This window comes from Marinomonas sp. 15G6-16, assembly GCF_055809555.1.
On record NZ_CM147916.1, the window covers coordinates 519,045 to 576,715 of the forward strand.

The window sequence follows — 57,671 nt, forward strand, 5'->3', positions numbered from 1 at the left end:
GCGCTTTGCTATTGAACCCTGACATTCTATTAATGGATGAGCCTTTCTCTGCATTGGACGCGTTGACCCGAGAGCAAATTGGTTTTGATTTGTTGGACATCTGGAAATCTCAACCAAAAACCGTGCTCTTTATCACTCACTCCATTACTGAAGCCGTTCTTTTGTCTGACCGCATTTTGGTTATGAGCAAACGTCCTGGCACGGTTCTGGATTTAATTGAGGTTGATTTACCCCGTCCGCGTTCACAGCAAACCATTAACTCAACACGTTTTGCTGAATTAACTGATTTAATCCGAGGATATATTTATGAACCAAACACTCCCGCTTAAGTCTTGGTTAAAATATCAGGTAAACCGTTTTGCGCCTGCCTTGTTTTTTATCGGCTTGGTTATCCTATGGGAAATCATCTGCGTGGTTGGCAAAGTGCCTAATTACATTTTGCCTTCCCCTTCTGCCATTGTGACAGCTTTTTTCAATGTGGAATTTTCCCGTTGGATGACGCACCTTTGGGCAACGCTTCGTGTGGCATTAATGGGGTTTGCTTTATCTATCGCCATTGCTTTGCCGTTATCGATTGGCATGATGCGCTCTGAGTTGATGAATCGAATCCTCTACCCTGCTTTGATTGTGATCCAATCAACGCCTGTGGTTGCAGTTGCACCTTTGATTATTGTGTTGCTTGGTACGGATGATCCTTCTCGCGTTTTGATTACTTGTTTGATCACCTTCTTCCCATTGGTGGTTTCCACTACAACAGGCATGCTAGAAACGCCGCCAGAAATGGTTGAGTTAAGCCAATCTCTACGCGCTCCACGTTATCGTGAAACTTGGCAAATTCGTATTCCGTATGCGATTCCGCACATTTTCAGTGGTTTGCGTGTTTCCATCACTTTGGCAATTATTGGTGCAGTTGTAGCTGAATTCGTGGCAGCTGAAGAAGGTTTGGGGTATTTCATCCAGTTCTCCACCTCTTTCTTTAAGATTCCACAAGCTTTCGCAGGCTTAATCTTCTTATCTGTTATCAGTTTGCTTTTATTCAAATCGGTTCAGTGGATTCAAATGTGGCTCTTCCCTTGGAGCCTACCTAAGAAAAAATAACAGGCAATATCATGAGTTTAAACGAAAAAGACGCAAAATTTCTCCGTCAGAGCTTTGCTCTGGCGGACGAAGCTAAACAACAAGGCATTCACCCTTTCGCTGCTATTTTGGTGGACGATCAAGAAAATGTGCTTATGTCGCAAGTAAATGGTTATTTACCTGATTTAGACATGACAGGACACGCTGAACGTATTCTTATGACACGCGCCAGTAAAGCTCATCGTCCTGACTTTCTTGCCAAATGCACTATGTACGTTTCGGCAGAACCTTGTGCTATGTGTGCAGGCTCGGCTTATTGGGCGGGATTGGGACGTTTAGTTTACGGACTTAGCGAAGCAAGCCTTAAAAAAATCACGGGGAATCATCCAGAAAACCCAACGCTGGATTTACCTTGTCGCGCGGTATTTGACTCAGGCCAACGGAAAGTCGAAGTCATCGGCCCTTGTCTTGAAGAAGAAGCGGCGGAGTTACACAAAGACTTTTGGTAAAAGCATTCATACGGTTTTCTAATTAAAAAAACGTATGGGCATTGAAACACTTCACATCTCTTTTTTATGTGTTCAAAAGAAATGAATAATAGACTTCAAAATAATGCAATGCCTGTACAAGATATGTAAAAAAAGCAGTGAAACTGGCACATTAATTAATTAACTAAATAGGTCGATTTTTAGCACATATAAATAACACTAAAAAAACATTCACGATACAAGTAGAGAATGAGAAAACCAGATGAGCAAGTACACTCAAGTATTCAAAGGAACAGCTTTTACGAGTAAAAATTCGAAAGATATTCTTATTTTAAAAGAGCATCTTTTTTGTATTAATGAAAATGGCATGATTGAAAAAGTGCTTTCACCAAAAGACGCTGACTATCAAGCTATACTCAGTGCACATCAGGGAAAGCCTTATTTTCACCAACTAGAATCAGGGCAATATTTTTTACCTGGCTTTGTTGATACACATGTTCACGCCCCACAATGGGCTCAGTCTGGAACCGCTTTAGATATTCCACTTTATGATTGGCTAAATACATACACTTTTCCCATTGAATCTAAGTTTTCCGATTTAACATTCGCTAAAAAAGTATATGACGACCTAGTGAGTACATTACTCGCAAATGGCACAACGACATCCCTTTATTTTGCTACGGTCCACAAAGAAGCCAGTTTATTACTTGCTGAAATATGCGCAGAAAAAGGACAGCGTGGATTAGTCGGAAAAGTCGTGATGGATGACCCTGAACAAAACCCATCATTCTACCGAGATGTCGATAGTGAAACCGCCTTAGCTGACACAGAAGAGTTTATTTTAGCGGTTAAAACATTAGCAAAATCAACCAAACAAGGGGTTTACCCTGTTGTCACTCCTCGCTTCATTCCAAGTTGTACCGATGCAGCTTTGAGAGGATTAGGGGAATTAGCCTCGAAATACGATACGCATATTCAGTCCCATTGTAGTGAGAGTGATTGGGCACATAACCATGTACAAGATAGGTTTCAAAAAAATGATGCGTTTGCATTAAATGATTTTGGTCTCTTAAGTGATAAATCCGTGATGGCACACTGTAACTTTCTAGACGATGAAGACGCACACTTGTTCGCTAAAACCGGCACAGCAATAGGACATTGCCCTATTTCAAATGCGTATTTTGCCAACAGTGTCATTCCTATCTCACATTTACATGAAAAAGGTATCGATGTGGGACTAGGTTCGGACCTTTCTGGTGGTTTTTCTCCTAGCCTTTTCGACAATGCTAGGCAAGCAGTCATCTCATCTAGAATGCTAGAAGACGGCGTTAATCCAGCACTTTCAGCCGATCAGCGTGGCTTACCATCATCACGCATCACAATTAACAAAGCCTTTTATTTTGCTACTGCAGGTGGCGGTGCAAGCTTAAGCTTACCGATTGGCCGCCTAGAAGAAAATTATGCATGGGATATACAGATTATCGATACAAAAATCTCATCAGCAAAGTTACCTATTTTTAATTCTGACGAAGACTTAAACGACGTATTTCAGAAGATTATGTACCTAGCTCGCCCTGAAAATATTCAAGAGGTATGGGTTCAAGGTGAAAAAGTTCACTCACGTAAGTCATAAATTTCAGCAGCTATCCTATAAAAACCGGAGAGGAATATTTAGATGAACAGTCACACAGAAACCCATGATAAACATAACAACAATACACAGACACTAACCGTTTCACCTGATGACAAAGTATCATTGGGTCAGTCGGCCTTACTCGGTTTACAACATGTCATGGCGATGGATGTTTATGTAGTCCCTTTCCTTGTCGCTATGTTGATTGGCCTACAATCCGATCAGTCTTCTGCATTAATACAAGCTACTTTCATTGCTGCTGGGGTCGCTACAATTATTCAAACCTATTTTTGTATGAAATTACCAATAGCACAAGGGCCATCCTATGTTCCTATTGGAGCTATCATTGGGATATACGCAGCAAGTGGTGGCGGTGAATTAGGTTGGAGCTCTGTATTAGGTGCCAGTTTAGCGGGCGCCGCATTAGTAATCATTCTAGGTTTAACCGGTGTCTTTAATAAAGTAGTTAAAACGTTTGTTCCTCCTATTGTTGGAGGAACCATTATTTTTATCGTTGGCTTGACGTTAATGCCAATTGGTCTAAGCAATAACATTTACAGCAATATCGGCGGTACAATCGATCAAAACGTTTTATTGGGCTTAATTACTGCAACCGTTCTAATAATTTGCGTCATGCTGGGATCTGCTTTCCACAAGAATGGACGTGCTTTTCGCATCAGCTCTGTCATCATTGCATTAGCCGTTGGGTGTCTTTCTGCTGAATTTATGGGTGTCTTAGATTTGTCCTCTGTATCAAACGCAGGATGGTTCAGCTTCCCTCAACTTCCTTTTGCTGACTTTGGTTTTTCTTTTAATATTTCAGCCATTATTACGATGATAATCATCTATATTGTTTTGTTAGCTGAAACGACAGGGACATGGTTTGCAGTAAGTAATGCCATTGATCAACCTCTAACTGATAAGCAAATTAACCGTGGTGTTATCGGTGAAGGAATTGGCTGCTTCACTGCATCATTACTAGGTTCAACACCTGTTACAGGATATTCCACAAATGCTGGCATTATTTCCATCACAGGCATCGCAAGTCGTCGCGTGTTTATCGCTGCGGGAGTTTGGTTTGTATTATTCGGCTTCTCAGGAAAGTTGGCAGCACTCATTTCATCCATTCCCGCTGCCGTGATTGGTGGCGTATTCGTTATTGTTTGCGGCATCATTGCGATCAGTGGATTGAAAGTAATGAAGGACGAAAAGATCGGCGAAAAAGAAATGTATGTAATTGCCATCCCAATGATACTAACCTTAGCACTAACCCTAATTCCTAAGGATTTCTTATACTCTTTACCTTCTACAGTGCAGTATTTATTTAGCTCACCAATTGCTACAGCAGCGATAGCTGCAATCATTTTGAATAAAATACTGCCTAAAAATATCTTATAAAAAACCGAAAATTATTATTATCTAAAGTTAAAACTTAATTGAAATAGCTTTAAAAAAACGGAGTAGAAGCAGTCAGGCATTGCCAGGTCATTGCTCCATCAAACTTCATAATTGGAGGGAGCAATGACAAATACTACTCGTTTAACAGAAAATCAATCCACAGAAGCTCAGCTTAAAGAGCTGCAAAGAGAAGCCACTTTTGGTGGCGCAGGTGAAGACGCAGATGACCGTGAGGTTCGTGTCATCGACATGAGCGACTTTGAAAACCGTCGAGCAGAAATCACCGAGCAACTTTGGCTCGCCGCCACAGAGATTGGTTTCTTCCAACTTTCTAATCATGGTATTTCTAGCAAAGACATTGCAGCCGCTTTCGCGGAATCCGATCGTTTTTTCAAACTACCAGAGGCAATAAAGGCTCAATACCCAAGACCTAAAGGGGTGAATGCAGGATGGGAAAGTCGCAGCCAAATTCGCCCTTCAACAGGCACAAAAGACGAAAAAGAGTCTTACCAAATTACTCAATACCACATGGACAATTTGTGGCCTAGTGAAGAAGAATTACCAGATTTCCAAACCAATAGTTTGCGTTTTGAAAAACAATGTTGGGAAGTGGGTATGAAGGTACTCTCATGCTTTGCGGACAAGCTCGGTTTTGATCGAGACTTCTTCACCAAGGCTCACGATCCAAGCCAAGAAGATTACCAAAGTACCTTACGTTTATTGCACTATTTCCCTACAGAAGGTGTAACAAAACAAGGCAATATTTGGCGAGCTGGTGCTCATACGGATTTCGACTGCTTAACACTACTTTTCCAGCATGAAGGTCATGGTGGTTTACAAGTGTGCCCTGGCGCCGAAGCAGAGACAAAACGCTGGACGAATATTCCGCCGTTACCGAACGTCATTACGTGTAATATCGGTGACATGCTTATGCGCTGGAGCGATGACAAGCTCATCTCTAACTTACATAGAGTTCGCCTACCAAGAGTCGATGAATATTGTGGTAGCCGCCATTCTATCGCTTTCTTCTGCCAAGCTAATAAAGAGCAAATCATTCAAGGCCCAGAAAAGCATTATGAACCTATCAGTGCAGCAGATTTTTTAAGCCAACGGATTCAAGCTAACTTTGTTGATAAAGAAACAGGCAAGAAATCGAGTTGATTCCATAAAAAAAGGACTCTATTTGAGAGTCCTTTTTCATCCCGCCAAAACGAATTAAAGATTGATTCTATTTAGTTTTAACGACGCTTTATCTACATTTACCATTTTAGCTAATGCTTCTTGTAACTCATCCATATTGCTGTATTGAGTCGTTGGATCATATTCGTCTCTAAAATAGTGACCTTCTTTGTTAAATACTTGGCCAAGCTGAAACTTGTCACCCTTTTCACCACGCCCACAAATTAAATAGACATCAAGTTCCATAAATACTCCAACCGTCATCATAAATAAGAACGATTATTATACATATAGAAACAAGGTGAGAAAGACAAAGATCACTAGGGAAAGCTATTTTATAAGGAAACCTGTTTTATTCCGGTATAACAACTTTCACAACAGAGGAAATGGCCTTTCCCTTTTTTGCCCATTCACTGTGATTGTTCGCATTCAAGGTCACTTTCACCAAGTTTTCACCCGGCTTTAATACACTGGTCGGTAAATGGAACCAAGTAGAATAGACTCGAGCGTATTTAACGCCGTTTACATAAACATGAGCATGCCCTGAGTTATATTCAGGCTGACGATTAATGGCCGCTGGCGTGAACTCAAAATTACGCGCTAAGATTTGAATGTTAAACCCACCCATCACATCAGGAAACATTAGATGCGTCACTGATGGAACAGGAAGTGTCTCAGAGACAGGCAACAAAGGATGGTCGTGCATTTCCAGTGGATCAAGCATAGTGCTGTCAGACGTATTCATGACATTTTCAGCGCTTTGCTGTGAAGGCAAAAAAGTCATCACAGTCACAGCAATGGCCGCACCAATCACTAAATAGGCAATTCTTTCAATCATCGCAAACTCAGTGCTGTGGCGGCGGAGGTAGCGCTGCACGTAACGCTTCTTCTGTTACACCTAGCTTTTCTGCTGCATCTGCAAAGTTAGGCGGCATTTCCTGACCCAATGCTTGGCGGATTTCATCTTGCGTCACATTCAAAGCAACGGCTGCTTCAGAGAAGTCTGGCCCTTGTCCTTGCGGGTGACCTTGTTTAGCGAGATCACCGACATCGCCGTGGTAGCAATTAATCATGTAAGGCGCTTCATCGGCAGTTAAATGATAATGATAAATCCCTTCTGGAAATTCAGGTGTTGGACCAAAATGGCCACTGCATTCATCTAGATCATCATTGGTTACAATAGCGCCTGCTGTATCGTGATTTCCATAGACAGGGAATCCATCTTCCAATACACCAATCATTGTTGAATGCTGACCTTCTTGATCAAGCTCCCCAGTGATACACAAAGGAATACCGTGATAATGATAGTTGGTACCATCCACCAAGGTGTGTCCATTACATTCGTCCACAAAAGGAACATGATCATGAACAACATTGTCGTCTAATGCGGTGATAGAACGTTCCATATCTTCATAGTCATTGAAGATTTGTGCCCCCGTGATCGCCACGCCAATTCGCCCTAGTGTGGTGTCTGTTGTGCTTTCTATGTAAGTCGGTTGAGTGGTTATCGTGGTATCGACTTCTGTTTCTTGAAAGTATTCACTCGATTTTACGACAGTGAATTCCTCAGGCGCATTATCTGAAAATGGCATAGAACCTACATCATTGGGAATCAGATACTTTTCTGCAAAACCATGACTAGGAATCCCATTTGACTGGAAGCGAAAGGTATTTTCGTCATCATCAATGGTAATGGTGACATTGTCAGCCCAATTCGCATTGGCGACCGCTTGTGAAGTATCGACATTACTGCCAGACTTTAATTGCACAGCAGCAAAAGCCATGGCAACTGACGCAAGCGCAACGCCAAGGAGTACTTTTTGTTTCATTCAGTTAGATTCCAAATTTCATTGATTATAAGTTACTAAGAAATATACATAATTAAAAAGTAGACAATGTGAAGACTCACAACAAGAAATGAGAACAAACACACATTCTCTACGCATTTAATCGGGATTTAGAATACCAACTGACGCATGAGCGCTTTTTAAAAGTCAGCCAGGCGAAAGCCTGCAATCTTATGAACTTCATTTAACGCGCGATCAAACTCTGTTTGCCAGTCATTTGGCGTTCTTTTTTCAAATCCATCTAATATTTGATCTTTGGTTGCGCCTTTTACCGCCATGATAAAAGGAAAACCAAACTTACTGCGGTATTCGTCATTTAATTGAAGAAAGCGAGCCAATTCTTCATCGCTGCATTGATCCAAACCGGCACCAGCTTGCTCAGATTTTGATTCGTTAGTCATAGTACCCGCCAACGCTGCTTTTCCGGCTAAGTCTGGGTGAGCACGCAACAACATCAATTTTTGCTCATCTGTGCTTTGATCTACCACCTCTTTCATGGCGGCTTTAACTTTCTCGATGTCATCAAAATAGTCTTTTGGATGCTCGGCTTTTTGTCGCCACACTTGCTCAGCAACCCAAGGAGAGTGTTCATACACACTTCCAAATAAAGAAACAAAGTCCGCTTCGTCTAATGAATCAAACAAGACTTGTTCGTTTTGCATAATCGCTCTCCAACACCTAATAAAATACGGGGTAATCGCTCTTTCATTGCCATCGATCACTAAAAACTAGATAAAACAAATGGCACACATATTGATTATCATGAAACAATACTTTCATTGTTTGTTAATATCAAAAAATAATACACATAAAGTGTCTGCAAAAAACAGGCAAACTCTTTTTATGACATCACTTAGCTAAGGAAACATTATGGGCTACTTAACAACACATATTCTCGACACAACAAAAGGCATAGCAGCGGCTAATGTTGCAATACAGTTATTCAAGCACAATGCTGACGGCCAGCGTACTCTCATCCACAGCACAGTCTCAAATAGCGACGGCCGATGCGATAAGCCTTTACTAGAAGCTGACAACTTTACCGCTGGCGTTTATGAGCTAGAGTTCGCGATAGATGAATACTTCGCCAAGCAAGGTATTGAATCGAAAGAGCCAAGTTTCTTAAATACCGTTGTTATTCGCTTCGGCATCTCTGATGAAACAGCTCATTACCACATTCCTTTGTTGGTCTCGCCTTATTCGTACAGCACTTATCGCGGCAGCTAGCACTTATTACGCACCAAAAACAAACAAAGCACCAAAAAAGTTCATCAGACACATTAAAAACGGAAAATAGTCGCTTAACTAGCTTATCTTTGGAAAAGGATTTCCACTCCAAAAAGATCAATAAAACAAAGGTTTCACATTTTATTTTATGGTAACTTTTGTTTCATGGTACGCATTTTGCGTTTTAGATTGCAAATAGACACAGAGGAAATGACATGAAAGCATTAATCATTGGCGCTGGCATCGGCGGCATGACCGCAGCAGCGGCATTAAAACAACAAGGTATTGATTGTGAAATTTTTGAAGCCGTAAAAGAAATCAAACCTGTTGGTGCTGCCCTTTCTATTTGGTCTAACGGTGTGAAATGTATGAACCATTTAGGCATGGGTCATATTATGGATGAACTTGGTGGTCCGATGCATAACATGGCTTACCATGATGGTTTAAGTGGCGAAGTCATGACTCAATTCAGCCTTAGCCCATTAGTGGAAGCCGTTGGCGAACGTCCTTGCCCTGTTTCAAGAGCCGGATTGCAAAGCCAAATGATTGATTGGTGGGGCCGCGATAAGATCCAATTTGGAAAGCGCATTGAAAAAGTTGAGCAAACAGACACAAGCGTAACCGCATATTTCACCGATGGAAGCTCCGCTACGGGCGACTTTATGATTGCGGCAGACGGCACTCACTCCATTGTTCGAACCCATGTTTTAGGCTATCAAACTGAACGCCGTTACGCAGGATATGTAAACTGGAATGGTTTGGTTGATATCGATGAAAACATTGCTCTAGCTGACCAATGGACAACATTTGTAGGCGAAGGCAAACGTGTTTCCATCATGCCAATTGCTGGCGGACAATTTTACTTCTTCTTTGATGTGCCATTGCCTTTGGGCTTGGAAGAAGACAGATCCACAGTCGTTTCTGACCTAAAGGGTTATTTCGAAGATTGGGCAGAACCTGTGCAAACACTGATTGACGCCATTAATCCAGAAACAACCAATCGTATCGAAATCCATGACATCGAACCATTTGATACGCTCGTAAAAGGCAACATCGCTTTGCTTGGTGATTCTGCGCACAGCACAACACCAGACATCGGCCAAGGTGGTTGTTCCGCCATGGAAGACTCTGTTGTATTAGGAGAATGCTTCGCAGAAACAAAAGATATTGTCGCTGCTCTTAAAAGCTATGAAGAGAAACGTCGCTTCCGAGTGAAAGACCTAGTCTTAAAAGCTCGTAAACGATGCGATGTTACTCATGCCAAAGACCCAGAAGAAACGCAAGCTTGGTACGATGAGCTAAGAGTAGAGAAAGGTGACAACATTATTGAAGGGTTACGCAATACCATAATCAATGGTCCGCTGGGCTAAACAAGACTCAATATCAAATAACTAAAAAGGTGGGCACTTAAATAATGTTCACCTTTTTTATTTTGCTTTCTCTTTTAATTTCGCTCCCAAAACCTTTTCCTAAAAATACCTTAAACGCAACCATTTATAACCGCGTTCATTCTCAATTTTTCTTAGGAAATTAACGTCACTCTCGGGTATTTATAAATACATTTCATTTAGCCAATAAAAAACTACCTAACTCCATAATCACGCTATAAGATATAGCTACCCCCTAGCAAAACTGATAAGGAAACCACTTCTATGACGGCTAAAGGTAAATTACTTGGGTACATAGGCGCTTTGTTTGTATCTGCAATTTTAATTGTATCTATGACGGGCTACTTCAATTTCAAATCAGCATCTGACCAAAATGCTACCGAGAAATTAAAAATTGAATCCTTTCTTATTTCCAACGCAATAGATCAAAGGGTACAAAGGTACTTTGACAGCCTAGAAGCCATTCGAAATGATTTAGCCATCGACAAAACTGGCATCACGGATGTAGAACCAACCGTTAAAAAATTCCAAGAAATGAAGCAATCTCTTGACGTTTCCTCTGTTTATGTAGGCCTTGCCAGCGGCATAACCTATACAGAAAATGGAGAGCTAGCGAACTTTAACGCGAAAGACCTTAACCGAGAGTGGTTTAGACGAATCTTTGGCGGTGAAAAACGCATTATGACAACACCTTTTAATGCGGCGGATGGCACATTTTCAATGGCATTAGCCGTACCGATTTTACGAAACAATCAGGTGGTTTCGACTTTAAACATCAACCTACCCGTTGATGCCATCACTCGTTATGCGGCTAGCCTATCAGAACAAAACCAACTTATTGTCAGTCGATCTGATGGCTTTATCTTAGCTTCGCCAGATACTGAGAGTATCGGTAAAAACATCTTTGAATTCTCCCCAACATTTAAAGAATATTATGACAAAGAGGCCAGCCAACATACTTACAACTATCAGGGCGAAGATTACCTTGTTAGCAGTGCAAAAGTGGCATCTTTAGGCTGGACAGTTTGGGTGTGGAACAAAACCAGCGATATCAATGCGCCTTCGAATTCCAATCTGATCCAAGGTTTAACCTTATCCATTATTTTGATTTTGATCTCCCTCGCTATCATCTACTTAACTGTTGTTAAATTGATGTACAAACCGATTGGCGGTGAGCCAAAAGAAATTGAAGAACTTGTTAAGCGTGTTGCGAACGGTGATTTAACACTGAATACACAGGTGACAGGTCAAGAAACAGGGGTTTATGCAGCCACTATTTTGATGATCAATAACCTAAAATCGATTATCCGTAACATCGATAATGCGACTGGGCAGCTTAAATCTTCTTCAGACAAGGTTTCTGAATCAGCAACTAAAACAAACAAAAGCTCTGAAGATCAAATGGTGCAGTTAGAAAACACATCAACCGCCATGAATGAAATGACCATGACGGCTGAAGAAGTGGCACGCAACGCAGTACAAGCATCTTCTGCGGCAAAAGAGGCGAATCAGTTTTCTGATGAAGGTATCAAAGTCGTTAAAGAAATGAACGACGACATTGCCACTCTATTGTCTGGCATTGAGAAAGTAATGCTTGTTACTACGAAACTTGAACAAGAAACCCAAGGCATTGGCGCAATCCTAGAAGTTATCGATGCGATATCTGAGCAAACCAACCTACTGGCATTAAACGCAGCAATTGAAGCCGCTCGTGCTGGTGAACATGGTCGTGGCTTTGCCGTCGTTGCCGATGAAGTTCGTAACCTTGCTAACCGCACTAAAGAAAGCACAAACGAAATCCAAGGTGTGATTAGCAGCTTACAAGGCGAAGCAAAACGCTCTGTTCAGTTAATGAATAGCAACATGGAAGATGCGAAAACAACCGCGAGTAAATCAGACGATGCCAATAAAGCGCTGCAATCTATCAGACAATCTGTCTCTGTGATACAAGACATGAACGTCCAAATTGCAACCGCTGCCGAAGAACAAACCCACGTAGCGTCTGAAATTAACGTCAGCATTGTTTCCATTAACGACCTTGCTAAAGCAACTTATGAAAGTTCCAACAGCAACAAGAACATGGCATCTGACCTGACTAACTTAGCGCTAACATTAGACAAATCGGTAGATGTGTTTAAGTTATAAGTTCATGTTAAACAAATGAGCGTCTTTTAATTAAGGCGCTCTACTGCAACAGAGAAAACGCCACCTGTACAAAATATCGGTGGCGTTTTTTTACCTAAAAAGTCAAAGGATTACCTATGTTAGGCTTAACCGTTTGGGGCTTATCTCTTGGGCAAGCACTGTTAATTACAGGCAATATTTTGCTCGTTTCTGTAACCGCATTGGTTGGTAATAAAATCAGTCCATCAGCCGACCTTGCGACGGTTCCTGTAGCACTGCAATTCATCGGTCTAATGGGAGCAACCTTACCGGCTGCATTATTGGTACGCTTGCTCGGTCGAAAGAAAGTCTTCTTGATTGGCAATACCATCGGTTTATGTGGTGCCGCTCTGGCCTATTATGCTTTGAATCAAAGTGATTTTTGGTTGTTCAGCCTGTCCACTTTCTTACTTGGTGTTGCCATCGGCATTGGCCAGCAATATCGCTTCGCAGCGGTTGAAAACAGCCCAGAAGGTAAAGGCCCACAAGCCATTAGTTTGATCATGGGCGGCGGTGTATTGGCCGCTGTGCTTGGTCCTAACCTCGCCGTCTGGTCTGAATACATCATTCCTGACACTCAATATGTTGGTGCTTTTACAGCCTTATTTGTGCTTTATGCAATCACCACATTACTCGTCGCTGTTCTGCCATTGAAACCAGCCAGTCTTGAAGAGCAAACGGGCACTCCTCGCTCATACAAAGAACTACTTAGCCAGCCGCTATTGCTGGCATCCATTATCTCTGGAGCAATTGGTTACGCCGTCATGGTCTTGATTATGACAGCAACGCCACTTGCCATGCACAGTCATGGATTCCATTTCGGACACACGGCCAGTGTGATCCAATGGCACGTATTAGGCATGTTCGCTCCATCATTTTTCACAGGCCATTTAATTAAAAAATTCGGTACTAGCAACATTGTTCAAACAGGTTGCCTGTTACTGATTGCCTGCATTCTATTAAACCAATTTGGCACCTCTTACTGGTACTTTTGGACCGCATTAGTTTTTCTCGGCATCGGCTGGAATTTCACTTTTATCGGTGCAACCAACCTACTCACACAGACTTATCAACCAGCGGACAAGGCAAAAACTCAAGGCTTAAATGACTTTTTGGTATTTGGCTCTTCCGCCGTGGCAAGTATTCTTGCAGGCTATTGGCAGAGTTTATTCGGTTGGGAAGTCTTGAACTTATTAATGCTACCAGCGATTTTCATCGCTATGTTTGCTGTTTACCTCAGTATGAAACGATCAAAGTAAGTCACTTAGATTAAAAATCAATCAAACTGAACAATATACAAACAATAAATAACGGTAAGAAATACTGGAAGGAGATGTAACCAATAAGAACGTTTTGCCATCTTTTTCCATGCAAAATACAACACAGTCAAAGCAACAATGATGCTAGATAATGGAATAACTATAAAAGACAGAGTAAAAATAAGATCTTGAAATTCGCTAATCTCATTGGTGTTTACAACGCCTGCTGCAGAGAAAATAACGAACATGGCCGTCATACCTGCAAAAGAGAGTTGCGCGAAAGTCATTAAGAAAAGTACAAAGTAACGCATAAAATCGGCCTATTCTTTTTATATTGAGCACTTACGTAAAGTAAATAACCAAGAAGACCATATTAAATGACAGCTACAGGGAAAATGCCACTTCAATAGATTTTATTACGCTAGCCACTTCAGGCAATACGCTGATATTGTCACCTTGCATATCTTTAAACAAAGCAAAAATAAAAGGTCGTTGTTCAGGATAATCTTGCAACCAAGAATGCAAACGAGCCTGTACGTCTGACATCTGCATAACCTCCTCAACGGGCACGCCAAGGCCTTTTAACTTTTCAATAAAATCCACTTCATCGATTAAATCTACAATCATCATAGAAGGCTTACTCCTAAATTTAGGCTTAACGAATGACCTTCTCTTCCAATAAAAGGTCAAAGATCGCCTGAGCTTTTTCGGCTGGCGTTCCTTCTTTCAGAACTTGTCCACCGCCACCTGCTGGTTTGGCTGTAGCGGCTTTAAAACGGTCTGCCGCCGTTTTCGCTTTCACCACCTTCATGCGTTTAGGGCGAGGTTTGGCCGATGAAACTTGCCAATTCAGCACCAATTCGTCCACAGTCGATTCGCTTGAAACCACCTCAATCTTTGCGCGTAAGCCTGAACCATAAGCGGTTTGACGAGGCGCAGACGCCGCATTATCAAGCGTTGCAATAAAAGGCAAAGCAACCTGTACCGCGCGGCGTTGACCACGAGGCAAAGCCAATAACACATCGGCCACGCCCTCTTTGATATCCACAATATCCGCAATACGAGAAACAATAGGCCAACCCAGCTTTTCCGCAAGCAAATAAGGCAGCATACCTGATGACTCACCAGACTCAGCACGCACACCCATTAACACAATACCAGCCTCGTTATTCTGCAAAAACTTAGCCAAACTGGGTAAGACATCCGCATTTTCTTCTTGCTCTAGCAATGTCAAAGTGGGCAGCCCCATTCCAGCGTACTGGCGCAAGACAGAATCATCCTGCTGAGCACTGCCAGCGTGCACAAGATTCAAATCGCGCCCCACCAAGGTTAATCCTAATTCGACTGCCCGGGCGTCTTGTTCAGCCCGACGAGCACGCCCTGATTGAGGATGTCGACCAATAGACAAAAGGGAAAACACTTTTACATCAGGCAACATGATTTTCCTCCTTTGGCAGAGCATCATCGAGCAAAACACCTTTTCGCTCATTCGCCAGTGCCATCAATGCTTGCAGCACTTCTTCGCTGTCACCGATCACAGCCAGGTCCGCTCGCTTCACCATGTCACAACCCGCATCGGTATTAATGGCAATCACCTTGTCGCATTGCCCGATGCCTTGCATGTGCTGTATCGCACCTGATATGCCAACAGCCAAATAGACTTGTGCCGTCACCCAAGTACCAGACGCGCCCACTTGTCGAGTCCGTGGCATAAAACCATCGTCCACCGCCACGCGGCTCGCGCCTTCTGTTGCGCCCAATGCTTTCGCACAGGCATGAAATTGCTCCCAATTATGAATGCCATTGCCTGCAGACAAGATGAATTCTGCTTCCGCCAAAGGCACCGCATTAGGATCGACATCAACCAAGCCGTCGTCTTCAATACGCGCATCCGTCATTTCAAAACAGTCCAAGGTTAATGGCAAGACTTCATGGCGCGTTTCATCAATGGCGTTTCCGCATTCTTCCAATAGCATTAAAATACGCGGTGTTTCCCGTTTGATATCTAGGCTTGCTGACGCGCCTCGACACACGGTTTGAGTAGTCGACACTTGCCATGCTTGCGTCGCCGCTCGCTCTCCAATACGCGCAGACAAGCGCGACGCCAAATCCGTTCCACCATTGATGGAATCAGGAAACAGCCAATGCTTCGGTTGGTACATTTGATGAATATGTTGCAACGCCGCTAAACGAGCTTCTGGTGAGAAAGCTTCGTATTCCGCGCTGGACAAATGAATCAAGCGATCCACACCAGCCAATTCAAATTGGGTTTCTTTGCTTTCCCCAAAACACACCGCCACCACGGCCATGTTATCGGCGTACTCTTTTATTAAGCTGTGAGCCAGACCTAAAATGTCTTTATCATGAGTAGTTAAACGCCCACCGACCATGTCTGGCACCACCACAATGTAACCCGTTGGATCGATCACTTGATGCAAAGGAAGCTCGACGTCTTGCGCGGTAGTCGAGCGTTTTTTCCCAGCCATTAAGCCAGAAGACGTATTCGCCCGATCAATTCGCTTAATGCCATTTGGCCCAATAAAACCGATAATATGAGGATTTTTACGCAGCAAACCCGAAGGGCCACGGACTTCTGCGCCATTGGCCGCCATGATGCTGTCATGCAAAGGGTGTAAACGATTTCGTGCGATCCATTCCGCTCTTGGGTCACGACGAAGAATCTGAGAGAAAGTGTCTGTCATGAATGCACCTCAATCAACTGGCTCGCTAATATTTCGGCGATGTCTTTCACCACAGGTCGAGGCTCCACAACGCCTTCCAGCATGGCCGTACATTGCTGACAACCCACGGCGACCATTTCCGCGCCTGTGCTGACCACATCTTCCATGCGCATATCCGCAATACGTTTTTCACCAGGAATATCGGTAATAGGCGCACCGCCGCCACCGCCACAACAACGAGAGCGATAACCTGAGCGTTCCATTTCTTCGATTTCAATGCCTAATGATGCCAGCAATTCCCGTGGCGCTTCGTATTCCCCATTGTATCGACCAAGGTAACAAGGGTCGTGATACGTCACTTTTCCACCTTTAAAACCTTCTACTTGCAAACGCCCAGCCTTAATCAACTGATTCAAAAAGGTCGTGTGATGAAGCACGTCAACGCCTTCCAAGGCATCGGAGCCAAAGTCTCCATACTCATTTTTCAGACAATGAAACGCATGAGGATCTGTGGTCACAAGCGTTTTAAATTCATACTGTCCTAACGTCACCAAGTTACGTTTTGCCAAGCTTTGAAAAGTGGCATCGTCACCCAAACGTCTCGCCACATCGCCACTGTCACGTTCCTCGTCTCCCAGAATCGCCACATCCACATTGGCGGCTTTTAATAGCGTCACAAAAGAACGTAAAATCCGCTGACTGCGCATATCAAACGCGCCATCAGACACCCAAAAAAGCACCTCGGCTTTTTTCACGTCTTTCATCAGATTCAAATTTTGGTCAGCCGCCCAATGTGTTCGACTGGCTGGCGAGTAACCATTTGGGTTGTCTGTGGCAATAATATTGTCGAGTATTTCCGCGCCTTTGTTTGGTGTTTCGCCTTTTTCTAAGGTCAAAAAACGACGCATATCGACAATGGCATCCACGTGTTCGATCATCATCGGACACTCTTCAACACAGGCGCGACAAGTGGTACAAGACCACAAAGTTTCAGGGTTGATTAAACCGTCGGTGATGATGTGATCTGCACCACCTTTGGCCTCGCCAACCGCTTTGCCTTCGACCGCTTTGTCTGGATAACGGCTGCCCGCGTAGTGTTCATCTGTTCCACCAGCAAAACCCACCACCATATCTTGAATCAGCTTTTTCGGGTTCAACGGCTGCCCTGCGGCAAACGCCGGACACATGGCTTCACATCGTCCGCATTGCACACAGGCATCAAAACCTAATAACTGATTCCATTTAAAATCGGAAGGCTTCGCCACGCCAAGCGCCTTACCAGACGCTAAAGCGTTATCTTCTAGATCCACTGGTTTCAGCCCGGTAGAACGGCCTCCGCCAAAGCGTTCTGGTCGACGGTGAAATGCCAAGTGCAGCGCGCCAGCAAAGGCGTGTTTCATCGGCCCGCCCCACGTCATACCAAACAACATTTCGCTTAGGCTCATCAACACCAAGGCGGACAGCACAAAAGTCAAAAACCATTGCCCCATAATGCCCAATGTAAAACTCGCTGGCAGCACACCCGCCGCTGGCAAGGTTAGAACAAAGAAGGTAACGGAAAAGATCAGTAGATTTTTCGGCAACCGCATCCACGGGCCTTTTGATAAACGAGAAGGTGGATTTCGTCGACGCTTAAAGACAAACACCACACCACAAAACATCATGCTCAAAGCCCCTAACAGCATCCAAGAAAGCACCTTGCTTTCAATACCAATTAGGTGAACTAAGATCACCAACGCCATGGCCAAAACAAAACCACCACCTGTGGCAACGTGAGTGCGCGACATGTATTTGTCGCGCTCAACCACATGATGCAAATCGTGCAGATAGCGCTTCGGCATCGCCAACAAACCCGCGACAATATCGACCTTTTCCGCCTGTCCCGCGCGCCACATATTCATACGACGTACAGCACCGATTCCCGCAAGCACCAGAAGCGTTAAAATGAGAGTCGGAAGTAACCAATCAAGAATCATTTTTCACCCTCAACATTGGGCATATTTAGCACAAAAAATATCATTAACGATGAGATGAGCGATTTAAAGACAAGGCAAAAATGAACGAGAAAGCAGAGTTTATAAGTATAAATGAGCATTTCGAGTTCATTTTTAACACAGTATTTACGAGCTCAACCATCGTTTCCTATAGGTCTTTGCAGAGGCGAAGGGCATCATACATAGCCGCATGAATATTGCGCTGCGAAACACAATCTCCCAAGCGCCACAGAATCATGCCTTCGCTATCACCACTCAATACGGGCTGAGGTTTAATATCGAACAAGGTTTCATTGTCGATTTGGCCTTTGTTCACTGAGCTTTCCTTCAGTGCGTAATACAGCTCATCATTGGCTTTTGTACCATTCTCGACAACGATCTGATCCACCACGCGTTCTTCTTGTTGGGCTGTGTATTCGTTCTCTAGCACAGCAACCAATTTATCTCCTTCGCGATAGACTTTTTCCAGTAACATGTCCGATGTCATGATGACTTCTTTCTCATAAAGCGAACGGTAATAGGTTGGGAAAGTCGTACCGCCAATGCCAACACCCGGTTTGATGTCGTCTGTCACCAATTCCACTAATGACCCTTTTGACGCCAAATAATCCGCTGCGGACATGCCAGAAAATTCACAGATGGTGTCGTAGATTAAAACGTTTTTACCCGGTTCTACTTTGCCACTCAAAATATCCCAAGTGGACACAACCAAACCTTCCGCGGCGCCCCATTCTGGATTTTGATCCAAGAAAGGACGACCGCCAGTAGTTAAAATACACACGTCTGGATTCAGTTCTTTGACAAGGTTTTCATCCGCTGCAGTATTCAAACGAATCTCAACACCTAAGCGCTCTACTTCCATGACTAACCAACGAGAAATTCCTGCAATTTGGTCCCGCTGTGGGGCTTTCGCCGCCAAGGTGATTTGGCCGCCAAGCTCTGGGGCTTTTTCAATCAGGGTAACTTTATGACCGCGCTCTGCGGCAACTCTCGCCGCTTCCAGACCGCCAGGCCCACCGCCAACAACCACCACGTTACGAATCACGCCAGTCGTTTTCTCGATGATATGAGGCAAGCCCATGTACTCACGAGACGTGGCGGTATTTTGAATACACAAAACGTCCAAACCTTGGTATTGGCGATCAATGCAATAGTTGGCGCCAACACACTGGCGAATCTGATCCACCTGATCCATTTTGATCTTGGCAATGAAATGCGGATCAGCAATATGCGCTCGAGTCATACCAACAAAATCCACATAACCCGCTTCAATGATGCGTTTCGCTTGGTTCGGATCTTTGATGTTTTGCGCGTGAATCACAGGCACATTCACCACTTCTTTGATGCCTGCCGCCAAATGCAAGAAAGGCTCTGGCGGATAGCTCATGTTTGGAATCACGTTCGCCAAGGTGTTGTGTGTGTCACAACCAGAACCCACCACACCAAAATAATCCACCATGCCTGTGGCATCGTAATATTGCGCGATTTGTTTCATATCGTCGTGGTTCAAGCCATCCGGGTGAAATTCATCTCCCGTAATACGCATTCCCACCACAAAATCTGGGCCGACTTCTTCTCGTACCGCTTTCAGCACTTCCATGCCGAATTTCATGCGACCTTCAAAGGTTCCGCCCCATTCATCCGTGCGTTTGTTCACTCGTGGCGACCAGAACTGGTCAATCATATGTTGGTGAACCGCAGACAATTCGACACCATCCAAACCGCCTTCTTTGGCACGACGAGCCGCTTGCACGAAATCGCCGATAATGCGCCAGATTTCTTCTACTTCGATCACCTTACAGGTCGCGCGATGCACAGGTTCACGAATACCAGAAGGCGACATTAAGTTCGGCCAGTTTTCACCGTCCCAACGAGAACGACGTCCCATGTGGGTGATTTGAATCATGATCTTGCCGCCGTGTTTATGTACGGCATCAGCAAGGTTTTGGAAGTGTGGAATAATGCGATCCGTGGACAAATTCACCGAGCTCCACCAGCTTTGCGGGCTATCAATCGACACCACGCTAGAGCCACCACAAATGGACAAGCCACAACCACCTTTGGCTTTTTCTTCGTAATATTTCACATAGCGATCTGTCGTCATGCCGCCATCGGTTGCATACACTTCAGCGTGAGCCGTACTGACTATTCGATTTCGGATGGTAAGTTTATTGATTTTAAGAGGCTCGAATAGAACATCATATTGGGACATAAAAAGGACTCCCGCTTAACTGGAAAATATAAAAATAAAGAAAACGCTGTGCCTTGCCCGCACAGCGTGTATTCACTAGCTACAATCTAAAAAGAAAAACGAATCACAATATAAAAAGGAAATCTTAAAGAGGAAGAACCTCAAAATACCCAACATCATGCCCTTCTTCCGCACCACTTTGCGTTTGTGTGGCTTTGGTTCTTAAAGACGAACCTTGGCTTTCTAAGATCTGATCCAACGCGCCAGCAAACCAGCCAGTAAACATATAATCCACCTTGCGATTCACTTTTTTACCGTGGATTTTTTCGTAGTGATAAACAAAAGCAGAGTTTTCTAAGCGAACTTTTGCTGTGCCTTTTTCAATGTCCAATTCTTCGGTGATAAAAAAGCCCCAACCGCGCTGAGATAAGCGTTTTAGATAATGATCCCAAATGTCTTTGCCATAAATTCCATGGCATTCTGATTCTTGCTCACACCAAAAATACGCTGATTTATAACCCGCTTTGTACAAGATTTCGGCATAACGCTCAGCGCCGATCTCATCTTCAATTCCCATGTGATTGTTCACAAAAAAATGACGAGGCACGTAAAGCATTGGCAAGGCATCGGTATTCCAAACACCGGTTTCATCATCGACTAGAATTGGCATTTCTGGCGCATGAAAACCCATCTTTATTCTCCCCAAACTTCTTTTAAAAGATTGACCCAATTCTCGCCCATAATCTTCTCCACCTGACGCTCACTAAAACCATGTTTCAACAAGGCTTCTGTCAAGTTAGGGAAATCCCCCACTGTGCGCATGCCCAGCGGATTAATGATCTCGCCAAAACGTGTTAAGCGGCGCGCATAGCCTTTGTCGTGAGTAAGGTATTCGAAGAAGTCTTGACCGTGACCTTGAGTAAAGTCGGTGCCAATGCCAATCGCGTCTTCACCCACAATGTTGTAAATGTATTGAATAGCCTCCACGTAATCGTCAATGGTGGCGTTGATGCCAGCTTTTAAGAAAGGCGCGAACATGGTGACACCAACAAAACCGCCTTTGTCAGCAATGAACTTAAGCTCTTCATCGGTACGGTTTCTCGGGTGTTCTTTCAGGCCAGCTGGTAAGCAGTGGGAATAAGCAACAGGTTGTTTGGAAGCTAGGATCACTTCTTTCGCGGTGTTTGGGCCAACGTGAGATAAATCACACAACATGCCAACGCGATTCATTTCTGCAACGATTTCATGACCAAATCCAGACAAGCCGCCGTCGCGCTCGTAGCAACCTGTGCCAACCAAATTTTGCGTGTTGTAGCACATTTGCACGATGCCAACGCCCAAATCTTTAAAGACTTGTACATGGCCAATTTGGTCTTCAAACGCATGGGCATTTTGAAAGCCCATCATCACACCCGTTTTGCCTTCGGCTTTCGCGCGATGAATGTCTTTTGTTGTGTAGACTTTTAACAATAGGTCACTGTTCGCTTCAATAAGCTGATTCATTTCAATGACATTTTTCACTGTGCCTTTGAAGTCTTCCCAAAACGACACAGTACAATTTGCCGCGGTTAACTTGCCTTTGGCCATGTCTTCGAATAAATCTCGATTCCATTTCGCACAAATTAAACCATCGATAATAATGGATTTGTCGTGAAGATCTGCTGCGTTCATTGCTCTTCCTTACCTAATAAATCGGCGCTTTAAGTAAATAACGATTGATGAACTCAGTGTAATTTTTCACGAAAGGAGGAAGCAGGCTGTAAACGACGAGACAATTACCAAAAGCGACTCGACTTGAAAACTGATGTCGTATTAATGCAAGATGGACATAGGCAGTGTTTTTAACTCTGTTTTCACATCACACTTTGTTAATCGAGTTCTCAATTTTATTGGTTTGGAAGAATATGAATAATAAATTAACCGGAAAAAATGTTCTCATCACCGCAGGTGCCCAAGGCATCGGCGAGGCCATCACAAAACACTTTATTGATAGTGGCTCAAATGTCGCTATTCATTATTTCTCAAGTGCAGACACCGCGAATCAGTTAATCGCATACGCGCACAGCAAAGGGCAAAAAGCCATTGCGATCAGTGGCGATTTAACCAATGAAGCCGATGCTAATGCCTTGGTCGAAAAAACTGTCGAAGCGCTTGGCAGTCTAGATATACTGATCAACAATGCTGGATCTTTAGTGGCTAGGAAGTCTCTTAATGATATGGAGGCTGATTTTTGGCATAAAGTGATGGACATAAATATGACGTCCATGATGTTTGTGACTCGCGCTGCGTCGCCTTATCTGGCTAAGCAAGAAAACAGCAGCATTGTGAATCTAGCATCACTTGCTGGCCGTAAAGGTGGTCATCCTGGCTCTCTCGCCTACTCAACAAGTAAAGGCGCCATTCTCACTTTCACTAGAGCACTCTCTGCTGAGTTAGGCCCTCAAGGCACTCGTGTTAACGCAGTTGCTCCGGGTCTAATTCTTGGTACGTCCTTCCACAATACACATACAACCAAAGAATCTGCGGATGAAACAATTAAAGGTATTCCGATCCAGCGAGCAGGCAATGCAGAGGATGTTGCCAGAGCTGTGGCGTATTTGGCCTCTGAATACGATGGTTTTATCACTGGTGCCACACTGGACATCAATGGCGGCGTTTTTAACATGTAAACTTTTTTGTTATTCGCCCTGAAAACAAGAAAGCCAAATCCTAGGATTTGGCTTTCTTGTTTTACTTTCTCGCTTCGAAGAAGATTATTTCTTAATCAGCAAGTCTTCTAGTTTCAATCCTGTTGCCTTATGAATACTGCGCCACAGGTAATAAAAAATCGCCATCATCATGATCATGGAAGGAATCGCGATCATTGGGTAACTGTATAACGTCATTTGCCCTAGCTCTTCGTTAAAAGCTTCTGTTCCTGCAGGGCTGGTTACAATCCACTTAGCCAGTACGTAATTCATCGTCGCCGAAAAAGCAAAAGAGCCTGCGATAAAGTAAGTCGCATTCATCAACTTCTTCTCGAACATTTCTGTGCTGTTATTTTCCTCTAACTTTTGCTTGATGGTTTCTGTATCCATAACAGACGCATTAAACAACAAGGCACGAATTAGAGGATAAGGCGTAAAAGTAGACACCAACACAGCAATACCAATGATGGCTGGAACCGCTGCTTCTTTTATCGCCAACCATTGATTATCCAACTCAAACAGACCAATACTGCCCGTCATCAAAACACTCACCAAACCCAGTAAAGCAATAAAGTTAAATTTCTTATACTTCACTAGCTCGAAAATTCCCCAACCAAGAGGAAACGCCAGCGCGGCAATCAAACCACCACTCACACCTAATGCATCTTCACCACTCAACTTCATCAAAATAAGGGATGGCAAAATAACACTGACAATAAGATCCACCATCGGACGTGGCTTATGTGTAGGAGAACTGCTCATAATTTTAAAATTCCAACTTAAGTTCAAACACGATTCAAAATACTATTGACGACTATCATAAAGGAAAAATCATCATGGCAGTACATAGACACTTTCAAAAAATGAGAAATGCCAAGGAAATTTGGTTAAATATTCTGACAAGCCACCTCAACACCACTAAGCGTTTTTTGTAAAAAATTAAATACAATTTTTTAGGCAACTGAAAACATAGTATTCATATAACTTGAGCTACAACGCTCTAGACAATAAAAACTTGGAGAAGGTATGAACAACCGAATCATGAAAGGTGGTCTGAAAATTGATTCAGATTTATACACCTTAGTAACTAACGAAATTTTGCCTGAAACCGGTGTCAGCGAAGAACAAGTTTGGCTTGGATTAGAATCAATTGTTAATAGTCTTGGCGGTCGTAATAAGGCTCTCCTAGAAAAGCGCCTAGAGCTTCAAAATCAGCTAGATAAATGGCACCTTCAAAATAAAGGACAAGAAATAGACATACCAGCTTACCAAACCTTCTTAAGTGATATTGGCTACCTTACTCCCATTGAAGAAGAAAGCTTCAGTATATGTCCAACGAATATCGATGATGAAATTGCCACCATCGCAGGGCCACAGTTAGTTGTACCAGTAAACAATGCACGCTTCGCTTTAAACGCAGCCAATGCCCGCTGGGGAAGCTTATACGATGCACTTTATGGTACGAATGTTGTGCCTTATGAAAACGGTGAAAAGCCAAAAGGATTCGACCCTGTTCGTGCGAAGAACGTAATCGATTGGGCCTCTGAATTTTTAGATGGCGCGGTACCGTTAAAAGAAGGCTCCCACACTCAAGCTTCTCATTACACTTTTGAAAACAACACCTTTAGTGTTGAACTGACTGATGGCACTACTACGTCACTCAAAGAGCCTGAAAAATTTATTGGTTTTTCTGAATCTGGGGCATTTTTAACTCTTCTACTTTGCAACAATGGTTTGCATATTGAACTCGTCATTGATACTGCTAGAGCAAAAGAAGATGCCGTTTTAAAAGACGTCATCATTGAATCTGCTATCAGCACTATCATTGATTGCGAAGATTCTGTCGCTGCTGTAGACGCTGAAGATAAAGTCCTCGTTTATCGTAATTGGTTAGGCTTGATGCAAGGCACCTTGGAAGAAAGCTTTGATAAAGCAGGTAAAACCATTACTCGTCGTTTGAATGCAGACAGAACTTACACTAACACCCAAGGCGACACCTTTACTCTACCTGGCCGAAGCTTGCTATTAGTACGAAATGTCGGACATTTAATGACCACTGATGCTGTACTTGACAAAGACGGTAACGAAGTTCCAGAAGGCTTTTTAGATGCGGTTATCACAACACTTTGTGCCCTTCATGATTTGAAAGGCAACAGCCGTGTTAAAAATAGTCAAAAAGGCAGTATCTATATTGTTAAACCTAAGATGCACGGTCCAGAAGAAGCAAAACTGACCAATGACTTATTTGAACAAGTTGAACAAGTATTCGGACTTACTCCATTCACATTGAAAGTAGGCCTTATGGATGAAGAACGTCGTACTTCAGTAAATCTCAAAGCTTGTATCAAAGCAGTCAAAGAGCGCCTATTCTTCATTAATACAGGTTTCTTAGATCGTACTGGTGACGAAATCCATACTTCAATGGAAGCTGGAGCAGTCCTACCAAAAGAGACCATCAAGGAACAACCTTGGATCGCTGCCTATGAAGATCGTAACGTAAATATTGGCATTGAATGTGGCCTACGTGGTTTTGCTCAAATTGGTAAAGGAATGTGGCCTAAACCAGACGAAATGCTTGAAATGATGGAAACCAAAATCACAGCACCACTTTCTGGCGCAAACTGCGCATGGGTTCCTTCTCCAACTGCCGCGACACTTCATGCCACGCATTATCATCAAGTAAACGTATTCGAGCAACAGTCATTAATAGCAGATCGTGAACAAACGACACTAAATCCCCTGTTAAACATCCCATTACTGAAAGATAAAAAACTGTCTGCAGAGCAAATCAAATTTGAACTAGACAACAACGCCCAGGGTATTCTTGGCTACGTTGTTCGTTGGGTTGAACAAGGTATCGGCTGTTCTAAAGTACCTAATATCAATGATGTGGGCTTAATGGAAGATAGAGCAACATTGCGCATTTCTAGTCAACACCTTGCAAACTGGATACACCACGGTGTTTGCACAGAAGCACAAGCATTAGAGTCTCTAGAAAGGATGGCAATTGTTGTTGACCAGCAAAACAGCGCAGATAAAGATTACAAGAAAATGGCACCCGACTTTGCTTCCAGTATTGCTTTCAAAGCTGCTTGCGACCTAGTCTTCAAAGGATGTAAACAACCTAATGGTTATACAGAGCCTTTATTACATGCACGACGTCGTGAAGTAAAAGAAAACAATCAGTAATTTACTATTCAAGTGGCATCGAAAAACCACTTACATTTTTAAGATAAGGAAAGCACATGTTAACCATTACACGTTTAGATCAAAGTGATGCGCAATTATTAATTCAAGGCGCTCGTGAAAAAGCCTTAGAAATCGGCATACCAATGTGTATTGCTATTACAGATGAATCTGGCTCCTTAATTGCTTTCGAACGCATGGACGGAGGTAAAATCACCAGCATTACTGTAGCGCAAGACAAAGCCTTCACAGCTGCCGCAGCTAGAAAAGCAACACACGAATACAACCAAGCTTGTGTGCCAGGGAACCTTGTTTTCGGTATTCATACCGAAGTGGGTGGACGATTGAGCATTGTAGGCGGCGGTTTACCTATCACTGTAAATGGTGAAGTTGTTGGCGGGATTGGTTTAAGCTCAGGCACTCCTCAACAAGATATGGAGTGTGCGGCTGCCGGCATTGAGTACTTCTTGAGTAAAATTTAGCCCAGATAAAATCAAAAAAATAGCTAGAAACACGAAAGCCAGTATCTTTTACTGGCTTTTTTCTACATCTATCTTTCTCTTAAAAATCATCTATAGCTCCCAACTTACTCAATGAGAAAGTAACGGATGATTCCATAAATGTACAAAACAGAAAAAATAATATTGATGTACTTGAGCTGGCGCTCCGTGTGCAGCCAAGCGCAATAAATCCAGATCAAACAAAAAGGTAAACTGATAAACATGGTGTAAGGATACCAATCTTGCACTGTTGCAATTGTGCTCATCACTCCTAATACCAAGGCAAACCATTTTAGGTTTTGCTCCTGCTTAGCAAGCACTTTCCCAATATCCTGTGTTAGATAGGATTTCAATCTTACATACATTCCTTTTCTCCCTCTTAGCCAAGCATTTTTCTATAAATTTAATCTATCAGAACTAACCAAAATATAGATAAAAATTATGAATCGAATAGCATTACACTCTAAGTTATCTAGTAAGTAATCACCACTATTCAGAAACAAAAGACCGCATTATGAATGCCGTGGTTGAAATTCGCCCCATCAAAAGTCACTTTTTTAAGCGCACCAATAACTCGCACTAAAATATCAAACTTTGGTATAAATTCTTATTTTTGACCAAAAGGTTATGTTTTAAAAGAGTTTTCCAAAAGCGCCAAATAAACGCACAAAATCATCGAAATACCCCTTTTTTGTGCATAAAAACTTAATTTTAGAAATTTTAAAAATTCGATTGATACACCAAAAAAAGTATGTAATAACAAAAAAGCTGACCAAACGGTCATACATAATTAATTACAAATACCAAAGGGGACATATCAGTGAAAAAGGCTATTTTAGGTCTATCAAGCATGCTGCTAGCCGGCAGCGCATTAGCGGCGGATTATTCGGATGATATCCACAAAAACGATTACTCATGGAGTCAGTTTAATTTGATGTACGCTGTTGATGAGCTACCTGGCGAATCAACACACGATTACCTAGAAATGGAATTTGGTGGACGCTCAGGTATTGTTGATTTATATGGATTTGTTGATATTTTTAACGTCACTTCCAGTGAAGACAGTGACAAAGCAGACAGCGATAAAATCTTCCTGAAGCTCTCTCCACGCTTCTCCCTAGATGCCATCACTGGCAATGATTTATCTTTCGGTGCCGTTCAAGAAGTTTACTTAGCAACTCTATTTACTCTTGATGGTGGACAGAATGGTGTAAACAACTCATATCTAGGTTTGGGTGCAGATGTGAACGTACCTTGGCTAGGTAAAGTCGGTATGAATGTTTATGCACTTTACGATCAAAGTTTTGGTTCTCGTGATGGCTTAAATGGTTACCAATTTTCTATGAACTGGTTTAAACCATTCAAGTTCTTTGAAAATGGTTCATTCCTATCTTACCAAGGTTACCTTGATTACCAGTTCGGCATGGACAGCGATTACGTCAGTGCAACGTCCGGTGGCGCGACTTACCAAGGCCTTTACTGGCATTCAGATCAATACTCTGTTGGTTATGGTTTAAAACTGTACCAAGACATTTACGGTATCGAAGATTCTGAAGGATTCAAATCTTCTGGCGTATCTCATTACTTTGCAGTGACATACAAGTTCTAAGCACGAAGCAAAGCATAATAAAAAAGAGCCAAGTGGCTCTTTTTTATTTCAAAGCTCACCATGAAACTGCTTTACCCATTCCTTTGGCGACAAGCCTGTTTTCTTACGAAATACCCTAGCTAATACTGAACCATGCTCATAGCCAACTTGATTCGCCACAAAGCCCACGGACTTTTCTTTCACCAATAATTGTTGCGCTAATGAAATACGTAAATCCGTTAAGAAGTCATTCGGTGTTTGCCCAACGGTATCGCGGAAGACTTGAGCAAATTTAGAACGAGACATGGCCGCATCTTGCGCCATCATATCCAAAGTCCAAGCCTCTTCTGGCATTTCTTGTAGTTTCACTAAAACTGGCGCCAAAGCAGGATGGCTCAATCCAGCCAACATGCCTTCAATCACCACACCATCTTGAGATAAGGTACGCAGCATTTGAATTAACAAAATATCGCACAGTTTTCCCAACATGCTTTTTTGCCCTAAACCACCAGATGATACTTCAGAAAAAATCCATTCAACCGTATTCGCCATAGGCGTGTTCTCAAGCGTCAAACACACTAACTTTGGCAAACTAGACACCAATTGCTGTTGCTCTAATGCCGAAAAGTGAATCGCCGCACACACGAGTTCCGCTTGGTCTGTTTCAGAAGAGATAATGCGATGCGTGGTGGAGAAAGGTAAAAGAATAACGGCAGGACGATCAAACACCACTTTACGGCCTTCTGCATCGATCACAGTCAATGTCCCAGATCGAAGATAATGTATGTGTCCACCATTGTGCTCTTGGTCATGACCTAGGCTTTTATCGCCACAAAAGCCACCGCTAAAAATCACTTCAGACTGAAGAGAAAAACGCTCTAATATATTGTCAAATTTGCTCACACATTCACACTTTCATCAGGTTGGACGATTGGTTTCAACTTTTGGACATTTGGATGCCTTATCCCTCAAGAGAAACCCTAAACTGGCTTCATTCTTTCAACATGACATAAGGTTCAAACAATGAAACTGACTAATCTAATCAAAACTCTATTAGCAAGCGCAACCATCTTAGTGAGCGCTTCCTCATTTGCTGCGGATATCGACATGAATGCAGACAAGCACAACGTGTCTATTAAAGGCTACGATACGGTCGCTTACTTCACCGAAGGCAAAGCAGTACGCGGTAACGCCAATTTCACAGCGACCTATAAAAACACCACATTCCATTTTTCATCTGCTGAAAATAGAGACCTATTTAATTCAGATAAAGACAAGTACGCGCCACAATACGGCGGCTTCTGTGCAATGGGTGTTGCGATGAATCAAAAGTTCGATGTTGACCCACAAGCGTGGAAGATCGTAGACGATAAGTTGTATTTAAACTACAACAAAGATGTTCAGAAAGCATGGTTAAAAGACGTACCAGGCAACTTGAAAACAGCTGAGCAAAACTGGCCAGAACTAAAAGGCCTAACACCTGAAGAAGCACAAGCAAAAAACGGCTAATTCTTCTTCATAAAATGCAAGAACGATAAAACCTACAAAGCCAGTATTCAACATACTGGCTTTTTTGGCGCCATATCAAAATAGAGTCGGAGAATAAAAGGCTCTCGGTGAATTTATAAGCGCTCTCTATCACTCTTCAAAGCGATCATGACGATATCCAAAAGTCTTTAATAAATTGCCTAAAATCGGCTGTATCATCTTCTGCCAATAAGCTCTCACGCCCAGCCTTGGCAACATCAGCACCCACGGTTTCTTCAAGCATATGACATAAGCCAAGAATGTATTGAGATGACATTTCTGGATGGCCTTGCGTCGTTAAAATTTGATTCTTATATTGAGTCACAAAATACGGCGTAAAATCGCTTTTCGCGCAAACCTCAAAACCTTCCGGTAACACATCCACCTGATCTTGATGAAAGACTAACAAGTTTAACGCCTGCCCTTTCTGCCAACCTATTTTATTGGCTGGCGGATGACACCATTCATTTTGATAATGCCCAATGCCCCAGCCTTTTTCTGATTTAGAGACAGAACCGCCTAATGCACAAGCAATGGCTTGATGGCCAAAACACACACCTAGCAGCTTTTTATTCGCCGCCACTATGTCACGAATACAGGCAAACAACGGCGCGATCCAAGGTAAATCTTCATACACTCCCGCTTTACTACCAGACACAATAAACCCATCGAACTGTTCCACTTTCGGGAAGCTTTGTTCAATATCTCCACGCTCATTGGTGCTTAAATAAATCGGAAAAACAGTCATTTCGTCCGTTTCATTAATCACATCAAGGAACATATTTCGATAACCTCCAAACTCACTTAGCAGCTCAGAGTTGGATTCATCACACAGTAGCAATGCTATTTTCATTCTTTTCCTTTGATTCTTCGAAGACAAGAGAATTGCATTTTGGTTTTTAATAAGAAAAAAGGCCACACATAAAAAAATTGGCTAACGAATGTCAGCCAATTTCATATTCTATGAGCATTAAAAAATACTTATTTTGAAATCCATCGATTCCAAAAAGCATTCTTTTCCAGCCTGATTAGTACTCAAACTTATGGGCTGTGTACAGTTTGAAAGCGGCTTCCCATACTTTGCCAACAGTGCCATTGCCAACTGTTTTGCCATCAATGCTTGTTACAGGCGCGATTTCTTTACTTGAGCTAGTTACCCAAACTTCGTCCGCATTAAAGACTTCTTCCATTGTGATATCACGTACTTCAAACGGAATAGAGCCGTCTTTTTCCAAAATATCAAGAATCAGCTTACGCGTAATACCTGGTAAGATTTGGTTATCCAAAACAGGCGTAATTACCACACCGTCTTTCACGATAAAAGCGTTAGAAGAGCTAGCTTCCGTCAACACATTGTCTTCGTTATAAAGTAGGATCTCATCGTTTCCACCTTCATAACCTTGTTGAAAATGCATAACGTTACCTAGCAATGCCGTTGATTTAATGTGGCAACGCTTCCAACGCATGTCTTGAGTCGTACCAACAGAAAAACCTTTTGCTGTGCTAGCGTCAGCTTCAACAGGTGGTTTGATTGCATTGGTCATAGCAAAGATCGTTGGCTCAACGTTTTCTGGGTAAGCATGGTAACGTTTTACGTCAGCACCACGGCTCACTTGCAAGTAAACACCAAGGTTGCCATTGCCGTTTTTGCTTAGCAACGTTTGGATAATTTCTTTCCATTCTTCTAACGTTTTTGTGCTCTTGATGCCAATCGCTGCTAGGCCATCAAACATACGCTGCATGTGAGGCTCTAAACCAACGGTCTTACCATCGTAAGATGGAATCACTTCATAAATGCCATCGCCAAAAAGAAAACCACGATCAAGTGGTGAAATTTTCGCGTCTTCAATTGGCATGAAAGTGCCATTTAAATAAACAGTGCTCATTGTTGTCTCCGTATCAATAATCAAGGCACTTACTTATCGTTGTGTAAGTGCCATAAAGTTAAAAGCCCGACAAGCGGCGCAATTCTAAAATTAAAGCGTCTCCGACTTCGACGTCTTGACCATCTTCTGTAAGCTGGTTTAAGCGAGTCACGCCATCCACACTGCCTAAACTGGATAAATAACGCAGAATCTCCAACGGATTGATGTCTGATAATAAATCCGTATTGGCTAATCGACCTATCATAGCGATCAAACCATAAGCGCCCCAGTTGGACACATCCGCCACCAATAATTCATCGCATTTCGTCGTCGCAGCCACTATGTCTAAAGATTTCAGCGCTTCTGTAATATTGCCCATGCCGATTTCATTACCACCATCGCCAATCGCAATGGTTGGGCAAGTCGCCTGATTCATAAAGCTATCGAAGCAGGCAGAACGAGCACTGATATTTTCACCACGCATGTTGTAATAATGGCCGTCTTCCGCCTGACCTGGACGCTCAATGGAAAACACCACTTTCGGTTGCAACTCATCCAATACCGCTTGCGCTTCTTGGTCTTGCTTGTCGTGTTTGCCAAGCTGAATATCAATCACTCGATAATCATTTTTAAGCGCTTGAGACAAAGGCGCACCACACACAATGTAAGGTGTTGAGCCAATTTTCTCTAATGTTTTATAAAGCGCAATTGCTCCTAATGGGCCGTCTGTTTCGAACGTATCTGTGACAGGAAAACCGGTACCAATAAGCACAACGCCCTTTGCATCAAACAAGGTTTGCGCAGCTCGTAAACAGTAACCTTCTTGCAAAGCAGGTCGCACATCGGCCATGCCGCGCAAATTGCGAGCCACTAGGGCTTCTTCAATATTGGTACTGATTGTCTCAAGTGAGTTCGACATTTCTATTTCCTATCATGGATAAGTGAGCTCTGGATTAATCCAGACTCAATAACTGTATTTGTGATTCTTTGTATTCCGCCAACAAGTTAATAGCGTGAGCATCTTCAATGCTTACCGCTTCAAAAAACACCTTATTACCTTGTGTCATTTGCGCCAATCGAGCTGTATCTCGCGCCATTACAGAACCTAACTTTGGGTAGCCGCCAATGGTTTGCCGGTCATTCAACAAGATGATTGGCTGCCCGTCTGGCGGTAGCTGAATCGCTCCGTGACAAATCCCTTCAGACAACATATTACTGATTGTTGAGCGACATTCTGGGCCAGTTAAGCGATATCCCATACGGTCCATACGCTCACTAACCGTGTATTCGCTGCTAAAAAAGTGCGCTTTATCAACACGGCTAAAACTGTCTGCTTGATAACCCAGCACCACTCTTAATGGCTGAATCTTGTACGCTTTTTCACTTGAGCTATTCTGCGGATACACAGGTCGGCTGTTCTCTGGCATCATCAGCATTGGCTTGGCTTCCAAAGGTGCTAACTCAATGCTTGTCCCTTTGCTTAATGCTTCACCGCTTAACCCGCCCATTTTTTCTCGTACTACAGTGGCGCTACTGCCAAACTGTGGCGCTACTTGTAAACCACCTTGTACGGCAATATAAATACGGCATCCGGCGCTAGCAAAGCCCAGTTTTAATACGTCACCCGCATTCACTGACAAGGTTTGCCATTGTTCAACCGCTTGGTTATTCAGTTTTACATCAACCTCAGCACCCGTCACAGCAATTTGTGTTGCTTGAGTAAACTCAGCCACAAAACCACCGATACTGACTTCAATCGCACTGGCATTATCATCATTACTACACAGTCGATTTGCCCAACGAAAAGCAAATGGATCCATTGGGCCACCAACGGTTAAACCAATGCGATGTTGACCAAGGCGACCAGCGTCTTGCACTAAAGCCAAAACTCCCGGATTGTTAACAATCAAGCCGGACTTTGTCTGAGAAGAAAGGTTGTTTGTACTCACAAAACACCTCCCATAGAAATAAACTCAGCTTTGGAAATAGCTTCAAACTTCACTTTATTACCCGTTGCCAATGGCATACTCGGTGTTTTTAATGGTTCAAACATAGGCACAGGGCATAAACCAATAAGGTTCCAACCACCAGGAGAAACCGATGGATAAACCGCTGTTTGTCTGTCTGCAATCGCCACCGCACCTTTCGGTACCGCTTTACGAGGCGTTGATTTACGAGGCGCTGCAATGCGCTCATCCACTTGCCCTAAAAAAGCAAAACCTGGAGCAAAACCAATCGCATACACTTGATAAAGCCCAGCTTGATGAATAGCAATCACCTCATCGGTTGTTAATTGCGCATTTCTCGCCAATTCTTCAAGGTCTGGCGCGGCTTCTACACCATAATAAACAGGCAAAGTAATAATCGGAGCATTGCCCTCTTCTGCAGTATTATCTGCCTGTTGTGCCGCTTCTATTTGAGAAATAATTGTCTGCAAATATTGTTTCAGCGAGTAATAGTTGTAACGGTTGTGATCATAAATAATCAACAACGAAGCATAAGATGGAACAAGATCAATAATACCATCGCCAACCAAAGCTTCTAATGCTTGTGTCATCGCGTAAATTTGCGCACTGGACGCATCGCTGACTTCGTCAGAAAAATACAGAATTAATGCATTTTCACCGGCTACTTCTATCTTCATTTTTTATCCTGTTACCATTGCTTTGATTGCTTCAATTGCACGAACACCAGCTTCGTTATCACCGTGAACACACAAAGTATCAACCTCTAGAGCCAGTTCTGTACCACTGACCGTTGTCACTGTGCCTTTTTCTACCAATTGCTTCACTTGTGCCAGCATTTTCTCTTTCGTATGCACTGCACCTTCTTTTGACCGAGCAAGCAAACGACCATCGTCGTCGTAGCAGCGATCAGCAAAGGCTTCAAATGCCAAGGTAATTCCCAATGCTTGCGCTTCTTTTTTATGCTCTTCCGAAGCCGGCGTTGCTTGCAAAACAAGGCGAACAGGACGATAGTAATTTGCCACCGCCTGCATGATATTCTTGCGAACAAAAGCATCAGCCATCATGTCGTTATACAAAGCGCCATGGGGCTTCACATACGTCATTTCTAAACCCTGACAACGAGCCATACCGTCTAACGCTGCCATTTGATATTGCACAAGACTTTGAATTTCTTCCGCTGAACATTTCATACTACGGCGACCAAATCCAACCAGATCTGGATACGCAGGATGCGCGCCGACTTCCACGCCATGTTGAGCCGCTAAGGCCAGCGTTTTTGTCATCCACAGAGGATCGCCCGCGTGAAAACCGCAGGCAATATTCGCCTGATCAATATGAGGCATTGCTTCGCTGTCTAAGCCCATTTTCCAAGAGCCGAAACTTTCCCCAAGATCACAATTTAGTTTCATTACTACACATCTCAAATTTATTACAAAATCATTAGCTCAATCAGGCTATGACGACTTAAAGCACAGCCAACTGACTATTGCGCAAATCCGTCACCAACATACAACCAGGGCTGTGAGTAATGCACAAAGGTGGCTTAGCTTGCTCTAGCGCGACCTGAGGCGTAACACCACAAGCCCAAAACACTGGCACTTCACCTTCTTTAATGGTTACCGCATCGCCAAAATCTGGCTGGTCAATATTACTAATACCGATGTCAGCAGGATTACCAAAATGCAAAGGCGCGCCATGAACAGAAGGGAAACGTGTGCAAATTTGAATGGCACGAATCGCATCTTTTGGCTTCATTGGACGCATGCTTACAACGGTTGTGCCTGAGAATGGTCCAGCTGAACGACACTCAATATTGGTGCGATACATAGGTACGTTCACGTTTTCTGTGATATTACGAATTTCCAATCCGTCCGCCACCAAAGCTTCCTCAAAAGAGAAAGAGCAACCTAATACAAATGTCACTAAATCATCTTGCCAAACGTCACTAATGTCTGTGACTTCATCCACCACTTCACCATGACGAAAGACTTTATAACTTGGCACGTCAGTACGAATATCAACGTCCTGACCAACCGAAGGCAATAGAAAATCACCCGGATTGTCAGACATTCCAACAATTGGGCATGGCTTAGGATTCATTTGGCAGAACTTTAAAAAGTCGTCAGCCCAGCTTTTTGGCAGGATCACAATGTTGCCTTGAACAAAGCCAGAAGACACACCAGATGTGTTTGTTTTCCATTCGCCAGAACGAATCAATGCTCTGACTTCTGCTGGCGTCATTGCTTGCGCTGCTTTTTCATGAACAGACATAAATACCTCTTACAAATGCGATTTTTCCGAATTAAACCATCAAAGCCCTAAATCTGCTACAAATAGAATACAGGAGAGCCAAAAAAACTTAAAAACAAAAACATTACAAAATAATCACCTTAAAAACTAAAATTTTTCAGTCATAAAAACTAAAATATGAAAACAGAGCCATAACATAAAATAAGATGTTCAAAAGGTGATTTTCTGTCGTTCTGCGCTTTCACTGCAATACTTCTGCCAAGCCCTATTAATAAAGCAAACAAAAGCTTAATAAGAAGAGAGACGAACAATAAAAGCACAACAGGAATAAACGACATTCTTTAATTTATATAATGTGCCCTAATACTGAACAAAGCTACCCTATCTATCTTGAAAGTTATTGAAATGAACTGTGTTACCCGCTGATAAAACCCCGTAAAATCCCTGTTATTGGTACATGTGTGCTGTTAAGTGAAATGACAACAAGATAAGAGACTGTAGAATGACAGAACAAGTTAAAGTAATCGTAACGCACAATGGAAACTTTCACGCAGACGACGTATTTGCTGTCGCCGCCCTTAAACACATTTTGCCTTCCATAAAATTAATCCGCACACGTGACTTAAACGTCATCGCCAAAGCAGACATAGTGTTAGACGTAGGCGGAATATACGATCCAGAAACAGACCGTTTCGATCATCACCAAAAAGGTGGCGCAGGCGCACGAGAAAACGGCATTCCCTTTTCATCCTTTGGATTAATCTGGCAAAAATACGGAGTGGAAATCTGCTCGGGCAGCAAAGAAATCGCCGATTCATTAGATAAAAATCTGGTATCTGTTATCGATGCGATCGACTGCGGACACGTAGAAGGCGTTCAAACTGGTATCAGCCTAAGCCAAACCATTTCCATGTTTAACCCAACATGGCAGGAAGAAAGCAGCTTTGATGAGTGTTTTAACGAAGCCGTTGACTACGCATCACGTCTATTAACGAGATTCATTGCCGCGGCCAGCGGAGGCATAAACGCAAAAGAAATCGTCGCCAACGCCATAGAAAAAGCCGCAGATCCACGAGTGATTGTGTTAGAGCAATACACGCCATGGAAAACCACTGTGCTTAGACTGTCGCAAAACGCCTTGTTTGTGGTTTACCCATCCGAAACAGGACAATGGCGCATTCAAACTGTACCGGTTGAACTGGGCTCATTTGAAGACCGTAAAAAACTACCTGCTCCTTGGGCTGGATTGTCAGACAAGGAACTGCAAGACGTCACAGGTTTAGACGACGCCATGTTCTGTCACAACGGCTTATTTATCGCAGGCTGCGCCTCATTTGAAAACACCATGAAAATGGCACAAATGGCGCTGGAGTATTAGAAGCATTTAAGACAAAAAAGACCGATTTTCTCATCTAACGATTGAGACACATCTCATAAAATCGGTCTTTTTAATTTGCTAGAATTGGAAGCGTGATTGTCCAATCATAGAAATAAACAAGCATTTACCCTAGACCTGTACACGCCGCAGATACTTTCCAAAACTTCTTTTGTAAATCGACTTTTTTCGCGCGTTTATGCGGGTTAATCTGTTTTTTCTTATAAAAATATTTCCCTGACACACCCTCAACTTCAGGAGATGTACAAAGATAAATAGACGTGCTCGCACCCTGTTCTGGCTTTTTTAAGTTTTTAACTATCTTCCGCCTAATCATCCCAATAATCCCTTTCGAATCAGGCCATATATTGCTCGCTACTCCTCCCGGGTGTAACGCATTTACGGTCACTTTATAATCGCTTAAACGCTCAGCTAACTCTTGAGTGAAATAAATATTCGCTAACTTTGAATCCGCATAAGTGATAAGCCCACGATAAGGTCGTCGCTCTTTAATCGTGTTCCCAGAAAATTTAATCTTTCCCTTCATATGAGCTTTAGAAGAAACATTAACAACTCGTGCTCCAGGAGTCTTTATCAGTGCATCTAATAAGAGGTTTGTTAACAAGAAAGGCCCTAAATGATTAACCCCCATTGTCAATTCGAAACCATCTACAGACTTTTGCTTATCAAGGCAAACCACTCCCGCATTATTGAGTAAAACATCAAGACGATTGTGTTTTTGATTAAACTGACTCACAAAGTGTCGAATAGACTCAAAGCTCGATAAATCTAAAGGGATAAAAGACAGCTGAGCATTGGGAACCGATGCTTTAATTTCTTCCATGACATCAAATACTGACTTTTCATTACCGTAGGCGGTTTCCCTGCATGCCATGACAACATGAGCGCCCATTTCACACAACTCAAGTGCTGATTGTTTTCCAATACCAGAATTTGAACCAGTAACAATGACCGTTTTATTCAACATCAGCATATTAAACTTCTTCCTTAGGCATCTACTGAATCCCCTATTAGAGATTCAACACCTCATGTTCTCCGCACAAAAACGAAGAACCATTAATAATAAGTAACCTCACGATTATCAATGACCCTATTGATTTCCAACAATATTCTCAAGATATTTTTATTCTAACAGGGCATCAGGTTTTAACTTTAAGAAAATCAGACTGCTTTAAATATTCGTCCAGTTCATTTCAAACTGTTCTTTCCCTGTATGTTCACAGGTACATTTCCCGACATCAACGAAGCCATGATAAAGATAAAACTGATGTGTTTTTTCATTCTCGGCATAAACCGTTAAAGTGAGTTCCCTGTACTTGTCTTTTACATGGTTTAATAACTGAGTGCCGATACCAGCTGATTGTGATTTTGGGTCCACAAAAATAGCGGGGATGCTCCCTTCATAATAAGACACAAAACCCAGAATATTTCCTGCGTCTTCATAAACCCAGGATTCACAATTCGGTAAATACATATCACGCATGTTCTTCTTCTGAGAGCGCCAATAGTCGTCAGAAATGAAGTTGTGAGCTTTAATTGATGCCGAAAACCAGATAGATACGGCACGATCTAGATCTTCCGAGCGTAATCGTCGAATCATATTTTCTCCAATAATTCATAAAATCGAATGATGGCTAATAGCCTTTTTTAAATCTTCGGGATGCGTTCTGGGTGCTATTTATTAACTTGCCAAACGCTTTGTCTTTGGATCTTTTCTCTGCCAACGAGGCGCCATTGAAAGCTTGCTCTCGCATCAGTTTTTGATAATTAATCAGGCGTCGTTCCGACAGGAGCCCAGATGCAATGGCTTGCTGAATGGCACAATCAGGTTCAGAGGTGTGTGTACAACCAGAGAAACGGCACGTATCTGCAAGCTCAGCTATCTCGCTGAAAGTCTCCTTAACGCCTTGCTCACAACGACTGAGTTGCAGCTCTCGCATTCCTGGTGTGTCCATAAGAATCCCGCCTTGAGGAAGGAGCTTGAGCGTCCTGTGAGTCGTGGTATGCCTTCCTTTGCTATCTTCTTCTCTAATGTCTCCTGTCTGCTGAGACTCATAACCAATTAACGCGTTTACTAACGTAGATTTTCCAACTCCAGACGATCCTAAAAACGCCAGAGTAGAACCGTCGTAGCAGTAGCTTTTAAGCGGTTTAATATCGCCTTTATCCAACGCATTTATCGTGTAAACCACCAACATAGGATCGAGTTCTTGAACCTGTGACCGTTTGCTATCGGAGTCTTCACATAAGTCAGATTTAGTCAGAATGACCACAGGCTCAACCATTGCTTCCCGTGCAATGGCTAAATATCGCTCGATTCTGTTAAGGCTAAAATCGTGATTGAGCGAGCAGACAATCATGACGGTATCAACATTGGCCGCTATCAGTTGTAGTGAGACTTTGGAGCCAGAGGCTTTGCGCTGGAATATCGACTGTCGCTCTAAAAGACGGCATATTCTCAATGCCTCATCGAACAATACCCAGTCACCTACGCAGAGTTGTTCATCAAAAGACAAAGGCCTTAAGCTTGATTGACCTTGCGGAGACATAACGACAATGCGATCTCTGTGCTGTTCCACAACCCGACCAATAGCGAGATTGCTAAGCTCTTCAAGATTGACTTGTTGTTGAAAGAAAGGCTTCCAGCCAAGCTGTTGAAGTGTAGGGGTTGGGCTGTTCATATTGTTGTTCCATTAAACTGTTCAGATCATAATAGTGAAACGGAAGCGAACAAGATTGAACATTTCCGGCAGATTATGTGGAGCTAACCCCACCATAAACATCAATCGTTAAACCTCGTTCTTTCTCATATGTTTTAGGGGTTAAGCCAATGTGTTTTTTTAAATAGCGAATAAGATGTGGTTGGTCACTAAAACCAAACTGAAAGGCGATCTCAACCCAATCAATGTCATCTGCATCTCGCTGATAAAGGTATTCCAACATCGCCTCAAGTTTATTCATAGATTGGCACTGTTTTAGCGTTAAGCCCGTCACTCTATTGAAACTTCTTTCTAATCTACGTTGTGAGCAATAGAGCTGGTTGCCCAGTTCAGAAATTGAGCCTGAGTTCAGCACGTTAAGTGCCTTTCGAGTAATCAGACTATGTTGATCCTCGTGACTGTTTAACGCTAAGGGTAGAAACAAACTATCTAATGTCTCACAACACAAATCTGGGTTACTTCGCGCCAGTTCAATCAGTTGCGTTTCACTCTCAAATAAATCAGCAAACAATATACTTAGCTGAACTTCGTCCACGCAATCGAGTATCGGCTGTTGGCCTGAAAATGCTGACAGTGAATAAAGAGCTCCAACATGAAATTTGACGCCAAGATGAGCAAAAGGTCTGGAGTGATCGAGTTGATAGGTCTGATGGTGAGGGAACAACCAGTGACTTCCTTTACCCTTCACCACGCCAAGATTCATATCATAGTGATAATCCTGTTTCTCTGGAGAAATAATAAGATGAGCAGACGGATCTGGGTTTAATTTGGGGTAATCGAAACTCTTGCCATCTGGTCGTTTTTCAATAAACCAATAACACTCGATGTATTTTGCTACTTCAGGTATTTTTGATGGCTTCAGCCAGTGAATCATAATGCTCTCAAAAAATGTGCGATATGGACAATCACTAAATGCTAGGTTCGTGATCAAATTCTATCTGAATTATACGGTTTAAAGGCCTTAGCCCCGCTCGATGTATTGCTTTTTGTGCTCCCAAATTGCTACTTTCCGTTGAGCAAATAGCGAGTAAACCACGTTCATTTGCTAACCCCACTAAACGGCTTAACACGCGAGTCGCTATGCCTTGGCCTCGTTCAGACTCATCAACAATCATGCCTAGATCAGCATATTTCGTCTGATATTCATCAAATAAGCGGCATTCTCCCGTTGCTAATAATGCACCGCCTTTCCAATAACCCCAAAGCTCTTTTCGTTCGATTAGGTTACCAAAGTACCCAGATAACCATTCTGCAGGCGCACCAATATTCTTCGCTGCAAATTCAACGAAGCTTGGTAACTGCTCCTGAGCTGCAAGAGCTAACTCTAAGTCTATTGCGCTTTTAGAATCGAAAGGAGCAACTTGCTGATACATTAGCGCATTCACGTTAAATGAAGAGGAATTATCAAGGCAAAGTGACAGGTAATGAGGCTCAGCTGTACTCACAAACGCACCTTTAATCAAACCGATCACCGAGCTGTTTTGCTCTGCAATCAAATTAAACAGTTCTCTCGGTTGAGTTTGAGCTGACTCTGACAAATAAAACTGCAACATATAACCGTCACCATTAATGCAGCAATAGCCCATTAATAAGTCACCCTCATAAAAACCGTAATGAGAAGACATAGGAACAAAACCAAAGTGCCACATTCCATCAAGTGGTGCTGTTGATTGCTCAAAATACTGCTTTTTAAATTCGTTAATTTCTTCTAATTCTTCAATGGGCTTAATTACTAACATGGCTATTTTTCCTAACTATAAATGTAATGTTACTGTGAAAGAAAACGCCACATCAGAGACGACGTATCGCTTTCAATAACGAAAATAGTAGGCGATGGTAGACATGAAAGATTGAACAAAAACGGCAATATGTATTAGGTGATTGCGGAGTTTAAAGGGGTCAGATCCCTTAAACACCGAGTAAAGTTATAGCGTTAACATCGTGATTATTTTTAAGGGATCTGACCCCTTTAAGTAGGTATTTAATCAGCCACCCGCTTACGCGTTAATCCTATCCCTAAAATGATTAGTATCATCGCCGCTAGGCTGTGCCATTCAATGGCTTCGCCCAATAGAAGCACGCCAGTGAAATAAGCCACAACAGGAATCACGTAATTAATGTACGAAAGAAACGTAGGGCCCGCCGTGGCGATAACAGCAAATAAGAGAATGGTGCCAAATGCAGTTGGGCCAACACCTAACCACAACAAGGATAACGTGGCTTTTAAAGAGTAACTTTGTTGCCACGGTAAATCTTGCCACAGCCACAACGGTACGATAACAATGCTGGAAATAATCATCATACCAGCCGCTTTGACAACGGGATTATAAGAAGGCAATCGTCTCACTAAAATGGCATTTATCGCATAACTAAACGTAGCGAGAAAAATCAATAAACCACTTATTAAATTACTGTGAGCACTGACCAAGGATGGCCAAAGCACAACAGCCACGCCAGTAATACCTAATACAAAACCGAAAATTTTAAATCGATTAAGGCTTTCTCCTACCACAAAATAATGAGCCAAAATCATGGTCGCCAACGGCATAAATGCCATCAACAATCCCGTAATACCTGAACTAATGTCCTTCTGGCCTGTGGAAATCAGAAAAAATGGTAACAGATTACCCATAATACCCAGCAGCAAAAATACCGCCCAAGCCAACGGCTCCACCGGCAAGCGCCAACCCTTGGCATACATAAAGAGCGTTAGAATAATCGCTGCAATCAAGACTCTGAGAGAGACTATCGCCACCGGACTAAAGCTTTCCAATGAGACAGCAGTAAACATAAATGACGTCCCCCACAGCAGAATGAGTAACAGCAGTGAAAGCCAGTTTTTAAAAGTCGGAGTGTCGTTGTGAGCCATGTAATTGATCCAATTAGTATTATTACCGCATACATCGCTTTAAAGGAGTCAGATCCCTTAAACACCGAGTAAAGTTATAGAGTTAACATCGTGATTATTTTTAAGGGATCTGACCCCTTTAAGTCATTACAAGTAGCGTTCTTCCAGATGTTTTTTAAAGTGCGCGGCATTGAGTGTTTCACCTGTGGCGCGTTTCACTAATTCATCCGTGGTATGAAGCGATGCTTGTGACCAGATGTTGTCGCTGAGCCATTGGAAGATGGGGCTTAGGTCGCCGCTTTGAATGGCTGCTTCTATATCGACTGTGTTTGTCATGGTCGCTTTGTATTGAGCGGCGTACATGGCACCAAGTGTGTAACTTGGGAAATAGCCAAAGGCGCCATCTGTCCAGTGAATGTCTTGCATACAGCCGTTTTTGTAGTTGTCTTTGGTTGAGATTCCAAGGGACGTTTTCATTTTCTCATCCCAAATCTCTGGCACGTCTGTGTGTTCAATCACACCGTTGATCAGGTCACGTTCGATCTCATAACGCAGGATGACGTGTGCTGGGTAAGTCAGTTCGTCGGCGTCCACTCGGATAAAGCCTTTTTCAACGCGAGTGTAGAGTTTGTAGAGGTTCTCTTCTGCGAATACTGGGTCTTTGTGTGCGTTGAAAGCGTCAGCAGAAAGGCGAGACAAATGGGTGATGAAATCTTTGCTGCGGCCAATTTGCATTTCAAAGAACAAAGACTGGGATTCATGAATTCCCATGGAGCGGGCTTCGCCAACTGGCAAACCTGAAAAGGCTTTTGGTAAACCTTGCTCATAACGCGCGTGGCCGGTTTCGTGAACGATGCCCATGAGCGCTTGTACAAAGTCACTTTCATCATAGCGCGTTGTGATGCGTACATCGGATGGCACGCCTCCGCAAAATGGGTGCACACTTTGGTCAAGGCGGCCATGGTCGAAATCAAACTTTAATAGCTTCATGATTTCTAAACCCAGTGATTTTTGCGCGGCGGTTGAGTAAGTGCCCGATGGCATTATGATGGATTCAGATTGTTGTTTGATGAGTGCTTTTTCGATCAGTTCTGGCAACCATGTTTTTACATCGGAAAAAAGCACATCAAGCAACGCCGTCGTCGTGCCCGGTTCGAACTTGTCGAGCATGGCATCATAAGAGGTTAAGCCAAGCGCTTCACCTCGGATTTTTGCCTCCTCGCGTGATAAGGCAACCACTTCTTTCCAGTTTTTCTCGAAGCCTATCCAGTCGTTTTCTTGGCGTTGTGATCGCCATGCGTGTTCGCATTTTGAACCAGCGATAGATTGCGCTTGTACCAAGTCTTCTGGCAAAAGCGTAGCTTGTAGCCATTGGCGTTTCATTTCTCGCAAGCTGGCGCTTTGCTCTGTGGTTAATGCTTCGTTTTCTGCATTGTTAAACCACTCGCCAAGTTGTGGCTGAGTCGATAAACGATGTACATGAACAGACAATTCCGCCATGGCATTTGAACGAGCTTCGTTGCCACCAGCAGGCATATTGGCCGCGGCGTCCCAGCCTAGCATGGCTTGAGCATGATTAAAGTGGCTAATAGTTTGATAGTGGGCGGTGAGTTTTTCGTAATGTGACATAAAATTCGGCTCTGCTTGTTCGAGGCTGTTATTTAAAAACGATTATCCGCATCTTATTACATCCCTCTTTCGTGGAACAGACCAAGCTAAAAACAAGCACAATAAAGGTGACTCACAATTACTAAACGCAATGGTAAAGAAATTTAACTATCCCCTATTGACGCGAGCCTTAATCTCAATTAACTTTACCATATCGTTTAGTTAATAATTGAGACGAAGATGACATTTCGTCCGTTCCAGTAGGAGTCTTTCATGAAAAGCAATAATGGTTATTACGGAGAATTTGGCGGCAGCTACATTCCCGAAATACTCTACCCTAGCCAACAACAAATCCTTCACGCCTTTGAAGAAGCGAGAAATGACCCAGAATTTATTGCAGAACTGAAAGACACTTGGCAGAACTATTCTGGTCGTCCTACGCCGTTAACCTTTTGCAAGAACTTAACGGAGCATTTTGGTGGTGCTCAGATTTACCTAAAACGCGAAGATTTAAACCAGTCTGGCGCGCACAAAATGAACAATGTAATTGGCCAAGCTTTATTGGTTAAACGCATGGGAAAAAAGCGCGTTATTGCGGAAACAGGCGCAGGTCAACACGGTGTTGCAACGGCTTTGATCGCCGCACGTCTTGGCTTGGAATGTACCATTTACATGGGCGCGAAAGATGTAAAACGCCAATATCCAAATGTATTCTGGATGAAGCAGCTTGGCGCAACCGTTGTATCTGTGGCCGAAGGTTCACAAACACTGCGTGATGCTCTCGATGAAGCCCTACGTGACTGGTCTTCTAGCCATGAGGAAAGCCATTATTTGATCGGTACAACCTGTGGCTGTGCGCCTTTCCCTGAAATGGTGGCCTTTTTTCAATCCGTCATTGGTGAAGAAGTAAAAGAACAAAGCCAAGCGCAATTTGGACAATATCCAGATCGTTTGTACGCTTGCGTAGGTGGCGGCTCTAATGCCGCGGGGATTTTCCTACCCTTTTTAGATGAAGAAAAAGTGGAAATGGTCGGCGTAGAAGCAGGCGGAAAAGGCTTAGAACTAGGCCAACATTCCATTCGTTTGTCTCACGGTTTAGGCACGAAAGGGATCGCCCAAGGTTTTGCGACCATGTTTTTACAAGATGCAAACGGTCAATTGCAAGACACTCATTCTATCGCTGCGGGTTTGGATTATGTGGGTGTTTCACCGATTATTGCACACCTTGCACAAGAAGGCCGTATTCAAATGAAGTACTCCATGGACGATGAAGTCGTTGATGCTTGTTCATTATTGTTACGCAAAGAAGGCATTATTCCTGCGCTTGAATCATCTCATGCGTTGGCAGGTGCTTTTAAAGACGCGCCAAACTTGCCAAAAGACAGCCGCATCGTTATTAACCTTTCTGGTCGTGGCGACAAAGACATTTTCAATGTGGCAAAAGCCATGAACGATGAAACCTTCCCTGAATTCTTGGAAGATTATTTGGCTGACTACAAAGAACATCTAAACCACTCAGATAAAGGAGAAGCCTAAGCATGAGTCAATTAGCGAACTACATCAGCGAAAAGCGCCAGCAAAAGCCAATCCTATCCATGACACACGTGGTTTATGGTTATCCGTCTATTCAAGAAAGCCTTGATTGGATGGCGACCTTATTAGCAACAGGTGCGGACTTCATCGAAGTTCAGTTTCCATTCTCGGACCCAGTTGCCGATGGCCCAACCATAGTCGCGGCTTGTCACGGTGCACTGCATGAACAAAACCCAAGCGTCGAGCAATGCCTCACAGACATTGGCAAGCTCAGCCGCGACTTTCCAGAAAGCCGCATTGTACTAATGAGCTATCTCAACCCTATGTACCATTTTGGTTTGGAAAAGTTAGTCGCTCGTTGTGCTGAAGAGAACATTCTAGGTTTAATTTTGCCCGATCTGCCTTATGAGCAAGCGGCGGATTTACGCGCTTACTGCACCGAAAAAGGCATTGATCCAGTTTGGCTAGTAACGCCAGTTACGCCAAAAGATCGACTCGCATTTTTAGCCAGCGAAGCCAGCGGCTTCCTGTATTGTGTGGCGCGCTCTGGCGTGACAGGGAATTCCAACCACAATGGCGAGAAGCAGCAATCATTAGATGAGTATCTAGCGGAAATTGCTCAACACGCTAACGCGCCAATGGGCGTCGGTTTTGGTATTCGTGAGCGATCCCATGTTGAAGCCCTTATCGACAAAGTCGATGTGGCCATCATTGGGTCGGCTTTATTAGATGCCTATAACCAAGGCGGAAAAGAAGTAGGATTGGAACTGTTCAATCGCTTATTCAATGAATAACCAGTCTGTTTAATACATACTAGAAACAGGCAGATAAAACGTTTTATCTGCCTGTTTTTTTTACGCCAAATAACTGTCTAAGCGTTTCTGTAACGTCTTTCTGAACGAGTAACACTTCAACAATTCATCGAACAAAATAATGCCAAACACAATATAAAGCGGCGCGCTAAGGTAAATCATCAAGGCGCATAAAGGCAGCGCAATCAGCCATTGAGTAATGATGTTAATGCGCACAATCATGTAGCTGTCGCCCATGGCACGGATCATGTTGCCGCAGAACATATTATTGGTTCTGACCAGAGGCAATATGATGTAAATCGGCGCAATAATGCTCAAGGCGGTTAATGTCTCAGACGACAAGTTCGGATAAAAATAAGGGAAAGACACACTTAACAGAAAGAACCCCAAGGCAATAAACACGGCAATAATGCGTGTCACCATGAGCGATTGATAAACAAAAGGAGGAATACTGGCAAACTCTTTTCTACCTAAATATTGGCTCACCATGATGGTACTGGCTTGCGCCCATGTATTAGCAAACATGGAACCAAACTTGATCCAAGGCAACACCAAAGTAATGGCCGCGTAAGCAGGCACAGGCAGTTGTGCGAACAAGATTTGAAACAAGAGCAACCCAGTCAATAAGACAATGAAGTTCGCCACAATGGGCACCACTTCTTGAATATGAGCAATGATAGATTCTCGGCTCAGCACACTAAAGCCCATTACATTCCCCAATTTTTTCTCTTGAAAAAATCGATAGGCAAGATAAAAAAAGCGAATACCAATAGCGGCAACACTGCCAAGTGCGGCGCCTTCCAGCCCCATTTCTGGCGCGCCCCACAAACCATGAATGAGCACTGCACTGCACACCACGTTAAAGGGAATTTCAATCATGAAGCCGTATAAAGGAATGCGCGTTTTCTTATTGGCGTTAAAGTAACAAACTACCACGCTTGAAGCCGAGGAAAAGACCAGCAAGAGCAAAGAAATATAGATGTAATCAATGGCTTCTGAGGCGACCACAGCATTATCGGTTATGCGCGTCACAATCACTTCTGCCAGTAGAAATAAACTCACCAGCGCCATGCTAGAAAAACCTAGATTAGTCATCCATCCAGACGCCATTTCCAAACCGACTTTTTTCTATCACCTGCTCCCACTGCTCGGGAAAGCACCAGTTGTGTGCCGTTCGCGATAGCCGCTTGAATACCAAGAATGAAGGCGACGATCGCGCCGGCAATACCAAAAGCAGCAATGGGTTGTTCACCTAAAGAGGCAATGAGAAGTAAATCAATAATGGTGACAGACTGCATTAAAAGCGCATTGCAAGTCATCGGCCACGCCAGAGAGGCGTTCTGCACAAGAGTTTTTCTAGAAAGTTTCATAGGTCTACGCGTTATTGTTTTTAGAGAGATACGAAAGAAATGTTACAAAACGTAATATAGCACGGAAGCTTAAAAGCCCAACTTTATTCTTCCATATCAAGATGATTTCAACTTTTTATGCATTAGACGCTTGACCTTGGATCTTACTTCAAGGTTTATACTTAACCACATTGATACAAGACATTTAGAAACTCAAATCACAGGAGTGACTATGTACAAAGTAGGCGAACTCGCGGCTCTGTTTAACATCAGCGCAGATACCCTCAGGTTTTATGAGAAGAATGGCATTTTAAAAGCCTCAGAGCGTTCAAGCAGCGGCTATCGACTCTACACAGAAGCCGATAAAGACAGACTGGATTTTATTCTGAACGCCAAGTCGGCGGGCTTTACCTTGGTCGAAATTTCCGAACTGCTTGTTATAGAAGTCAACAAAGACCAAAGAACCTGTCGCGATACCAAGGTACTGATTGACCATAAACTCAGTCATGTACAAGAGAAAATACAAGAACTGCAACGCATCGAAAAAGCCCTAAAAACATTGTCTGACTCCTGCGTGGGGGATTCTACCAGTGCGCTTTATTGCACGATTTTAGAATCTTTAGAAAGTAAGAAAATTTAAGAAAAGGTATTCCTATGCTACTCACAAATTTCATTGAGCTGTTCCTAGATTCTGCTCCTTGGTTGTTAATCGGGTTGGTTTTTGCAGGCGTATTGAAAAGCTTTATTCCAATGGCGTGGATGAACAAGCAGTTGGGCAACAACAAAACCTCATCTATCTTTAAGGCCGCTTTATTCGGTGCGCCTTTGCCATTGTGTTCTTGTGGCGTGATTCCTGCCGCCATTGGTCTACGACGGGCTGGCGCGTCAAAGTCAGCAACCACTTCGTTCTTAGTTTCCACACCAGAAACAGGCATTGATTCCATCTCTCTTTCTTACGCTATGTTAGGGCCTTTTATGGCGATTATTCGCCCTATTGCCGCTGTCAGCAGTGCGATTTTGGCAGGTTTATTAGTCAGAAAAGAAGACATGCTGGATTCTCCAGCGACTGAACCAAAGGCGCAATCTAGCTGTTGCTCGACAAAAACCACTACAGAGAAAAAAGAGCCAGAAAAGAAAGAGAAAGCAAGTTCTAGCTGTTGCGCTTCTCAAGCAAAAGAAACCGTCGAAGTGACTAAAACAAGCTGTTGCTCGACAAAACAACCTGTTGAAGAAAAAGCACAAGAAAAACCAAACTCAAGCTGCTGCTCTTCAACACAAACAAAAGAGCCAGCGGCTGAAAAGACACCTAAAAAAGCAGACGTGACAGCAGCAACACCAAGCTTTATGGAGAAAATTAAATCTGGATTAAGCTTTGCCACCAGTAATCTGGTTAGAGACATCAGCATTTGGTTGATCATTGGCTTGTTCTTCGCCGCTTTAATAGAAACCTATGTGCCTTCTTCCTTCTTAGCTCAATGGGGCAACGGCATTATCGCAATGCTTGTCATGGTGGTGATTTCTATTCCAATGTACATTTGTGCCAGCGCTTCTACGCCAATTGCCGCAGCCTTGTTATTAAGCGGTGTTTCACCCGGTGCGGTATTGGTCTTTATGTTGGCTGGACCTGCGACTAACATTGCAACATTGGGCGTGGTCTATAAGGAATTAGGAAAACGTAGCCTAATAGGTTACTTATCTGGTGTCTTGATTGGCGCTCTGTTTTTCGGCTGGCTGACTGATTTACTGGTCAATAAATTCGCCATTAATGTTACCCCATTAATAGGCCATGACCACCAGCTTTTGCCTGAGTTCATCACTATAAGCACAGGGATTTTACTTGCTATATTGATGATAAAAGAAGGCGCGAAATCCATCGTAAAATGGAAACGCGCCTAAGCATAAAAGCATTAATGAATCGGAACTAAAGTGATCTTTGAAGCAGTATTAACCTTCAAAGATCACAGTCCGTTTGCCATTTAAAAACACACGCTTTTCGATATGACATTTCACCGCATTAAACAAAGTCACCCTTTCCACATCTTGGCCTTTCGCCACTAAATCTTCTGGATAATAAGCGTGATTCACCGTCTGGATACCTTGGGAAATAATTGGCCCTTCATCTAAATCATTATTCACGTAATGCGCGGTTGCTCCCACCATTTTCACCCCTTTTTCCCAAGCTTGATGATAAGGACGCGCGCCTTTAAAACCTGGCAACAAAGAGTGATGAATATTAATGGCTCGACCATCTAAATATTCGCACATACTAGGAGACAACACCTGCATATAACGAGCAAGAACAACCAGCTCCGTGTCGTATTCTTCAATCAGTTCTCGAACTTTCGCCTCTTGCTCAAGTTTGGTTTCTGCTGAAATAGGCAGGTGATAATAAGGAATCCCATGCCATTTCGCTAAAGGCTCTAAATCTGGGTGATTCGAAATAATCACAGTCACTTCGATGTTGAGCTGACCTGTACGGAATCGATACAACAAATCATTTAAGCAATGGTCATATTTGGACACCATAATCGCGACTTTAGGCTTATGGTCGGGCGCAGTTAGCTGCCAATCCATATCAAATTCTGTGGCACGCTTTTCAAACTGTCGTGCAAATATAGCCTCGTCAAAACCATCATGAGGTAAAAATTCGATACGAATAAAAAATCGCCCCGACGCTCTGTCATCAAATGAGTGAATTGCATCCACATAATGACCAGAACCAGCTAAGTAACGTGTTACCACATCCACTGTACCGATAATGCTTGGGCAGCTCGCGGTAAAAATCCAAGGCGCAGTATTCGATTTCATATATAAGATCTCATAAAGGTAACATTAGTGTGTAAGAGATCGGTCAGTCATTCATCCTGAACAACCAACCTACATCACTTATTTAAGAAAGGAATAAAAAGAGACTAAGACGCTTCTACAACCAAGCCATATTCTAGGCTAGCGTCTTGAATCCAAAGCCAAACATAGTCAGCAAAGCTACGTCGAATCACCAGTTCAAAGCGATTCTCGTCCAATCGACGCATGGTGGTTGTGGTTTTCGCAAACAAGGTAGACACCACTTTTCCAATAGGAAAAGCCGTGATGTACAAATCCACTGGCGTAGACTTTTGCAACAACTCAACAACCTTGTCACCAGACAGCTCTAAAACAGTCGAACCACCGCTGCTATTCACCAATGAATAATGCCCCGGCATTTCGTCACGAAAAGCCGTTTCAATATCAAAGGTTTCCAATCCTGGCACTAAAATCAGCCATTCATCTGGCGACATCCAACGAATAGAGTAATCGCCCTTTTCGACTGAAGTCAGCGGTGTGAGTGGCAAACCCAAGCCCAACACACGCTCAACAGCGGCTAATTGATCAGCATTGCTTGGATTACAGCGTAACGTCAAATGACCTAATAATTTATGCTCACGAAGGTGAACACCACCAGTTTGAGCACCTTGCTTTGCCAGTGTTTCAAAATCCGCATGATGAAGTGGTGATTGCCCTTCAATCTCTGAACCGGGAATTTGATTCATTACCGCGGCTTTTGTCGCAGCACTTTCTGCTGCCGTCATTTGATTCACATCAGACATTTTGACGCTCCCCTTTCGGATCAAAGAAGATCGGGCTGCAAATTTCAGCTTCAATCATGGTGCCATCAGCCATTGGGTAATAAACCGTTTCACCCATTTTATCCAAGCCTCCTTTTATGAAGCCCATGGCAATGGAATGCCCAAGCGCTTCACTCCAATAACTCGAACTAATATGGCCTTCAATCGGTATTGGCATTTTCGCCTTCGGATCTAATATTGCAGCAGATCCTTCAGGAATCACTTGTTTTGGATCTTTGGTTTTCAAGCCGACTAACTGCTTACGATTTTCTCGAACGCAATCAGAGCGATTCATTCCACGCTTACCTATGTAACTAAAAGGCTTCTGATTCGACACACACCAACCCATGCCTAAATCGTATGGCGTAACCGAACCATCTGTATCTTGGCCTGCGATAATGAAACCTTTTTCAGCTCGAAGAATGTGCATGGTTTCTGTTCCGTATGGCGTTAAACCGTATTTCTCGCCCGCTTCGATTAGTTTTTCCCAGACCGCCATTCCGTAGTTGGCTTGGACGTTAATCTCGAACGATAACTCTCCCGTAAAGGAAATTCGGAACACTCGTGCAGGCACGCCCGCCACGGTGATCTGTTTCCAATCCATATAACGGAAGTTGTCGTTGCTGACATCAAAATCGGTTAATTCTTCCAACAATTTACGGCTGTTTGGCCCAGTGATTGTGGCAGTAGACCAGTGATCTGTGACTGTGTTGAAGTAAACTTCCAGCTCTGGCCATTCGGTTTGATGGTAAAGCTCTAACCACTCATAAACATGGGCTGCGCCGCCTGTTGTGGTCGTCATCACAAAGTGATTTTCACCTAAACACGCGGTAACGCCATCGTCGAATACCATGCCGTCTTCGCCACACATTAATCCGTAGCGACATTTTCCAACGGCCAATTTAGCCCACGCATTGGTGTAAACACGGCCCAAAAATTCACGGGCATCTTTGCCTTGAATGTCGATTTTACCCAAGGTTGAAGCGTCCAAAATTCCGACCGCATTACGCACAGCCAAACATTCTCGATTCAATGTCTGTTGCATGGTTTCGCCTTCTTTCGGGAAATACCATGGACGCTTCCACTGACCAACATCTTCAAACAAGGCGCCTTGTTCAACGTGCCATTTGTGCATCGCCGTATAACGTTTTGGCTCAAATAAAGCACCACAGTGGCGACCAATAACGGCACCAAATGCAATCGGCGTATAATTCGGACGAAATACCGTTGTGCCCGTTTCTGGGATGGATTTATTCAACGCCTTCGCCGCAACAGCCATACCATTGATGTTGCCCAATTTACCTTGATCTGTACCAAAGCCCATGGCGGTATAACGTTTCACGTGCTCAATGGCTTCAAAGCCTTCACGACAAGCGATTTCAATGCCAGCCGCTGTCACATCAGTTTGATAATCCACAAATTGTTTAGGCGCTTGAGACGTTGGCTTCAAATGCGGAATATGGAATAAGCTCATAGGCGGCGTGATGTCTAAGGTTTTCACCTCTGGCAAAGTCACCTCTGCTGCGACCAAACCAAGACTTCCCAAGGCTTGCTTGCCTGCGGACAAACCTTCTTCTAATACTTGTGAAGTTTCATATTGGCCATTAATGCCACCAGCCGTAAGCTGTTTCTGTATTGTTGGTCCTGGCAAGAAGCCCACCACAGAGTCGCTCCAAACAGGTCGGCAACCTGTATGGCAAGATAAGTGAATAACTGGGCTCCAACCACCAGACGTCGCAACCGTATCGGCTTTTAGTTTCGCGATTGAGCCAACCACTTGGCTGCCATCGTCACTTAACTTAGCCACAGACACACTGGTGACACGCTTGCTGCCCTGAACTTCAATGACACCAGAGCCAACCATGATAGAAATGCCTCGCTCACGGGCTGCCTGAACCAATGTGCCTTCTGGATTCTTGCGAGTATCAACAATCGCCACCACATTACGACCAGCATCCGCCCAATCTATAGCCGCTTGATAGCCATAATCATTGGTCGTCATCACCACTAGCTCATTGCCCGGCACCACACCATAGCGATTGATATAAGCAGAAACCGCGCTGGAAATCATACAACCTGGAACATCGTTATTGGCATAAACCAAAGGACGCTCATGGGCGCCTGTTGCTAACACAACCCATTTTGCTCGCACGCGGTGCATACGCTGACGAACATGATTTACAGGCGCGATGTCGGCCAAGTGATCTGTTCGACGTTCGTGAACTGTCAGGAAATTATGATCGTGATAGCCGTTTACCGTCGAGCGCGGCAACATGGTGACATTGTCATAAGAACCTAACTCTTTCACCACAGATTCAACCCATTCTGTAGCTGGCTTACCATCTAATGTTTCGGCACTGTTTAATAAACTGCCACCGAATTCATTTTGTTCATCTGCAATGATGACACGAGCACCACCGCGAGCCGCCGTTAACGCGGCAGCTAAACCTGCTGGTCCAGCCCCCACTACCATCACGTCACAATGTTGATTCATGGTGTCGTAAGTATCTGGATCCACTTCCTTAGGCGCGCGCCCCATTCCTGCGGCTTTACGAATCATGGACTCATAGGTTTCCCATAAAGACTCTGGAAACATAAACGTTTTGTAATAAAAACCGGGAGGCATCATATTCCCGCCGATTTTACCAATCATGCCCATGACATCCGTATCCACACTTGGCCAACCATTGGTAGATGTGGACACCAAGCCATCGAACAATTCTTGCTGAGTTGCGCGAACGTTAGGAACTTGCGTGGCTTCCGTAGCGCCCAATTGCAGCACGGCATTTGGCTCTTCTGCACCCGCAGCAACAATGCCTCTTGGGCGGCTGTATTTAAAACTACGCGCGACAACATCAATGCCGTTGGCCAACATAGCGGAAGCCAAAGTGTCACCTTGGTAACCTGTATATTTTTTACCGTTGTAGGTAAAAGTAAGCGGTTTAGAACGGTCAATTCGACCTACGCTATCGAGGCGATTCTGTTGTGTCATGATTGCACTCCTAACGTATCCTGTGGCGGAACAGCATCAGCAACGACAGAAGGTTGCTCGCCAATTTTATAAACTTCTTTGATTTCATAACTCTGAGTGTCGCGGGTCATATTGAAGAACTTCCGACAACCCGCCGCGTGAACCCATAATTCATGGTGAAGACCTCGTGGGTTTTTGCGAAAAAACATATACTCGCCCCACTCTTGATCAGAGCAAGCTTCTGGATCTAATGGGCGAGCAATGTGCGCCTGACCAACGGCATGAAACTCTTCTTCTTCTCGATATTCCGCACAATGCGGGCAGTAAATATGTAACATTTTGATCCCCTATTAGTGCGCTACGCCGGCGGCACCGTGTTCGTCAATCAATGCGCCTGTGTAGAAGCGTTTAATGGAGAAAGGCTCTGCGATTGGATGAGGTTTACCATCTGCTAAAGTATGAGCAAACAGGTTTCCAGAACCGGGCGTTCCTTTAAATCCGCCAGTTCCCCAGCCACAGTTAAAGAATAAATTTTTCACTGGTGTTTCCGAGATAATCGGGCTAGCGTCTGGGCATGCATCAACAATACCGCCCCATTGACGGTTCATGCGAACACGGCTGGTGCAAGGGAACATTTCCACAATGGCTTGCAGCGTATGCTCAATAATTCCGTATGAACCACGCTGACCATAACCAACCCAACCATCGATGCCTGCACCAATGACCAAATCCCCTTTGTCGGATTGGCTCATGTAACCGTGAACATGGTTAGACATTACCACTGTGTCCAAGAATGGCTTGATTGGCTCAGACACCAAAGCCTGCAAAGGATGGGATTCTACTGGCAATTCAAAGCCTGCCATTTTCGCCAACACGCCGCTGTTTCCAGCCACAACACAACCTACGCGATCCGCTTTTAACACTCCGTGTTGTTTGGTTTTCACGCCTGTGATCTTGCCGTCGTTTATTTCCATATCGATGACTTCACAGTTTTGGATAAGATCCACACCCAAGGCATCCGCTGCTCGAGCATAACCCCACGCCACCGCATCGTGACGCGCGTTACCCGCACGACGTTGAACCGACGCCCCAAGGATGGGATAACGGGCATTTTTTGAACAATCTAGAGTAGGAATTTCTTTTTGTAGCTGCTCTGCATCCACCATTTCGTTGTCGATGCCTTGCAAACGGTTTGCTGCCACAAGACGCTCATTGGCGCGCATGTCCTGTAGTGTGTGACAAGTGTGATAAACGCCACGCTGAGAAAACATTACATTGTAATTAAGCTCTTGTGCCAAGCCTTCCCAAAGTTGCATGGAATGCTCGTACAAAGCGGCCGATTCATCCCATAAATAATTAGAACGGACAATGGTGGTATTACGGCACGCGTTACCACCGCCCAAATGACCTTTTTCCAACACAGCAACATTGGTGATGCCATGTTCTTTTGCTAGATAATAAGCCGTCGCTAAACCGTGGCCACCACCGCCAATGATAATGACATCGTATTTCTTTTTCGGCGTTGGATTACGCCATACTCGTTGCCAGTTCTCATGATGGCTAAGACTGTGTTTTAACAACCCGAAGCCTGAATAATGCTGCATCAGATCAGCTCCCTTAGATAAACAATCAGCATCGCTAATCGTCGTGGTGAAAAAATAAAAAATGGGGATGGCTCAAATCAGCCCAGACCGCCATAGGCCATGCATTTGCACTGATAATAAAGACAATGATTTAGGCTCTTATGCTTAAGAACGTCCAGTGAATGACAATTAACGACAGCTGACCAAAAACGACCTAAAAGCAAGTGTAAGAAGGAATTTTAAGAACTGATTTATGACAATGAATATTGTGGAATATTTAATCACTAGAAGAGGTTAATGCTTTCATTTCTTCATGTAACCAATCACGAAAAACAATGGCCGATTTTGTCAGTGGTTTGTCTTTAGGAAAGGCTAAATAGTAATTATCTTTGGTGTTGATTTTGGCATCGAATGGCGCTCGCAACTTCCCTTCGAGGCACTGTTTCATCAATAAGTCTGGATAAGCCAACATCACACCGAGCCCAGATTCAACCATAAGACTGGCGGCAAGTATGGTATCGACTTTATGACAAATAACCTGATTGGGATCCATCTTGATGCCAAACTGCTCAAACCATTCATCCCAAGAATGACTGACACCTAACACTTCAATCAAAGGCAAAGATAGAAGATCAATAGGCTTTGAAATAAGCTTAGCAATTTTGACTGAGCAAAATGGGGTTATCTCAGTCTTAATTAACGGCTCCAAACTGAGGTTAGGCCAATGGCCACTGCTGTTCATAATCGCAAGGTCATGATTGTTTTCCGAAAAGTCTCGATCCCAATTCGAGTGAACCAATTGCAGTCGAATTTCTGGGTAACGAGTACAGAACTTATGAATATTATTAGATAGCCAAGTATAAGAAAAAGCGTAGTTCACATGCAGCACCAAACGCCCCTGCCCAACCGGAGAAAAAATGTCCGCCGTCCGTCGCTGTAAGTTATTAAGCGTACTTTGCACAACGGGGAGATAGGCAAGTCCGCTGTTGGTTAAGGTGATTTTTCTGTGTTTACGAATAAACAAATCGTCGCCAAGGTGATGCTCTAACAGTTTGATCTGTTGGCTAACAGCCGATTGCGTCATATTCAATTCGCGAGCCGCCGCACTAAAATTAAGCAAGCGCGCTGCCGCTTCAAACGTTTTGACCCAA

56 protein-coding genes and 1 pseudogene (2 of these 57 cut by a window edge) are annotated in these 57,671 nt (G+C 43.5%); 20 read left to right on the forward strand and 37 right to left on the reverse strand.

From position 1 onward, the window contains the following. From AC0L46_RS02510 to AC0L46_RS02535, 6 genes are all read left to right on the forward strand, one after another. Window positions 1–329 carry the end of an ABC transporter ATP-binding protein gene (locus AC0L46_RS02510; RefSeq protein ID WP_473505501.1) on the forward strand. 481 nt of this gene lie to the left of the window's left edge, so the window shows 329 of its 810 coding nt (coding positions 482–810); its start codon lies off the left edge, out of view; it ends in the stop codon at window positions 327–329. Then, window positions 307–1,098 (forward strand): ABC transporter permease, encoded by a 792-nt coding sequence (locus AC0L46_RS02515; RefSeq protein WP_414682443.1) that lies wholly within the window; start codon window positions 307–309, stop codon window positions 1,096–1,098. Before AC0L46_RS02510 ends, AC0L46_RS02515 begins: the two co-directional genes overlap by 23 nt. Before the next feature lie 11 nt (window positions 1,099–1,109). Next, window positions 1,110–1,586, forward strand: coding sequence for a nucleoside deaminase (locus AC0L46_RS02520; RefSeq protein WP_473505503.1), 477 nt, complete (start codon window positions 1,110–1,112; stop codon window positions 1,584–1,586). 241 nt (window positions 1,587–1,827) lie between these two features. Further along, window positions 1,828–3,198: a guanine deaminase gene (gene guaD / locus AC0L46_RS02525; protein ID WP_473505505.1), complete on the forward strand. Its 1,371-nt coding sequence runs from the start codon at window positions 1,828–1,830 to the stop codon at window positions 3,196–3,198. A 42-nt stretch (window positions 3,199–3,240) separates the two neighbouring features. Continuing rightward, window positions 3,241–4,596: a uracil-xanthine permease family protein gene (locus AC0L46_RS02530; protein ID WP_473505507.1), complete on the forward strand. Its 1,356-nt coding sequence runs from the start codon at window positions 3,241–3,243 to the stop codon at window positions 4,594–4,596. A gap of 123 nt (window positions 4,597–4,719) precedes the next feature. After that, window positions 4,720–5,757 carry an isopenicillin N synthase family dioxygenase gene (locus tag AC0L46_RS02535; protein ID WP_473505509.1) on the forward strand — a complete coding sequence of 346 codons (1,038 nt, stop codon included), beginning with the start codon at window positions 4,720–4,722 and terminating at the stop codon, window positions 5,755–5,757. Between the two features lie 54 nt (window positions 5,758–5,811). Here the strand turns inward: AC0L46_RS02535 and AC0L46_RS02540 are convergent, their stop codons facing one another. The 4 genes from AC0L46_RS02540 to uraD form a co-directional block, all read right to left on the reverse strand. Then, window positions 5,812–6,021, reverse strand: coding sequence for a hypothetical protein (locus AC0L46_RS02540; RefSeq protein WP_317004347.1), 210 nt, complete (start codon window positions 6,019–6,021; stop codon window positions 5,812–5,814). Window positions 6,022–6,127: 106 nt separating this feature from the next. Further along, window positions 6,128–6,652 carry a hypothetical protein gene (locus tag AC0L46_RS02545; RefSeq protein ID WP_473505511.1) on the reverse strand — a complete coding sequence of 175 codons (525 nt, stop codon included), beginning with the start codon at window positions 6,650–6,652 and terminating at the stop codon, window positions 6,128–6,130. After that, window positions 6,621–7,604 (reverse strand): YHYH protein, encoded by a 984-nt coding sequence (locus AC0L46_RS02550; protein ID WP_473505513.1) that lies wholly within the window; start codon window positions 7,602–7,604, stop codon window positions 6,621–6,623. The genes AC0L46_RS02545 and AC0L46_RS02550 overlap by 32 nt, the downstream gene beginning before the upstream one ends. A gap of 158 nt (window positions 7,605–7,762) precedes the next feature. After that, window positions 7,763–8,284 carry a 2-oxo-4-hydroxy-4-carboxy-5-ureidoimidazoline decarboxylase gene (uraD, locus tag AC0L46_RS02555; protein WP_414680791.1) on the reverse strand — a complete coding sequence of 174 codons (522 nt, stop codon included), beginning with the start codon at window positions 8,282–8,284 and terminating at the stop codon, window positions 7,763–7,765. A 208-nt stretch (window positions 8,285–8,492) separates the two neighbouring features. Between uraD and uraH the strand changes: the two genes are divergently transcribed. The 4 genes from uraH (at window position 8,493) to AC0L46_RS02575 (ending at window position 13,659) form a co-directional block, all read left to right on the forward strand. Continuing rightward, a complete protein-coding gene (gene uraH / locus AC0L46_RS02560) occupies window positions 8,493–8,849 on the forward strand; it encodes a hydroxyisourate hydrolase (RefSeq protein ID WP_473505516.1) in 357 nt (118 codons plus the stop codon). Window positions 8,850–9,064: 215 nt separating this feature from the next. Next, entirely contained in the window at window positions 9,065–10,219 is a 1,155-nt protein-coding gene (hpxO, locus tag AC0L46_RS02565; RefSeq protein WP_473505518.1) for an FAD-dependent urate hydroxylase HpxO, read from the forward strand. 282 nt (window positions 10,220–10,501) lie between these two features. After that, window positions 10,502–12,382, forward strand: coding sequence for a methyl-accepting chemotaxis protein (locus AC0L46_RS02570; RefSeq protein WP_473505520.1), 1,881 nt, complete (start codon window positions 10,502–10,504; stop codon window positions 12,380–12,382). Between the two features lie 116 nt (window positions 12,383–12,498). Continuing rightward, entirely contained in the window at window positions 12,499–13,659 is a 1,161-nt protein-coding gene (locus tag AC0L46_RS02575; protein WP_473505522.1) for an MFS transporter, read from the forward strand. 17 nt (window positions 13,660–13,676) lie between these two features. Here the strand turns inward: AC0L46_RS02575 and AC0L46_RS02580 are convergent, their stop codons facing one another. The 8 genes from AC0L46_RS02580 to AC0L46_RS02615 all read right to left on the reverse strand — a co-directional run bounded on the left by AC0L46_RS02580 (window position 13,677) and on the right by AC0L46_RS02615 (window position 22,196). Then, a complete protein-coding gene (locus AC0L46_RS02580; protein WP_473505524.1) occupies window positions 13,677–13,970 on the reverse strand; it encodes a hypothetical protein in 294 nt (97 codons plus the stop codon). 73 nt (window positions 13,971–14,043) lie between these two features. Next, complete coding sequence (locus AC0L46_RS02585; RefSeq protein WP_473505526.1) at window positions 14,044–14,289, reverse strand: hypothetical protein; 246 nt, start codon at window positions 14,287–14,289, stop codon at window positions 14,044–14,046. 25 nt (window positions 14,290–14,314) lie between these two features. Next, entirely contained in the window at window positions 14,315–15,097 is a 783-nt protein-coding gene (gene etfB / locus AC0L46_RS02590; RefSeq protein WP_473505528.1) for an electron transfer flavoprotein subunit beta, read from the reverse strand. Further along, entirely contained in the window at window positions 15,087–16,361 is a 1,275-nt protein-coding gene (gene etfA / locus AC0L46_RS02595; protein WP_473505530.1) for an electron transfer flavoprotein subunit alpha, read from the reverse strand. The genes etfB and etfA overlap by 11 nt, the downstream gene beginning before the upstream one ends. Then, window positions 16,358–18,316, reverse strand: a complete 1,959-nt coding sequence (locus AC0L46_RS02600; protein ID WP_473505532.1) for a (Fe-S)-binding protein — start codon at window positions 18,314–18,316, stop codon at window positions 16,358–16,360. The genes etfA and AC0L46_RS02600 overlap by 4 nt, the downstream gene beginning before the upstream one ends. 166 nt (window positions 18,317–18,482) lie before the next feature. Next, entirely contained in the window at window positions 18,483–20,546 is a 2,064-nt protein-coding gene (gene dgcA, locus AC0L46_RS02605) for a dimethylglycine demethylation protein DgcA (RefSeq protein WP_473505534.1), read from the reverse strand. Between the two features lie 124 nt (window positions 20,547–20,670). Continuing rightward, on the reverse strand, window positions 20,671–21,216 hold the full coding sequence (locus tag AC0L46_RS02610) for a DUF5943 domain-containing protein (RefSeq protein WP_317004364.1): 546 nt from the start codon (window positions 21,214–21,216) through the stop codon (window positions 20,671–20,673). A gap of 2 nt (window positions 21,217–21,218) precedes the next feature. Continuing rightward, complete coding sequence (locus tag AC0L46_RS02615) at window positions 21,219–22,196, reverse strand: dipeptidase (RefSeq protein WP_473505536.1); 978 nt, start codon at window positions 22,194–22,196, stop codon at window positions 21,219–21,221. 233 nt (window positions 22,197–22,429) lie between these two features. Between AC0L46_RS02615 and AC0L46_RS02620 the strand changes: the two genes are divergently transcribed. Further along, on the forward strand, window positions 22,430–23,194 hold the full coding sequence (locus AC0L46_RS02620; RefSeq protein ID WP_414680805.1) for an SDR family NAD(P)-dependent oxidoreductase: 765 nt from the start codon (window positions 22,430–22,432) through the stop codon (window positions 23,192–23,194). An 84-nt stretch (window positions 23,195–23,278) separates the two neighbouring features. Here the strand turns inward: AC0L46_RS02620 and AC0L46_RS02625 are convergent, their stop codons facing one another. Continuing rightward, window positions 23,279–23,974: a VC0807 family protein gene (locus AC0L46_RS02625; protein ID WP_414680806.1), complete on the reverse strand. Its 696-nt coding sequence runs from the start codon at window positions 23,972–23,974 to the stop codon at window positions 23,279–23,281. A gap of 264 nt (window positions 23,975–24,238) precedes the next feature. Between AC0L46_RS02625 and AC0L46_RS02630 the strand changes: the two genes are divergently transcribed. Next, a complete protein-coding gene (locus AC0L46_RS02630) occupies window positions 24,239–26,401 on the forward strand; it encodes a malate synthase G (RefSeq protein ID WP_473505538.1) in 2,163 nt (720 codons plus the stop codon). Between the two features lie 56 nt (window positions 26,402–26,457). Then, entirely contained in the window at window positions 26,458–26,880 is a 423-nt protein-coding gene (locus AC0L46_RS02635; protein ID WP_414680808.1) for a GlcG/HbpS family heme-binding protein, read from the forward strand. Window positions 26,881–26,984: 104 nt separating this feature from the next. On the opposite strand, the gene AC0L46_RS02640 is transcribed toward AC0L46_RS02635, so the two are convergent. Beyond that, window positions 26,985–27,263 carry a hypothetical protein gene (locus AC0L46_RS02640; RefSeq protein WP_473505540.1) on the reverse strand — a complete coding sequence of 93 codons (279 nt, stop codon included), beginning with the start codon at window positions 27,261–27,263 and terminating at the stop codon, window positions 26,985–26,987. A gap of 455 nt (window positions 27,264–27,718) precedes the next feature. On the opposite strand from AC0L46_RS02640, the gene AC0L46_RS02645 reads away from it, so the two are divergent. Next, window positions 27,719–28,507: a nucleoside-specific channel-forming Tsx family protein gene (locus tag AC0L46_RS02645; RefSeq protein ID WP_414680810.1), complete on the forward strand. Its 789-nt coding sequence runs from the start codon at window positions 27,719–27,721 to the stop codon at window positions 28,505–28,507. 48 nt (window positions 28,508–28,555) lie between these two features. Here the strand turns inward: AC0L46_RS02645 and AC0L46_RS02650 are convergent, their stop codons facing one another. Continuing rightward, window positions 28,556–29,389, reverse strand: a complete 834-nt coding sequence (locus AC0L46_RS02650) for an AraC family transcriptional regulator (RefSeq protein WP_414680811.1) — start codon at window positions 29,387–29,389, stop codon at window positions 28,556–28,558. Between the two features lie 120 nt (window positions 29,390–29,509). Between AC0L46_RS02650 and AC0L46_RS02655 the strand changes: the two genes are divergently transcribed. Continuing rightward, entirely contained in the window at window positions 29,510–29,995 is a 486-nt protein-coding gene (locus AC0L46_RS02655; protein WP_473505542.1) for a YHS domain-containing (seleno)protein, read from the forward strand. A 145-nt stretch (window positions 29,996–30,140) separates the two neighbouring features. Here AC0L46_RS02655 and AC0L46_RS02660 read toward each other — a convergent pair whose 3' ends face one another. The 7 genes from AC0L46_RS02660 to AC0L46_RS02690 form a co-directional block, all read right to left on the reverse strand. Then, the gene (locus AC0L46_RS02660; protein ID WP_473505544.1) at window positions 30,141–30,866 is read right to left on the reverse strand and encodes a type 1 glutamine amidotransferase; all 726 of its coding nucleotides are present in this window, start codon (window positions 30,864–30,866) and stop codon (window positions 30,141–30,143) included. A gap of 175 nt (window positions 30,867–31,041) precedes the next feature. Then, entirely contained in the window at window positions 31,042–31,899 is an 858-nt protein-coding gene (locus AC0L46_RS02665) for a D-amino acid aminotransferase (protein WP_414680815.1), read from the reverse strand. Between the two features lie 58 nt (window positions 31,900–31,957). Next, window positions 31,958–32,797 (reverse strand): DUF4392 domain-containing protein, encoded by an 840-nt coding sequence (locus AC0L46_RS02670; protein ID WP_473505546.1) that lies wholly within the window; start codon window positions 32,795–32,797, stop codon window positions 31,958–31,960. A gap of 34 nt (window positions 32,798–32,831) precedes the next feature. After that, the gene (locus tag AC0L46_RS02675) at window positions 32,832–33,827 is read right to left on the reverse strand and encodes a 5-oxoprolinase subunit C family protein (protein WP_473505548.1); all 996 of its coding nucleotides are present in this window, start codon (window positions 33,825–33,827) and stop codon (window positions 32,832–32,834) included. After that, a complete protein-coding gene (gene pxpB, locus AC0L46_RS02680) occupies window positions 33,824–34,522 on the reverse strand; it encodes a 5-oxoprolinase subunit PxpB (RefSeq protein ID WP_473505550.1) in 699 nt (232 codons plus the stop codon). Before pxpB ends, AC0L46_RS02675 begins: the two co-directional genes overlap by 4 nt. A gap of 3 nt (window positions 34,523–34,525) precedes the next feature. After that, on the reverse strand, window positions 34,526–35,254 hold the full coding sequence (locus AC0L46_RS02685) for a 5-oxoprolinase subunit PxpA (protein WP_414680819.1): 729 nt from the start codon (window positions 35,252–35,254) through the stop codon (window positions 34,526–34,528). A 55-nt stretch (window positions 35,255–35,309) separates the two neighbouring features. Beyond that, window positions 35,310–36,116 carry a putative hydro-lyase gene (locus AC0L46_RS02690; protein ID WP_473505552.1) on the reverse strand — a complete coding sequence of 269 codons (807 nt, stop codon included), beginning with the start codon at window positions 36,114–36,116 and terminating at the stop codon, window positions 35,310–35,312. A gap of 481 nt (window positions 36,117–36,597) precedes the next feature. On the opposite strand from AC0L46_RS02690, the gene AC0L46_RS02695 reads away from it, so the two are divergent. Then, window positions 36,598–37,473 (forward strand): MYG1 family protein, encoded by an 876-nt coding sequence (locus tag AC0L46_RS02695; RefSeq protein WP_473505554.1) that lies wholly within the window; start codon window positions 36,598–36,600, stop codon window positions 37,471–37,473. A gap of 124 nt (window positions 37,474–37,597) precedes the next feature. Here the strand turns inward: AC0L46_RS02695 and AC0L46_RS02700 are convergent, their stop codons facing one another. The 7 genes from AC0L46_RS02700 to AC0L46_RS02730 all read right to left on the reverse strand — a co-directional run bounded on the left by AC0L46_RS02700 (window position 37,598) and on the right by AC0L46_RS02730 (window position 44,688). Then, the gene (locus AC0L46_RS02700; RefSeq protein ID WP_473505556.1) at window positions 37,598–38,464 is read right to left on the reverse strand and encodes an SDR family oxidoreductase; all 867 of its coding nucleotides are present in this window, start codon (window positions 38,462–38,464) and stop codon (window positions 37,598–37,600) included. 198 nt (window positions 38,465–38,662) lie between these two features. Beyond that, window positions 38,663–39,091 (reverse strand): N-acetyltransferase, encoded by a 429-nt coding sequence (locus AC0L46_RS02705; protein ID WP_473505558.1) that lies wholly within the window; start codon window positions 39,089–39,091, stop codon window positions 38,663–38,665. Window positions 39,092–39,125: 34 nt separating this feature from the next. After that, window positions 39,126–40,172 (reverse strand): ribosome small subunit-dependent GTPase A, encoded by a 1,047-nt coding sequence (gene rsgA, locus AC0L46_RS02710; protein ID WP_473505560.1) that lies wholly within the window; start codon window positions 40,170–40,172, stop codon window positions 39,126–39,128. Window positions 40,173–40,245: 73 nt separating this feature from the next. Next, a complete protein-coding gene (locus AC0L46_RS02715) occupies window positions 40,246–41,085 on the reverse strand; it encodes a helix-turn-helix domain-containing protein (RefSeq protein ID WP_473505562.1) in 840 nt (279 codons plus the stop codon). 34 nt (window positions 41,086–41,119) lie between these two features. Then, complete coding sequence (locus tag AC0L46_RS02720) at window positions 41,120–41,950, reverse strand: GNAT family N-acetyltransferase (protein ID WP_473505564.1); 831 nt, start codon at window positions 41,948–41,950, stop codon at window positions 41,120–41,122. Window positions 41,951–42,192: 242 nt separating this feature from the next. Continuing rightward, a complete protein-coding gene (locus AC0L46_RS02725) occupies window positions 42,193–43,080 on the reverse strand; it encodes a DMT family transporter (RefSeq protein WP_473505566.1) in 888 nt (295 codons plus the stop codon). Window positions 43,081–43,206: 126 nt separating this feature from the next. Beyond that, window positions 43,207–44,688: a carboxypeptidase M32 gene (locus AC0L46_RS02730; protein ID WP_473505568.1), complete on the reverse strand. Its 1,482-nt coding sequence runs from the start codon at window positions 44,686–44,688 to the stop codon at window positions 43,207–43,209. A 252-nt stretch (window positions 44,689–44,940) separates the two neighbouring features. Here AC0L46_RS02730 and trpB point away from each other — a divergent pair, with 252 nt between their 5' ends. After that, a complete protein-coding gene (trpB, locus tag AC0L46_RS02735) occupies window positions 44,941–46,203 on the forward strand; it encodes a tryptophan synthase subunit beta (protein WP_473505570.1) in 1,263 nt (420 codons plus the stop codon). 2 nt (window positions 46,204–46,205) lie between these two features. After that, entirely contained in the window at window positions 46,206–46,994 is a 789-nt protein-coding gene (gene trpA / locus AC0L46_RS02740; protein WP_473505572.1) for a tryptophan synthase subunit alpha, read from the forward strand. Between the two features lie 60 nt (window positions 46,995–47,054). Here the strand turns inward: trpA and AC0L46_RS02745 are convergent, their stop codons facing one another. After that, entirely contained in the window at window positions 47,055–47,891 is an 837-nt protein-coding gene (locus AC0L46_RS02745; protein WP_473507095.1) for an MATE family efflux transporter, read from the reverse strand. A 27-nt stretch (window positions 47,892–47,918) separates the two neighbouring features. Continuing rightward, window positions 47,919–48,382 (reverse strand): annotated as a pseudogene (locus AC0L46_RS02750) (MATE family efflux transporter); the annotation flags it as partial. Window positions 48,383–48,593: 211 nt separating this feature from the next. Here AC0L46_RS02750 and zntR point away from each other — a divergent pair. Together zntR and AC0L46_RS02760 are read left to right on the forward strand one after the other, a co-directional pair. After that, a complete protein-coding gene (zntR, locus tag AC0L46_RS02755) occupies window positions 48,594–49,001 on the forward strand; it encodes a Zn(2+)-responsive transcriptional regulator (protein WP_414680833.1) in 408 nt (135 codons plus the stop codon). Window positions 49,002–49,015: 14 nt separating this feature from the next. Continuing rightward, complete coding sequence (locus AC0L46_RS02760) at window positions 49,016–50,257, forward strand: SO_0444 family Cu/Zn efflux transporter (RefSeq protein ID WP_473505574.1); 1,242 nt, start codon at window positions 49,016–49,018, stop codon at window positions 50,255–50,257. Window positions 50,258–50,305: 48 nt separating this feature from the next. Here the strand turns inward: AC0L46_RS02760 and purU are convergent, their stop codons facing one another. The 6 genes from purU to AC0L46_RS02790 all read right to left on the reverse strand — a co-directional run. After that, on the reverse strand, window positions 50,306–51,169 hold the full coding sequence (gene purU / locus AC0L46_RS02765) for a formyltetrahydrofolate deformylase (protein ID WP_414680835.1): 864 nt from the start codon (window positions 51,167–51,169) through the stop codon (window positions 50,306–50,308). 104 nt (window positions 51,170–51,273) lie between these two features. Beyond that, window positions 51,274–51,948, reverse strand: a complete 675-nt coding sequence (locus AC0L46_RS02770; protein WP_473505576.1) for a sarcosine oxidase subunit gamma — start codon at window positions 51,946–51,948, stop codon at window positions 51,274–51,276. Then, window positions 51,941–54,958 carry a sarcosine oxidase subunit alpha family protein gene (locus AC0L46_RS02775; protein WP_473505578.1) on the reverse strand — a complete coding sequence of 1,006 codons (3,018 nt, stop codon included), beginning with the start codon at window positions 54,956–54,958 and terminating at the stop codon, window positions 51,941–51,943. The genes AC0L46_RS02770 and AC0L46_RS02775 overlap by 8 nt, the downstream gene beginning before the upstream one ends. After that, window positions 54,955–55,275, reverse strand: coding sequence for a sarcosine oxidase subunit delta (locus tag AC0L46_RS02780; RefSeq protein ID WP_414680838.1), 321 nt, complete (start codon window positions 55,273–55,275; stop codon window positions 54,955–54,957). Before AC0L46_RS02780 ends, AC0L46_RS02775 begins: the two co-directional genes overlap by 4 nt. Window positions 55,276–55,287: 12 nt before the next feature. Further along, complete coding sequence (locus tag AC0L46_RS02785; RefSeq protein WP_347982280.1) at window positions 55,288–56,541, reverse strand: sarcosine oxidase subunit beta family protein; 1,254 nt, start codon at window positions 56,539–56,541, stop codon at window positions 55,288–55,290. 256 nt (window positions 56,542–56,797) lie between these two features. Further along, window positions 56,798–57,671, reverse strand: the 3' portion of a protein-coding gene (locus tag AC0L46_RS02790; RefSeq protein WP_473505580.1) for a LysR substrate-binding domain-containing protein. It continues 26 nt past the right edge of the window; the window shows 874 of its 900 coding nt (coding positions 27–900); the start codon falls outside the window, past its right edge; its stop codon occupies window positions 56,798–56,800.

Coding starts and splice junctions, on each gene's coding strand:
- AC0L46_RS02515 (WP_414682443.1), top strand. CDS start 307: ATGAACCAAACACTCCCGCTTAAGTCTTGGTTAAAATATCAGGTAAAC.
- AC0L46_RS02520 (WP_473505503.1), top strand. CDS start 1,110: ATGAGTTTAAACGAAAAAGACGCAAAATTTCTCCGTCAGAGCTTTGCT.
- guaD (WP_473505505.1), top strand. CDS start 1,828: ATGAGCAAGTACACTCAAGTATTCAAAGGAACAGCTTTTACGAGTAAA.
- AC0L46_RS02530 (WP_473505507.1), top strand. CDS start 3,241: ATGAACAGTCACACAGAAACCCATGATAAACATAACAACAATACACAG.
- AC0L46_RS02535 (WP_473505509.1), top strand. CDS start 4,720: ATGACAAATACTACTCGTTTAACAGAAAATCAATCCACAGAAGCTCAG.
- AC0L46_RS02540 (WP_317004347.1), bottom strand. CDS start 6,021: ATGGAACTTGATGTCTATTTAATTTGTGGGCGTGGTGAAAAGGGTGAC.
- AC0L46_RS02550 (WP_473505513.1), bottom strand. CDS start 7,604: ATGAAACAAAAAGTACTCCTTGGCGTTGCGCTTGCGTCAGTTGCCATG.
- uraD (WP_414680791.1), bottom strand. CDS start 8,284: ATGCAAAACGAACAAGTCTTGTTTGATTCATTAGACGAAGCGGACTTT.
- uraH (WP_473505516.1), top strand. CDS start 8,493: ATGGGCTACTTAACAACACATATTCTCGACACAACAAAAGGCATAGCA.
- hpxO (WP_473505518.1), top strand. CDS start 9,065: ATGAAAGCATTAATCATTGGCGCTGGCATCGGCGGCATGACCGCAGCA.
- AC0L46_RS02570 (WP_473505520.1), top strand. CDS start 10,502: ATGACGGCTAAAGGTAAATTACTTGGGTACATAGGCGCTTTGTTTGTA.
- AC0L46_RS02575 (WP_473505522.1), top strand. CDS start 12,499: ATGTTAGGCTTAACCGTTTGGGGCTTATCTCTTGGGCAAGCACTGTTA.
- AC0L46_RS02580 (WP_473505524.1), bottom strand. CDS start 13,970: ATGCGTTACTTTGTACTTTTCTTAATGACTTTCGCGCAACTCTCTTTT.
- AC0L46_RS02585 (WP_473505526.1), bottom strand. CDS start 14,289: ATGATGATTGTAGATTTAATCGATGAAGTGGATTTTATTGAAAAGTTA.
- etfB (WP_473505528.1), bottom strand. CDS start 15,097: ATGTTGCCTGATGTAAAAGTGTTTTCCCTTTTGTCTATTGGTCGACAT.
- etfA (WP_473505530.1), bottom strand. CDS start 16,361: ATGACAGACACTTTCTCTCAGATTCTTCGTCGTGACCCAAGAGCGGAA.
- AC0L46_RS02600 (WP_473505532.1), bottom strand. CDS start 18,316: ATGATTCTTGATTGGTTACTTCCGACTCTCATTTTAACGCTTCTGGTG.
- dgcA (WP_473505534.1), bottom strand. CDS start 20,546: ATGTCCCAATATGATGTTCTATTCGAGCCTCTTAAAATCAATAAACTT.
- AC0L46_RS02610 (WP_317004364.1), bottom strand. CDS start 21,216: ATGGGTTTTCATGCGCCAGAAATGCCAATTCTAGTCGATGATGAAACC.
- AC0L46_RS02615 (WP_473505536.1), bottom strand. CDS start 22,196: ATGAACGCAGCAGATCTTCACGACAAATCCATTATTATCGATGGTTTA.
- AC0L46_RS02620 (WP_414680805.1), top strand. CDS start 22,430: ATGAATAATAAATTAACCGGAAAAAATGTTCTCATCACCGCAGGTGCC.
- AC0L46_RS02625 (WP_414680806.1), bottom strand. CDS start 23,974: ATGAGCAGTTCTCCTACACATAAGCCACGTCCGATGGTGGATCTTATT.
- AC0L46_RS02630 (WP_473505538.1), top strand. CDS start 24,239: ATGAACAACCGAATCATGAAAGGTGGTCTGAAAATTGATTCAGATTTA.
- AC0L46_RS02635 (WP_414680808.1), top strand. CDS start 26,458: ATGTTAACCATTACACGTTTAGATCAAAGTGATGCGCAATTATTAATT.
- AC0L46_RS02640 (WP_473505540.1), bottom strand. CDS start 27,263: ATGTATGTAAGATTGAAATCCTATCTAACACAGGATATTGGGAAAGTG.
- AC0L46_RS02655 (WP_473505542.1), top strand. CDS start 29,510: ATGAAACTGACTAATCTAATCAAAACTCTATTAGCAAGCGCAACCATC.
- AC0L46_RS02660 (WP_473505544.1), bottom strand. CDS start 30,866: ATGAAAATAGCATTGCTACTGTGTGATGAATCCAACTCTGAGCTGCTA.
- AC0L46_RS02665 (WP_414680815.1), bottom strand. CDS start 31,899: ATGAGCACTGTTTATTTAAATGGCACTTTCATGCCAATTGAAGACGCG.
- AC0L46_RS02670 (WP_473505546.1), bottom strand. CDS start 32,797: ATGTCGAACTCACTTGAGACAATCAGTACCAATATTGAAGAAGCCCTA.
- pxpB (WP_473505550.1), bottom strand. CDS start 34,522: ATGAAGATAGAAGTAGCCGGTGAAAATGCATTAATTCTGTATTTTTCT.
- AC0L46_RS02685 (WP_414680819.1), bottom strand. CDS start 35,254: ATGAAACTAAATTGTGATCTTGGGGAAAGTTTCGGCTCTTGGAAAATG.
- AC0L46_RS02690 (WP_473505552.1), bottom strand. CDS start 36,116: ATGTCTGTTCATGAAAAAGCAGCGCAAGCAATGACGCCAGCAGAAGTC.
- AC0L46_RS02695 (WP_473505554.1), top strand. CDS start 36,598: ATGACAGAACAAGTTAAAGTAATCGTAACGCACAATGGAAACTTTCAC.
- AC0L46_RS02700 (WP_473505556.1), bottom strand. CDS start 38,464: ATGCTGATGTTGAATAAAACGGTCATTGTTACTGGTTCAAATTCTGGT.
- AC0L46_RS02705 (WP_473505558.1), bottom strand. CDS start 39,091: ATGATTCGACGATTACGCTCGGAAGATCTAGATCGTGCCGTATCTATC.
- rsgA (WP_473505560.1), bottom strand. CDS start 40,172: ATGAACAGCCCAACCCCTACACTTCAACAGCTTGGCTGGAAGCCTTTC.
- AC0L46_RS02715 (WP_473505562.1), bottom strand. CDS start 41,085: ATGATTCACTGGCTGAAGCCATCAAAAATACCTGAAGTAGCAAAATAC.
- AC0L46_RS02720 (WP_473505564.1), bottom strand. CDS start 41,950: ATGTTAGTAATTAAGCCCATTGAAGAATTAGAAGAAATTAACGAATTT.
- AC0L46_RS02725 (WP_473505566.1), bottom strand. CDS start 43,080: ATGGCTCACAACGACACTCCGACTTTTAAAAACTGGCTTTCACTGCTG.
- AC0L46_RS02730 (WP_473505568.1), bottom strand. CDS start 44,688: ATGTCACATTACGAAAAACTCACCGCCCACTATCAAACTATTAGCCAC.
- trpB (WP_473505570.1), top strand. CDS start 44,941: ATGAAAAGCAATAATGGTTATTACGGAGAATTTGGCGGCAGCTACATT.
- trpA (WP_473505572.1), top strand. CDS start 46,206: ATGAGTCAATTAGCGAACTACATCAGCGAAAAGCGCCAGCAAAAGCCA.
- AC0L46_RS02745 (WP_473507095.1), bottom strand. CDS start 47,891: ATGATTGAAATTCCCTTTAACGTGGTGTGCAGTGCAGTGCTCATTCAT.
- zntR (WP_414680833.1), top strand. CDS start 48,594: ATGTACAAAGTAGGCGAACTCGCGGCTCTGTTTAACATCAGCGCAGAT.
- AC0L46_RS02760 (WP_473505574.1), top strand. CDS start 49,016: ATGCTACTCACAAATTTCATTGAGCTGTTCCTAGATTCTGCTCCTTGG.
- purU (WP_414680835.1), bottom strand. CDS start 51,169: ATGAAATCGAATACTGCGCCTTGGATTTTTACCGCGAGCTGCCCAAGC.
- AC0L46_RS02770 (WP_473505576.1), bottom strand. CDS start 51,948: ATGTCTGATGTGAATCAAATGACGGCAGCAGAAAGTGCTGCGACAAAA.
- AC0L46_RS02775 (WP_473505578.1), bottom strand. CDS start 54,958: ATGACACAACAGAATCGCCTCGATAGCGTAGGTCGAATTGACCGTTCT.
- AC0L46_RS02780 (WP_414680838.1), bottom strand. CDS start 55,275: ATGTTACATATTTACTGCCCGCATTGTGCGGAATATCGAGAAGAAGAA.
- AC0L46_RS02785 (WP_347982280.1), bottom strand. CDS start 56,541: ATGCAGCATTATTCAGGCTTCGGGTTGTTAAAACACAGTCTTAGCCAT.